Annotated in this window: 56 protein-coding genes and 1 tRNA gene (2 of these 57 running past the window's edge); 24 read left to right on the top strand and 33 right to left on the bottom strand. The window is 40.1% G+C overall.

Features of this window, described 5'->3' with window-relative positions:
• The 10 genes from mrcB to A9500_RS01030 form a co-directional block, all read left to right on the top strand.
• Positions 1–288, top strand: the 3' portion of a protein-coding gene (gene mrcB / locus A9500_RS01075; protein WP_065243576.1) for a penicillin-binding protein 1B. Its footprint begins 2,112 nt before the window's first position; only the last 288 of its 2,400 coding nucleotides appear in the window; its start codon lies off the left edge, out of view; the stop codon is at positions 286–288.
• 219 nt (positions 289–507) lie between these two features.
• Positions 508–2,412, top strand: a complete 1,905-nt coding sequence (locus A9500_RS01070; protein WP_065243575.1) for an FTR1 family protein — start codon at positions 508–510, stop codon at positions 2,410–2,412.
• A gap of 28 nt (positions 2,413–2,440) precedes the next feature.
• Positions 2,441–2,962, top strand: a complete 522-nt coding sequence (locus A9500_RS01065) for an iron transporter (RefSeq protein ID WP_005696223.1) — start codon at positions 2,441–2,443, stop codon at positions 2,960–2,962.
• 114 nt (positions 2,963–3,076) lie between these two features.
• Positions 3,077–4,471, top strand: coding sequence for a Fe-S-containing protein (locus tag A9500_RS01060; RefSeq protein ID WP_065243574.1), 1,395 nt, complete (start codon positions 3,077–3,079; stop codon positions 4,469–4,471).
• Positions 4,471–5,811: an ABC transporter permease gene (locus A9500_RS01055; RefSeq protein ID WP_065243573.1), complete on the top strand. Its 1,341-nt coding sequence runs from the start codon at positions 4,471–4,473 to the stop codon at positions 5,809–5,811. Before A9500_RS01060 ends, A9500_RS01055 begins: the two co-directional genes overlap by 1 nt.
• A complete protein-coding gene (locus A9500_RS01050; protein WP_065243572.1) occupies positions 5,798–6,931 on the top strand; it encodes an FtsX-like permease family protein in 1,134 nt (377 codons plus the stop codon). The genes A9500_RS01055 and A9500_RS01050 overlap by 14 nt, the downstream gene beginning before the upstream one ends.
• Position 6,932: 1 nt before the next feature.
• The gene (locus A9500_RS01045) at positions 6,933–7,604 is read left to right on the top strand and encodes an ABC transporter ATP-binding protein (protein ID WP_049375077.1); all 672 of its coding nucleotides are present in this window, start codon (positions 6,933–6,935) and stop codon (positions 7,602–7,604) included.
• Positions 7,594–8,073, top strand: coding sequence for a TlpA disulfide reductase family protein (locus tag A9500_RS01040; protein ID WP_065243571.1), 480 nt, complete (start codon positions 7,594–7,596; stop codon positions 8,071–8,073). Before A9500_RS01045 ends, A9500_RS01040 begins: the two co-directional genes overlap by 11 nt.
• Positions 8,074–8,078: 5 nt before the next feature.
• Complete coding sequence (locus A9500_RS01035; protein WP_054418925.1) at positions 8,079–8,402, top strand: c-type cytochrome; 324 nt, start codon at positions 8,079–8,081, stop codon at positions 8,400–8,402.
• 100 nt (positions 8,403–8,502) lie between these two features.
• Complete coding sequence (locus A9500_RS01030) at positions 8,503–9,099, top strand: lipoprotein HlpB (protein WP_065243570.1); 597 nt, start codon at positions 8,503–8,505, stop codon at positions 9,097–9,099.
• A gap of 457 nt (positions 9,100–9,556) precedes the next feature.
• On the opposite strand, the gene A9500_RS01020 is transcribed toward A9500_RS01030, so the two are convergent.
• The 11 genes from A9500_RS01020 to A9500_RS00970 all read right to left on the bottom strand — a co-directional run bounded on the left by A9500_RS01020 (position 9,557) and on the right by A9500_RS00970 (position 20,026).
• Entirely contained in the window at positions 9,557–10,408 is an 852-nt protein-coding gene (locus A9500_RS01020; protein ID WP_065243568.1) for a RimK family alpha-L-glutamate ligase, read from the bottom strand.
• A 70-nt stretch (positions 10,409–10,478) separates the two neighbouring features.
• A complete protein-coding gene (locus tag A9500_RS01015; RefSeq protein ID WP_049373308.1) occupies positions 10,479–10,913 on the bottom strand; it encodes a pseudoazurin in 435 nt (144 codons plus the stop codon).
• A gap of 13 nt (positions 10,914–10,926) precedes the next feature.
• Entirely contained in the window at positions 10,927–11,700 is a 774-nt protein-coding gene (locus A9500_RS01010) for an ABC transporter ATP-binding protein (protein WP_049367980.1), read from the bottom strand.
• A complete protein-coding gene (locus A9500_RS01005; RefSeq protein ID WP_065243567.1) occupies positions 11,700–12,749 on the bottom strand; it encodes an iron ABC transporter permease in 1,050 nt (349 codons plus the stop codon). The genes A9500_RS01010 and A9500_RS01005 overlap by 1 nt, the downstream gene beginning before the upstream one ends.
• 15 nt (positions 12,750–12,764) lie before the next feature.
• Positions 12,765–13,880, bottom strand: coding sequence for an ABC transporter substrate-binding protein (locus tag A9500_RS01000; RefSeq protein WP_049385162.1), 1,116 nt, complete (start codon positions 13,878–13,880; stop codon positions 12,765–12,767).
• 97 nt (positions 13,881–13,977) lie between these two features.
• Positions 13,978–15,117 (bottom strand): cytochrome-c peroxidase, encoded by a 1,140-nt coding sequence (locus A9500_RS00995; RefSeq protein ID WP_065243566.1) that lies wholly within the window; start codon positions 15,115–15,117, stop codon positions 13,978–13,980.
• A gap of 79 nt (positions 15,118–15,196) precedes the next feature.
• Complete coding sequence (locus A9500_RS00990) at positions 15,197–16,315, bottom strand: lytic transglycosylase domain-containing protein (protein WP_049385160.1); 1,119 nt, start codon at positions 16,313–16,315, stop codon at positions 15,197–15,199.
• Positions 16,316–16,348: 33 nt separating this feature from the next.
• On the bottom strand, positions 16,349–17,152 hold the full coding sequence (locus A9500_RS00985; protein ID WP_065243565.1) for a glycosyltransferase: 804 nt from the start codon (positions 17,150–17,152) through the stop codon (positions 16,349–16,351).
• Between the two features lie 22 nt (positions 17,153–17,174).
• A complete protein-coding gene (locus A9500_RS00980) occupies positions 17,175–18,056 on the bottom strand; it encodes a glycosyltransferase family 2 protein (protein WP_049385159.1) in 882 nt (293 codons plus the stop codon).
• A complete protein-coding gene (locus A9500_RS00975) occupies positions 18,049–19,248 on the bottom strand; it encodes a hypothetical protein (RefSeq protein ID WP_049373291.1) in 1,200 nt (399 codons plus the stop codon). The genes A9500_RS00980 and A9500_RS00975 overlap by 8 nt, the downstream gene beginning before the upstream one ends.
• Positions 19,249–19,255: 7 nt before the next feature.
• A complete protein-coding gene (locus A9500_RS00970; RefSeq protein ID WP_049385158.1) occupies positions 19,256–20,026 on the bottom strand; it encodes a glycosyltransferase family 25 protein in 771 nt (256 codons plus the stop codon).
• Between the two features lie 404 nt (positions 20,027–20,430).
• On the opposite strand from A9500_RS00970, the gene purR reads away from it, so the two are divergent.
• The 5 genes from purR (at position 20,431) to A9500_RS00945 (ending at position 25,947) form a co-directional block, all read left to right on the top strand.
• Positions 20,431–21,441 (top strand): HTH-type transcriptional repressor PurR, encoded by a 1,011-nt coding sequence (gene purR, locus A9500_RS00965; protein ID WP_049385157.1) that lies wholly within the window; start codon positions 20,431–20,433, stop codon positions 21,439–21,441.
• A gap of 172 nt (positions 21,442–21,613) precedes the next feature.
• Positions 21,614–24,253 carry a phosphoenolpyruvate carboxylase gene (ppc, locus tag A9500_RS00960; RefSeq protein ID WP_065243564.1) on the top strand — a complete coding sequence of 880 codons (2,640 nt, stop codon included), beginning with the start codon at positions 21,614–21,616 and terminating at the stop codon, positions 24,251–24,253.
• A 100-nt stretch (positions 24,254–24,353) separates the two neighbouring features.
• The gene (locus tag A9500_RS00955) at positions 24,354–24,728 is read left to right on the top strand and encodes a transposase (protein ID WP_065243563.1); all 375 of its coding nucleotides are present in this window, start codon (positions 24,354–24,356) and stop codon (positions 24,726–24,728) included.
• Positions 24,725–25,531 (top strand): IS3 family transposase, encoded by an 807-nt coding sequence (locus tag A9500_RS00950; protein ID WP_179854541.1) that lies wholly within the window; start codon positions 24,725–24,727, stop codon positions 25,529–25,531. Before A9500_RS00955 ends, A9500_RS00950 begins: the two co-directional genes overlap by 4 nt.
• 92 nt (positions 25,532–25,623) lie before the next feature.
• Positions 25,624–25,947 (top strand): HI1450 family dsDNA-mimic protein, encoded by a 324-nt coding sequence (locus A9500_RS00945; protein ID WP_005697650.1) that lies wholly within the window; start codon positions 25,624–25,626, stop codon positions 25,945–25,947.
• Between the two features lie 69 nt (positions 25,948–26,016).
• Here A9500_RS00945 and hypE read toward each other — a convergent pair whose 3' ends face one another.
• The 5 genes from hypE to A9500_RS00920 form a co-directional block, all read right to left on the bottom strand.
• Positions 26,017–27,030 carry a hydrogenase expression/formation protein HypE gene (gene hypE, locus A9500_RS00940; protein WP_065243562.1) on the bottom strand — a complete coding sequence of 338 codons (1,014 nt, stop codon included), beginning with the start codon at positions 27,028–27,030 and terminating at the stop codon, positions 26,017–26,019.
• 4 nt (positions 27,031–27,034) lie between these two features.
• Complete coding sequence (gene hypD, locus A9500_RS00935) at positions 27,035–28,147, bottom strand: hydrogenase formation protein HypD (RefSeq protein WP_065243561.1); 1,113 nt, start codon at positions 28,145–28,147, stop codon at positions 27,035–27,037.
• 9 nt (positions 28,148–28,156) lie between these two features.
• Positions 28,157–28,963 carry a hydrogenase nickel incorporation protein HypB gene (hypB, locus tag A9500_RS00930; RefSeq protein WP_065243560.1) on the bottom strand — a complete coding sequence of 269 codons (807 nt, stop codon included), beginning with the start codon at positions 28,961–28,963 and terminating at the stop codon, positions 28,157–28,159.
• Positions 28,964–29,149: 186 nt separating this feature from the next.
• Complete coding sequence (gene hypA, locus A9500_RS00925) at positions 29,150–29,491, bottom strand: hydrogenase maturation nickel metallochaperone HypA (protein WP_065243559.1); 342 nt, start codon at positions 29,489–29,491, stop codon at positions 29,150–29,152.
• Positions 29,492–29,588: 97 nt separating this feature from the next.
• The gene (locus tag A9500_RS00920) at positions 29,589–30,002 is read right to left on the bottom strand and encodes a MerR family transcriptional regulator (protein ID WP_049357439.1); all 414 of its coding nucleotides are present in this window, start codon (positions 30,000–30,002) and stop codon (positions 29,589–29,591) included.
• Between the two features lie 85 nt (positions 30,003–30,087).
• On the opposite strand from A9500_RS00920, the gene A9500_RS00915 reads away from it, so the two are divergent.
• Genes A9500_RS00915 through A9500_RS00895 form a run of 5 tightly spaced genes read left to right on the top strand, consistent with a single transcriptional unit; the run spans position 30,088 to position 33,169 of the window.
• Positions 30,088–30,771, top strand: coding sequence for a DUF4198 domain-containing protein (locus tag A9500_RS00915; protein ID WP_065243558.1), 684 nt, complete (start codon positions 30,088–30,090; stop codon positions 30,769–30,771).
• A complete protein-coding gene (locus A9500_RS00910) occupies positions 30,771–31,274 on the top strand; it encodes a hypothetical protein (RefSeq protein ID WP_065243557.1) in 504 nt (167 codons plus the stop codon). Before A9500_RS00915 ends, A9500_RS00910 begins: the two co-directional genes overlap by 1 nt.
• Before the next feature lies 1 nt (position 31,275).
• Positions 31,276–31,887, top strand: a complete 612-nt coding sequence (gene cbiM / locus A9500_RS00905; RefSeq protein WP_065243556.1) for a cobalt transporter CbiM — start codon at positions 31,276–31,278, stop codon at positions 31,885–31,887.
• Complete coding sequence (locus tag A9500_RS00900; RefSeq protein ID WP_065243555.1) at positions 31,884–32,528, top strand: energy-coupling factor transporter transmembrane protein EcfT; 645 nt, start codon at positions 31,884–31,886, stop codon at positions 32,526–32,528. Before cbiM ends, A9500_RS00900 begins: the two co-directional genes overlap by 4 nt.
• Entirely contained in the window at positions 32,528–33,169 is a 642-nt protein-coding gene (locus A9500_RS00895; RefSeq protein ID WP_065243554.1) for an energy-coupling factor ABC transporter ATP-binding protein, read from the top strand. The genes A9500_RS00900 and A9500_RS00895 overlap by 1 nt, the downstream gene beginning before the upstream one ends.
• Before the next feature lie 83 nt (positions 33,170–33,252).
• Here A9500_RS00895 and fdhF read toward each other — a convergent pair whose 3' ends face one another.
• The 12 genes from fdhF to A9500_RS00830 form a co-directional block, all read right to left on the bottom strand.
• Entirely contained in the window at positions 33,253–35,406 is a 2,154-nt protein-coding gene (fdhF, locus tag A9500_RS00890; RefSeq protein ID WP_083180200.1) for a formate dehydrogenase subunit alpha, read from the bottom strand.
• A 184-nt stretch (positions 35,407–35,590) separates the two neighbouring features.
• Positions 35,591–36,049, bottom strand: a complete 459-nt coding sequence (hycI, locus tag A9500_RS00880) for a hydrogenase maturation peptidase HycI (RefSeq protein ID WP_083180192.1) — start codon at positions 36,047–36,049, stop codon at positions 35,591–35,593.
• The gene (locus A9500_RS00875) at positions 36,039–36,446 is read right to left on the bottom strand and encodes a formate hydrogenlyase maturation HycH family protein (protein ID WP_065243552.1); all 408 of its coding nucleotides are present in this window, start codon (positions 36,444–36,446) and stop codon (positions 36,039–36,041) included. Before A9500_RS00875 ends, hycI begins: the two co-directional genes overlap by 11 nt.
• A 44-nt stretch (positions 36,447–36,490) precedes the next feature.
• Positions 36,491–37,267, bottom strand: a complete 777-nt coding sequence (locus A9500_RS00870) for an NADH-quinone oxidoreductase subunit B family protein (RefSeq protein ID WP_049365602.1) — start codon at positions 37,265–37,267, stop codon at positions 36,491–36,493.
• Complete coding sequence (locus A9500_RS00865) at positions 37,264–37,911, bottom strand: formate hydrogenlyase complex iron-sulfur subunit (RefSeq protein WP_049367960.1); 648 nt, start codon at positions 37,909–37,911, stop codon at positions 37,264–37,266. The genes A9500_RS00870 and A9500_RS00865 overlap by 4 nt, the downstream gene beginning before the upstream one ends.
• 12 nt (positions 37,912–37,923) lie before the next feature.
• A complete protein-coding gene (locus A9500_RS00860; protein WP_065243551.1) occupies positions 37,924–39,654 on the bottom strand; it encodes an NADH-quinone oxidoreductase subunit C in 1,731 nt (576 codons plus the stop codon).
• Between the two features lie 20 nt (positions 39,655–39,674).
• On the bottom strand, positions 39,675–41,213 hold the full coding sequence (locus tag A9500_RS00855) for a hydrogenase 4 subunit F (protein ID WP_065243550.1): 1,539 nt from the start codon (positions 41,211–41,213) through the stop codon (positions 39,675–39,677).
• Between the two features lie 4 nt (positions 41,214–41,217).
• Positions 41,218–41,856, bottom strand: a complete 639-nt coding sequence (gene hyfE, locus A9500_RS00850; protein WP_065243549.1) for a hydrogenase 4 membrane subunit — start codon at positions 41,854–41,856, stop codon at positions 41,218–41,220.
• A gap of 15 nt (positions 41,857–41,871) precedes the next feature.
• On the bottom strand, positions 41,872–43,317 hold the full coding sequence (locus A9500_RS00845) for a hydrogenase 4 subunit D (RefSeq protein ID WP_065243548.1): 1,446 nt from the start codon (positions 43,315–43,317) through the stop codon (positions 41,872–41,874).
• Positions 43,318–43,328: 11 nt separating this feature from the next.
• A complete protein-coding gene (locus tag A9500_RS00840) occupies positions 43,329–44,291 on the bottom strand; it encodes a respiratory chain complex I subunit 1 family protein (protein ID WP_065243547.1) in 963 nt (320 codons plus the stop codon).
• 10 nt (positions 44,292–44,301) lie between these two features.
• The gene (gene hyfB / locus A9500_RS00835) at positions 44,302–46,323 is read right to left on the bottom strand and encodes a hydrogenase 4 subunit B (RefSeq protein ID WP_065243546.1); all 2,022 of its coding nucleotides are present in this window, start codon (positions 46,321–46,323) and stop codon (positions 44,302–44,304) included.
• 36 nt (positions 46,324–46,359) lie between these two features.
• Positions 46,360–46,959, bottom strand: a complete 600-nt coding sequence (locus A9500_RS00830; RefSeq protein ID WP_049357467.1) for a 4Fe-4S dicluster domain-containing protein — start codon at positions 46,957–46,959, stop codon at positions 46,360–46,362.
• A 344-nt stretch (positions 46,960–47,303) separates the two neighbouring features.
• Here A9500_RS00830 and hybG point away from each other — a divergent pair, with 344 nt between their 5' ends.
• Positions 47,304–47,579 (top strand): hydrogenase maturation factor HybG, encoded by a 276-nt coding sequence (gene hybG, locus A9500_RS00825; RefSeq protein ID WP_005696275.1) that lies wholly within the window; start codon positions 47,304–47,306, stop codon positions 47,577–47,579.
• A 13-nt stretch (positions 47,580–47,592) separates the two neighbouring features.
• On the top strand, positions 47,593–49,872 hold the full coding sequence (gene hypF / locus A9500_RS00820) for a carbamoyltransferase HypF (RefSeq protein WP_065243545.1): 2,280 nt from the start codon (positions 47,593–47,595) through the stop codon (positions 49,870–49,872).
• Between the two features lie 70 nt (positions 49,873–49,942).
• Here hypF and A9500_RS10615 read toward each other — a convergent pair whose 3' ends face one another.
• Together A9500_RS10615 and aroG are read right to left on the bottom strand one after the other, a co-directional pair.
• Positions 49,943–50,860 carry a lysine exporter LysO family protein gene (locus A9500_RS10615; protein ID WP_065243544.1) on the bottom strand — a complete coding sequence of 306 codons (918 nt, stop codon included), beginning with the start codon at positions 50,858–50,860 and terminating at the stop codon, positions 49,943–49,945.
• A gap of 125 nt (positions 50,861–50,985) precedes the next feature.
• Entirely contained in the window at positions 50,986–52,077 is a 1,092-nt protein-coding gene (gene aroG, locus A9500_RS00810) for a 3-deoxy-7-phosphoheptulonate synthase AroG (protein ID WP_065243543.1), read from the bottom strand.
• A gap of 416 nt (positions 52,078–52,493) precedes the next feature.
• Here aroG and A9500_RS00805 point away from each other — a divergent pair, with 416 nt between their 5' ends.
• Positions 52,494–53,885, top strand: a complete 1,392-nt coding sequence (locus A9500_RS00805; RefSeq protein ID WP_065243542.1) for a DegQ family serine endoprotease — start codon at positions 52,494–52,496, stop codon at positions 53,883–53,885.
• Positions 53,886–53,925: 40 nt separating this feature from the next.
• Here the strand turns inward: A9500_RS00805 and uvrB are convergent, their stop codons facing one another.
• The gene (gene uvrB, locus A9500_RS00800; RefSeq protein ID WP_065243541.1) at positions 53,926–55,962 is read right to left on the bottom strand and encodes an excinuclease ABC subunit UvrB; all 2,037 of its coding nucleotides are present in this window, start codon (positions 55,960–55,962) and stop codon (positions 53,926–53,928) included.
• 400 nt (positions 55,963–56,362) lie between these two features.
• Here uvrB and A9500_RS00795 point away from each other — a divergent pair.
• Positions 56,363–56,438: transfer RNA gene (locus A9500_RS00795), tRNA-Asn, on the top strand.
• A gap of 132 nt (positions 56,439–56,570) precedes the next feature.
• Here the strand turns inward: A9500_RS00795 and A9500_RS00790 are convergent.
• A complete protein-coding gene (locus tag A9500_RS00790; RefSeq protein ID WP_065243540.1) occupies positions 56,571–57,344 on the bottom strand; it encodes a TIGR01619 family protein in 774 nt (257 codons plus the stop codon).
• A gap of 9 nt (positions 57,345–57,353) precedes the next feature.
• Positions 57,354–57,671 carry the 3' end of an exodeoxyribonuclease III gene (gene xthA / locus A9500_RS00785; RefSeq protein ID WP_065243539.1) on the bottom strand. Its footprint extends 486 nt past the window's final position, so the window shows 318 of its 804 coding nt (coding positions 487–804); its start codon lies beyond the right edge, outside the window; it ends in the stop codon at positions 57,354–57,356.

Raw genomic sequence — 57,671 nt, 5'->3', positions numbered from 1 at the left:
CGTGTTGTCATTGAAAAACTGAAACTCGGTCAACCTTCTACCATTAAATGGGTTGGCATCAATGCTTACGGCAGTTGGAGTTGTGGTAGCAGTCGAACGATTCCTGTGTGGATAAATAAAGATCAAAACTTCTGCGCTTCTGCACCAACGACGAGTACGGCGACTGCTACCGCTGCACAAACTACGCAATCGCCACAACCTGAGCAAGCAGAATCCGCAAAACAAGAAAGTGTATGGGATGTGTTAGATAATAAAGCGCCTGTTGAAGAAGCAGCACCCGCTCAATAAACCCGCTTATTTTTGACCGCACTTTTATATCTCCATAAAGCGCCTAACAAAGGCGCTTTATTCTTTTAAGCATACAATCACCCTCTAGACATTTCCGACTCTTGTAAATTTTTTGATCTCCATCACAAAAATTAAAATTATTTATTGTCATTTCACTGATATCAAAAGATAATTATAAATAGGAATTAATTTCATTTTAGGTAATGAGGTAAATAGACGATGCTATCCCGTTCTATTCGATTTTTCTTTTTAATTTTTTCACTCGCCTTCTCTTCTTCACTCTTTGCGCAAGACAACTACCAACAGTGGGTTAATGATATTACGTCCCGCTTAGACAAAACGGCTCAACTTGTCCAGCAAGGTAATACCGATGATGCGCGTACTGAAGTGCAAATGGCTTATTTTGAAGTGTTTGAAAATCTAGAAGGTCCGATTCGTATCAATTTCTCCGCACAAAAAAGTTACCAAATGGAAGCGACTTTTGGTGAGATCCGTAAAATGATCGGTGAAGGCAGTTCACAACAAGAGATTCAAGCTAAAATCGATCAGCTCAAAAAAGAATTACAAGAAGTGTTGCCATCATTGATTGAAGGTCATCAGCTCAATGCCGATGGTCAACATGGTGTTTATGATAATCAAGAGATCGCCCCTTATTGGCAACAAAGTTTTAAAACCATTGATGATTTGCTCGCTCAAGGGCTCGAAGCGTATCAAAATGGTGATCTCGCTAACGCGAAAAAATTGTTCCAACAAGCGCAATACGACGGCTATAAAAATTCAGAAATGGAAATGTCCATTCGCCAAAATCGCTCTGCAGAAATCTCAGCGGCGATCAATCAACAATTTTACAACATCATCCGTTTAAGTGAACAAGCCGATCAAATCACAGAGATTGGCTATCAAAGCACGCAATTATTACAAGATATTGAAGAAAACTTGCCTAACCTGCCAACGACACGTGAAGAACAAAATGTTCAATCCAATGCCGCGCAGCAAGCAACAGATAATCAACAAGAACAAGATTGGAATAAGATTAAACAAGAGATCAACCAACGTATTCAACAAGCTATTGCGCTCTATCAACAAGGTGAGAGCAAAAAAGCGATTCTTTCTGTGCAAGACACCTATTTTGATGTGTTTGAAAGCAGTGGCATGGAGAACAAAATTGGCTCTCGTGATAGCAATTTTAAAGCAGAACTTGAAGGTTACTTCACCCGTTTAGTCAGTTTAATGAAAGCTGAACAAGGTGATAAGTTACAAGCACAAGCTGATGGTTTAGACCAGAATTTAACTAAAGCCGTTGAAATGTTACAGGGCGGAGAGCAAAGCGATTGGTCGATGTTCTTATATAGCCTTTTAATCATTCTTCGTGAAGGTTTGGAAGCCTTATTAATTGTTGCGGCTATCGTGACTTACTTAATTAAAAATAACCACCAAGATAAATTGCCGGTTATCCGTCAGTCTGTTTATGTGGCATTAATTGCCAGTGTGATTACCGCATTTATCTTCCAGCTTATCTTTGAAAATTCAGGTCAAAACCGCGAATTGCTCGAAGGCTTTACGATGATTTTTGCTGTAGTCATGCTGTTTATGATGAGTTACTGGTTATTGTCTAAAGTCGAAGCACAAAACTGGAAACGTTATTTAGAAGGTAAACTCTCTACGGCCCTCACTACAGGCTCACTCATTGGCTTATGGCTTACCAGCTTCTTAGCCGTATATCGTGAAGGGGCGGAAACGGTATTGTTCTACTATGCCCTCGTGGGTGATGCGAAAAGTGCGGTCAGTTTTATTTACCTTTTCGCAGGTATCATTGTCGGTGTAATTATTCTTACCATTTGCTACTTCGTGATGCGTTATACCGTGGTGAAATTACCGCTTAAACCATTCTTTATGTTCACGGGTTCTTTTATGTATTTAATGGCCTTTGTATTCGCCGGTAAATCTGTTTTAGAACTCATTGAAGGCAAACTTTTCGAGCCAACGCTGATTAGCGGTGTGCCTGAAATTTCGTGGTTAGGTATTTATCCTTACATGGAAACCCTAATACCACAAGCAATCTTACTCATCGCAGCCGTATTTGCTCTGTTTATTATGAAATATCAAAGCAAAAAAGCCGCGTAATACCCAACAATCCTTTAGGAGAAAAACAATGAAAAAAGCACTTTTAGCAACAGCATTATTTGCGGGTATTTTTACCGCGTCTACTGCAAACGCATTCCAAGAGTACCCAATCGGTGAAGCGGTTACCATGAATGAAATGGAAATTGCAGCGGTTTATCTCAAACCAATCGATATGGAACCACGTGGCATGGGTTTACCTGCTGCGAAATCAGATATCCACTTAGAAGCGGATATCCACGCAGTAAAAGGTAACAAAAATGGCTTTGGTGATGGTGAATGGATGCCTTACTTAACTATCAACTATACTTTAGTGAATACCGATACTGGTGAAAAACAAGAAGGTACTTTCATGCCAATGGTAGCAGGTGACGGTCCTCACTATGGTGCAAACGTGAAAATGATGGGCGTGGGTAACTATAAATTAACTTACCACATCGATCCTCCATCAAAAGCAGGCATGCACCGTCATACCGACTCTGAAACGGGTGTAGGTCGTTGGTGGAAACCATTTGATGTAAGCTATGAATTCAAATTCACTGGCATCAAATAATCTCAGGTAAATATTGATTTTACCACTTGCCTTCCCTTGTTTGTCAGGGGAAGGCAATAGCATTTCATTTAACCTTAAAATATCGTCTGTTTTATCCTATTAAATGGTCAAACTATGAATTATTTTTTTACTTTCCTGCTTCAAGCACTTTTACCTTTTTCATTATTGCTCGGTGTTTATCACAGTAAACAATCCACTGTAAGTGCAAAAAAAATAATTTGGCTTAGCCTATTCGGTTTTATTGCCGGTATCGTACTGCGCCTTAGTTTACCTGCGGGACAAATAACCAATTTAATCGTCAATGCGGTGATATTAGCGCTATTGATTATCTTTGCCTTATGTTTAATTTTCGGCAAAGGTCGCTTACCTGCCTTTTGGCAAACGGTATTAATGCTCATCGCTGGAAGCTTCTGGGCAAAAGATCCTAATATTACTGCCCTCGTTTCTACTGATGTTATCAATACCGATTCGATCTTACATATAAGTGCGGTCATTTTTGCCTTTGTTTTTTGTTTATGCTTACAAGGCTGGATCGATTTACTTCTAAAACAAGCGGTAAAAACACAACAAAAATCAACCGCACTTTTAAAAGGTGCTATTAGCCTTCTCTTAGTTTGCTTGCTTGTTCCACTTATCGGTGAACTCTTATTAATTTTAATGAAACTTCAGGTGCTTGAGCTTACCAAGCCTCGTTTAAGTTTTGTTGCGAAATCAGGCGAAATCACTCGTTGGTTAAATTACATTTGTGCAGCATTGCTCTTAGTTGTACTTGCCATCTTTTACGGCAAAATTCATTTATCACGCAAGCAACAAGTTAATACCACACAAGAACCGATTGAAAAACGCCAAAAATTAGCTGCATTACGTACGTCCTCTCACTTACTTGGTTGGGGATATTTAGCTTTAGCAATTACTTTTGCAACGCAACTTTATTGGGAGCAAATTGCTTCTCGTCCTCCACAACTTTCAGAGGCAATTCCTGTTACCTTAGATGAAAAGCAACAAGTTCATATTCCAATTGAGCAAGTAAAAGATGGCAAATTGCACCGTTTTGTTTGGATTGCTGATGATGGTAAAGCTGTACGTTTCTTTGTTATTAATCGTCAGCCAGACAAATTGAGTCTAGCCGCGGTATTTGATGCCTGCTTGCTTTGTGGTGACCAAGGTTATGTGATGGAAGGCAACCAAGTGGTTTGTGTTGGTTGTGGCGTACATATGTTTATTCCATCTATTGGTAAACCGGGTGGCTGTAATCCTGTACCGATTGAGGATTGGCAACAAACTGAGGCTGAAATTCTCATTAATCGAACCGGCTTAGAAGAAGGGCTGAATTTATTTAGCACGATTGTTGAAATCGATGTAAAAGATCCGATTAGTGGCACCCAAATGAAAAATACTAAAACGGAGCACAAATACAATTATGAAGGTAAAACTTACTTCTTTGAAAGCGAGAAAAACCTCGATTTATTCCGTGATAACCCTGAAAAATATTTAGGTAAGGGGGAATAATGCTAGCAAGAATGTTATTCCAATCTTGGCGTTTTAGCATTAAACGTAAACTGTTAGCCGTTATTACTATTTTCTTAGCGGCTGGCTTAGTCTCTGCACTCTTGGCGGTATCCATTGATATTGGTGACAAGATGGCGAAAGAGCTGAAATCTTATGGTGCTAATATTTTGGTTGAGCCTGCAAGCAATGCAGCCTTGCCTGGCGAACTCAGTCATAACACTGATTTAAGCAGCCAAGATTTCCTTGATGAAAAAGAACTGCCGAATATTAAAGATATTTTTTGGCGAAATAACATCGTGGGATTCGCTCCATTGTTAAGTGCAAATGTAAAAGCAGAAATTCTTTCTGCAAAAACGCATGAAAAATCGACCGCACTTGAACAAATTAATGTGCTTGGTACATTTTTCGATCACAACATTCCTGTACCAGATGAAGACGATTTCCATACGGGGCAAAAAATTATTAGTCCTTATTGGCATGTTGAAGGGGAATGGGTCAACGACCTTGAAACGCCTGAAGGTGAATTTATTCCTGCACTCATTGGTGAACAATTAGCACAACGAACTGGCCTAAAACAAGGCGATAAAATCAAGCTTCACTATCAAAATAATGAACTTAATAATCAAAGTGCGGTTGAAATTACCGGTATTTTATCTACAGGTGGTGCTGAAGATAATCAATTAGTCATGCCACTCAGTGCTGTACAAAAATTACTGGGTTTAGAAGGGAAAATTCAATCAGTTAAAGTCTCTGCGCTTACCGTGCCTGAAAATGACCTTTCTCGTAAAGCGCGAGCCAATACCGATGCGTTAGATGCCGAAGAGTACGATCGTTGGTATTGTACAGCTTATGTTTCGTCTATTTCACATCAGTTAGAAGAAGCCATTTCTGGTGCCATTGTTCGCCCAATTTGGCAGGTTGCGGCGTCAGAAGGTGTCGTCATTGGTAAAATCCAGTTATTGCTTGCTGTCGTGACTCTTGCTGCCTTAATCGCCGCTGCTATGGGCATTGCCTCATTAATGAGTACTGGGATCATTGAGCGTTCAAAAGAAATTGGTCTGATGAAAGCCTTAGGCGCATACCAATGGCAAATCGCCTTATTATTTTATTGCGAAGCCATTATCAGTGCCTTAATTGGTGGTTCGCTTGGTTGTATTGCTGGTTGGGTCTTAGCAAGATTTATTGGTTCGGCCCTATTTGGCGTTCCGCTAAGTTTTGCTTGGATTGTAATCCCTTGCGTATTAATGCTGTCTATTTTAATTGCTGTGGTGGGCACTTGGTTCCCAGCCCATCGTATTGCCAAACTTTACCCTGTGGAGGTGCTGTATGGCCGCCAATAAAAGTATGTTTTGGCGTTTAATCTTCCAAGCATTACGCCTACGTTTACAACGGGTATTTATTATCTTCTCTGCGTTGACTGTCGGTGCGTCTATTGTTACCGCAATGGCAGCAGTATATTTTGATATTAATACCAAAATGAGCCAAGAGCTCCGTACCTTTGGGGCAAACTTTTACATTGGTGCGGCCAATGGTGGTTTGATGAAAGAGCTCCAATTAAAGCAAATTCTTCATCATGCACCGGATAATTTCATCACAGCAGCCAGCCCTTATTTATATGGCGTAGCGCGAAGTGATTTAGAAAAAATCGTTATTATGGGCGTGTGGTTTGAAGATATGCATGTTCTCGCGCCTTATTGGCAAATTACCGGGTCAGCTATTAATGTCAATTTTGACGATCGCAATGCCATGATTGGTAAAACCTTAGCTGAACGCCTTAATTTAGGCGTTGGAAGTAAATTAAAGCTTTCTAAAAATGCTGTTGAAAAGCATGAATTCACGATTAAAGCGATTGTTGAGGCGGGCGATGCCACAGATAACATGTTAATCGTCAGCTTAGAATTTGCACAAAGTTGGTTGGATAAAGAAGGATTGGCAAACAACGCCTTGCTCAATGTCAAAAATGAACAAGGTAACGTCGCACAATTTGCCCAAGACATTATGCAAAGTCAACCCGATCTAACTGCCCGCCCAATTCGAAAAGTCTCAGCTTCTGAAGGGCAGATTTTAGATAAAATCAAAGGATTGATGGGCTTAATCTCATTAGTCATTTTGATTCTCGCCACCCTTTGTGTGAACACCACGTTAATTGCGATTGTTGGTGAGCGAGCAAAAGAATTTGCACTACAAAAAGCCTTAGGTGCCAAACAAAGTGACATCATTAAGCAAATTAGTACCGAGATTCTGATCATTGCACTTTGCGCAATTGTCGCGGGACTGATTCTCGGCTACATCTTGGCACAACTACTTGGATTAACCGTATTCAAATCTTATATTGATATGCGTCTGCCGGTTATTCCAATTACTATCGTCTTATCGTTATTGGTTGCCTTTATTGCGGTGATTGTACCAACCAAACGCGCTTTAAATATCCAAACCGCAAATGTGTTAAAAGGGGAATAAAATGAGTGAATTTGTGATTGAAACGCAACATTTATATAAACGATTCGGGCAAGTCACTGCTTTAGAAGATATTAATATTCAAATTCGCCAAGGTGAGTTTATTGCCATCATGGGCGCATCGGGTTCAGGTAAAACCACACTCATGAATATTCTGACTGGCTTAGATACCGCCAGTGAAGGTAAAGTGATTTTAGACGGCGTTGATGCGGCACAACTAGATGAAGTGGGTCGTCAGCGTTTTCGTGCAGAAAAAATTGGTCTAGTCTTCCAACAATTCCATTTGATCCCTTATTTGACCGCACTTGAAAATGTGATGCTAGCACAGCACTATCACAGTGTGATTGATGAAGCAGCGGCTAAAGCGGTGCTTGAACAAGTGGGATTAGGTCATCGTATTGATCACCGTCCAAGCCAACTTTCTGGAGGCGAACAACAACGCGTGTGTATTGCTCGCGCATTAGTGAACCAGCCGCCTGTTATTTTTGCCGATGAACCTACGGGTAACCTTGACGAAAAAAATGAAGCGCTTGTACTGGATTTACTACAAGAATTAAATCGCCAAGGTAGAACCATCGTTATGGTTACACACAATCCTGAATTGGGTGAGTTAACCGATCGTGTTATTTATCTCCATCACGGAAAATTTGTAAAAGAGGACATTAATGAAAAATAAATTCGTAAAACTACTCGCCATAAGTGCGGTCATTTTCGGCAGTGTTTCTTGTAAAGATGAGGTTGCTGCAATTGGTCAAAAAGCACCAGATATTGCAGCCTATGATTTACAAGGTAAAGAAGTGAAACTTGAGGATTGGAAAGGCACTCGCTTACTGACATTCTGGTCTGAAACCTGTGGTCGATGTGTCGCTGAGTTAAAAGAATTTGAAAAATTGGCTGAAGCTAATCCAAATAAGGTTCAACTTATCGCTATTAACGTAGATGGGGATAAAGTGGATACCAAGGCTGTAGTCGCCAAACGTCAGCTTACGTTGCCAGTTATCAAAGACCAATTAAAAATCACAGCAGAACGCTATCAGCTTATCGGCACGCCAACAAGCTTTGTGATCACACCTGAAGGCAATATTCAGGCTAAATATGAAGGGGCGATTCCCGCAGAAGATTTAGATAGATTATTTAAAGGCTAGCCAAAATGCAAAAACGAATTTACTTACTCTCTACACTTTTACCCGTTTTAGGCTTTTTATTTGCCACACCCGCGCTTTCTGCCGAAGCTGACTTAGTGAAAGCTGAAAAGGTATATAAACGCTCTTGTGCTACTTGTCATGGGAAACAAGGCGAAAAACCAGCAATGGGTGAGTCAAAAATTATTAATCAACTAAAACCAGAAGAAATTTCAACCGCACTTTCAGAACGAAAAGCGGGAAATATTACTGGTGCAGGAAGCCCTGCAAAACAACGTTTAAGCGAGCAAGATATTCATAATTTAAGTGAATATATTCAAACACTAAAATAAATTTTGATATTTATCGAAACTAATTTTAAAATAGGAAGTCTAAAAGAGGGCTTAGTTTTTTCAAGCTAAGAAATTTTTTTATATTAATAAAGGATTGTTTATGAACAAATTCACTAAAATCAGCGCAACTGCATTATTTGCATTATTCTTAACTGCTTGTGATAAACCAGCAGATAAACCAGCTCCGGCAAAAACTGAAACTACTCAGCCTGCACCAGAAGCTAAACAAGAAGCAGCAAAACCAGCTGAAGCGACGCCTGCTCAAGAACAAGCAGACTACAACAAATTACTTGAGTGGAATACCCAACAAACTCAAGCACAAATGGCTGCACAACAAAAACTTCAATCTGATTTAACTGCTGCGGTTCAAGCAAAAGATGACAAGAAAATTGAAGAAGCAATCAAAACTTTCAACAAAACTATTGAAGATACTATCGTAAGCTTAGATAAATTAGAAGTTGCTTCACCTTCAGTGAAAAGCATCAAAGATCAAAATAAAGAAGTGCTTACATTATCAAGCGAATTGTTAGTTGATCAATTAAACTTAGCAACTAAAGCACCAACTGAAGAACAAACTAAAGCTCACCAAGCTAAAGTTGAAAAACTACAAGCTGCAGTAGCTAAATTACAAAAAGACGGTGCTGATTTAGCACAAAAATTTGCGCCTGCAGCACCAGCTGCTCCAGCTGCGAAGTAATTAAGCGTTAAAGATGAAAAAACCTTACTGTAAAAAGTAAGGTTTTTTATAAAGCTAATTTAATGCTATACCTTTAAAATATACCTAGATTTATTTAATAATGCATGTGTCTGTATCAGGATAAAAATATTTTAAATAAAATACCCCATCATAAAAATTCATGCCCATATATTGCTTATCTTTACAATAATCTCTATCACCTACCTTAATAAACCCTAGAGATAATATAAAATCATTTAACTCATTATAATTAGTCTCTTTTATAGTGAATGTTACTGATGCATATATTCTGTTACTATCAGATATATCAACAATCCTCTCTTTATACTTATCCAACACAAGACTATAAATATCTTGCTTTTTTTATCATTCTGTTCCTTATGTACATAACCATTACTTAAGGTATATAAGAGGAAAATAAAGAAACAAGATAGAAATGAAAATTTCAATATTTTACTCACTTAAATTTCTCCTCATACCTACTAGAAGTTAGATGTATAAAATCTCTTAACACATCCACAAATCGCTCTGTCACCCCATCCCAACGATCTAAATATAACGCAGGCTCAATCAACTCTAATTCATTCAATAAAAATATATTGTTAATAATCGTTCCATCTACTCGCGCATAGACAGGCATCTCTGGCAATTTATGTAAAACATAGCGTGCTGTTTCAATAATATGACGATCAACCTCAACAGGGACAATTTCAACTTTATATTGTGAATTCGCTCGCCATTCATTTTGAGGTGGCTGTCGGCGAATAGCATGGCTAAATACGCCATTGAAAAAAATCAAACTGGTTTCACCATTTGTGGCTACTTCAGGAATAAACGGCTGTAACACAACTTGCTCACCATACGCAAAAAGATCGGGGAATGCTTCACCTTGTTTGAGTTTTGTCACCAAATTACCACTTTGCCCTACAGCGGGTTTAATAACAAATTCAGGCCAATCTTGGCGTTCAAGTGCGGTCAAAATTTCAGATGTTTTTGCTGAACAAATAAGGGTTGGAATAACATTGATGCCCCAATTCTGCAAATCACATAGATAGCCTTTATGGCTATTCCATAACATTAATTCCGCAGGATTGATGAACGCATTCTTATGCTGTTTCATCCATTGAATAAATTCATTGTAGAAATTCGCATAATCCCATGCTGCTAAAGGCAGAATAAAATGACTCTGTAATGTTTCTTGCCAAGGCAAAAATTGAGTAGGAATACCTTGATTAGAAAGTTGTGTTTGAACAGGAATAAGATTTTGAGGGACCGAAGGATACGTTTTACAAGTGGTAATCGTAAGCATAGTAAATAATAACGGATTTAAACATAAAGAAGATGCGCCAATTATTTAACTGGCGCATCGATTTCAAAGATTATTTTACTTGAGCAAAATATTTTTCAAGACGACCTTTATTCGTCATTGATTTCTTCTCAAGATCTTTCACTACTTTCTCTGCTTGTTCTTTGTTTGGTAGATTATCACCCACTTGAATCACACCATTCATATTCATTGAACGATGTACTGGGCAGGTATAAACATAAACACCTTCTTTATCTAAAGTGATTGTGAGTTCCTGATCTTCTTCAGATTGGAATTTTTGTGCGCCTTCAGGAATCGCTTTACTGTGTACAAAGTGGCTTTTATTTTCTGCACGAAATGTCACCGTATCACCTGGTTGTACTTTTAAATAACCCGGTTCAAAAACCATTGAGCCTTCACTGTTTGAATTCAACATTTTGATGTCATAATGTGCGGCTTGAGCAGCAAAACTTAATCCTAATAATGCTGCAAGTGCGATTTTTTTCATTTTCATTTCCTTCTTAAGAATGCGCTGATTTACGTTGTGGACGAACCACCGGCAAACCTGCACTACATTGTAATAATTCAACGTTTACACAATATAAACGATTAATGGTTTCTACTTGTAAAACATGATGAGCGTCGCCCACGCCTTGCACTTTACCTTCACCAAGTAAAATCAACTCATCTGAAAATTGAGCAGCAAGACTTAAATCATGTAATACCATTATAGTAATCAGATTTTTCTGTTTCGTATAGGTGTAAACTTCTTCTAATAGATTAAGCTGATGATGCATATCTAACGCACTCACCGGCTCGTCCAACATTAAAATCTGTGGCTCACGTAATAAAACCTGGGCAAACATCACCATTTGACGCTGTCCCCCACTGAGATTCAGAATATCACGATGGGCTAAATGACCAATACCTAATTGAGCCATAATGCTTGCTGCTTCAGTAAGAAGTTCATCGCTTACTCGCATCGTTAGACTATCCATTCGCCCCAAAAGGACAACTTCAAGTGCGGTCAAACTTGCATCTACTCGGCTATCTTGAGGCATATAGCCAATGGGTTTACGCCAATCGGCTAACTTCGTCTGTTCTAGCTGTTTGCCTTGATAGGTAATCATTCCTTCATGTGGTAATTCACCAAAAATGGTTTTCAGCATAGAGGATTTTCCTGTGCCGTTTGGCCCAAGTACCGTATACACTTTGCCTTCCTCAAAACGGACATTAATGTGATCCGCAACGGTGAGATCACCTCGTTTTACCGTAAGATTCTTTAATTCTAACATTATTGTCCCCGCTTGTTATTTAAAATAATCCAAAAGAAGAAAGGCACCCCAATAAACGAGGTGACAATCCCCACGGGGAATAATGCGCCAGGGATAATGACTTTGGATAATACCGAAGAAAGAGATAAGAATGCTGCACCAACCAGCATGGCTCCCGGTAAGAAGAAACGTTGATCTTCACCAAGCAACATTCGAGCAACATGTGGTGCAACTAAGCCGATAAAGCCAATCACGCCCACAAAACTGATTGCTGTCGCCGTCATCATAGCGACGAGAACTAAAACCTTAATACGTAATACTTGCAAATTGATGCCAAGACTCGCCGCACGATCTTCTCCTAAACGAAGTGCGGTCAATTTCCAAAGCTCTTTTGAAAGTAATGCAACACAAATTGTAGTGACGACAATAATGATGATTAAACTTTGCCACGTCGCTTTATTTAGACTACCAAATAGCCAGAATAGAATTTGTTGCGAGACTTCCGGCGCCGAAATAAATTGCACTAATGAAAGTAAGGATTGGAAAATAAAGAGCAATGCGATCCCTACCAACACGAGCATTTCAGAGCTAAAACGACGTTTAGAGGCAAATAAGAAAAGAATTCCCGAGGCAAGCATGGTCATAACAAATGCACCAATTGGCACGGCAACTTGTGCGGGTAAACCAAAGCTTCCGAAAGCAATCACTATAGAGGCACCAAAACCTGCTGCGGCAGCGAGACCTAATGTATAAGGACTTGCCATTGGGTTATTTAATAAGGTTTGGATCTCTGCCCCACCTACAGCTAGTGTTGCCCCGACTACAAGCGCCATCAATGCCATGGGTAAACGTAAATTATGCACAATATTGTTCGTCATTTTATCGACTTCACCGATGCCGAATAAGGCATTCACGACTTCTGACACGGATAGCATAGCAGGGCCTGTCATCACATCAAGGATAAGACTGACCACGCCAATAGCAAGAAAAGATAAAATAACAAACCAGCGTTTGCGTTCAAGCTTACGCTGGTTAGCCACAATATCTGCTACAACAGAATTGTTTTTCATGAATTAACGTTTCCCTTATTTGGTTTCAGGGAAAAGATAAATCGTACCTTCCGGGGTAACCGGTAAGTAGTTTTTATAGAAGTTTAAGTAAGTTTGTTGAGGATCTAAATCTTTAAACAGATCAGGATAAGCGGCTTTAGCCACAAACTGAACAGAAGCACTGTCTGATAAAGTACGAGAGTTCGCATGATAGGCTGCATAAACACGGTTGTTTTTCACTGCCGGTAATTCAGCCCAACCTGCACGATGTTTGAATGCGTTTAAACGACGTTCCGCTTCGGCTTTTTCAATACCAAAGCCCATTACCATACCGTCTTGATTTTTCTTCAATTCAGTTTCACGGCCTGTAATAATAATTGCATCTGGTTTCGCAGCTAATACTTTTTCAGCAGCTAATGTGCCCCATTTGCCAATTTCTGCAGGCGCCACGTTTTCTGCACCAACGAGGCTAATCATTGAGCCCCACATGCTAGAGAAGAACGTCATCCCTTGTTCAGCTGGGCCACCACGACCAAACTCCACATACACTTTCGGTTGTTTTGCTAATTTTGCATTTTTAACCGTAGTCTGGATATGTTCAACAATGTCTTTGTATTCTTTCGCAATTTTTGCTGCGCGATCTTCCTGACCTGTTAATTCTCCAATAATTTCAGTAGATTTAATGTGCTTATCTAAGGTTTGAGCGTTGTAATCTAATACCACAATTGGAATGCCCGCTTCATTGATGGCATCTAAATCAGATCCTAGCATTTCGTACTGCCAATCTGCTAAGACTAAAAGATCCGGTTTTAATGAAAGCACTTTTTCCACAGAGAACGTGCCTTCTTCTACTTCACCTACATCATCTAATTGATTCAATTTTGGTACCGCTTTGCTGAATAACTCCCAGCTTGCTGGTGCCCAAGAAGACCATACTTTCTTAGAAAAACCGACAACGTTATCTAACGCTTTATCACCTCCAACTGCCATATAATCTTGGTAATAGAAACCAAGTACCACGCGTTTTGCTGGTAAATCAACGGTGACTTCACGATCAAGTATATCTTTTACTTTCACGGGATCAGCATTGGCAAAACCAGCACTTAAACCAAGAATAGTGGTAATCGCTAAAGTTGAAAAACGTTTTTTCATAAGAAAAATCTCCTGAGTAAAATTAAAAAATAAATGATAATAATTATCGGTGCGAATAATACCGAAAACGATTGCTAAATTCAACTCAGGCGATTACTTATTCTTCGTAAGCTTCGTCAGTTAATGTTTTTAAGAATGCTTCTAATGCTTTAATCTCTTCATCTGTAAGCGGTTTTGCTTTTAAAACATCAGGATTGATGGTTTGAGCATATTCGGCTTTCTCCCACGCTTTTCCTGTTTCAGGATTGATTTTACGATTAGGATTATTGAAACTGTCTTTAAATAGTAAAACGGTTTTTAAATCGCGGAAAACACCGTTATGCATATAAGGCGCAGTAACACCAATATTACGCAAAGTTGGCACTTTAAATTTGCCTTTTTGCTTTTCATCACCTTTCACCATAGGATTATCCAATAGTCCATTATCCACAAAATCGGCAGCTAATTTGTTGTGCTTAATTAATTCTTGGTTACTTGGCACGCCGATATTGTAATAGCGATAATTCGTAAAGATTTCTTTTGCTGAATTCGCTTCACTTGATTGGTGGCAGTTACTGCAGTTTGTTCGTGTTTTATCGAAAAATAATGCCTTACCTTCGGCTTCAAGTGCGGTCAATTCTGCTTCACCTTTTAGAGTGCGATCATATTTTGAAGAGAATTGCGCAAATAAGTCATGCTTTTCGAACTCCGCAATGGCTTTTTCCATAATGGCATAGATTTTGTCGGTATCTGCCCAAATGCTTTCGCCATAAACATCCGTAATTGCCTTGTAATAAATTGAATTCGCTTTTAGACGTTCGACAATCGATTTTTTATCTGGCATGCCCATTTCTACAGGATTAACTGGTGGACCACCAGCTTGCTCGGCTAAATCTTTTGCACGTCCATCCCAGAATTGTCCACCCACATAATCTTGAATTTTTTCATCAAAATGAAAATCTGGTGAAAACATCGCATAAAGTGCCGTGTTGGCATTACGATTGCCATGAAGATGCGGATTATCCCCCTCGGAGACCATTTGATTTGCCGAATTTTTACGTTGATCCACAAAGGCGGTACCCGGGTTGTGACAAGTTGAACAGCTTTGTGTTTTATTAAAAGAAAGCGATTTATCAAAAAACAGAACTTCGCCCAATCCTTGATAATTCAATTCTTTTTTCTTAGCTTGATCAGCTAAGGCATAATTGCTCTGCATCAAAGGTGCAAACAATAAAATAGAAAGCCATTTTTTTTGCATCGTGTTCTCCAAATATTCAAATTATAGATAAAAAATAATCCAACAAAGCTTTGTTGGATTATAAAAGGAAAATAATTTTCTACAAGCCGGTGGCCATCTTAATGCGATCAGCAAACATACCGATGCTCACGCCGAAGTAATTTGATTTGTTCCAATCTAAAATCGTGCGGTAGTTATTGGAAACCAAGAATGCGCGACCAACTTCTTTATCAGGACGAACTAGCCAAAGATCAGCTTGAGAAAGCGCGGCAAGTTTATCTTGTTCTTGTTGGCTAAAGCTCGCTAAAGTGACACCTTTAGACTGCCAGTCGCTGAGTGAACGTGCTTTATTCTTCTCAATACCAGAAAGCGATAAATCTAATGGTTGATTTAATGTTACTTCAACGCCCCAAGGCAATTTATTATCCCAACCTACAGTGTGAAGATAATTTGCAATTGAAGCAAACGCATCAAATTGGTTCGTCCAAATATCCTTCACGCCATCATTATTACCATCTGCTGCATAGTTTAAGAATGCGCTTGGCATAAATTGAGTTTGTCCCATTGCGCCTGCCCAAGAGCCTAACATTTTATTGCGTTGAATATGATCACGTTCTAACATCTTCATCGCATTTACAAATTCTTTGCTAAATAAGGCTTCACGTCTACCATCAAAGGCTAATGTGGCTAAAGCTGATAGTACATCATAGCTACCTTGATAATAGCCAAAACTACTTTCCATACCCCATAAAGCAAGAATATATTCTTGTTGAACGCCATAGCGTTGGCTGGCTTGTTGTAATGGTGCCTGGACTTCCCAATAACGCTCTTCAGCGATGTCTACTTTGTTTTGGGTCAGTACTTTATTCAAATAATTCGTTGTACCGTTTGGATTCGGTAACTGCGGTTGATCCGCATTACGCTGACTTCTACCCGCTTGAGCACGATCCAAATCTACAGCCTTTTGCATATATTGAATATTATTTTGTGCATTCAATACTGACAATGATACGCCTTCAGCAGCCGCTTTGCCTTTTAAGAACTGAACATAATCATTAAAGTTATCTAAAGTTCTTGGTTTGCTATAAACGGCATTGCCGCTTATTGATGGAATACTTTTGGTGGATGACGTTGTCGTTGTTGTCGTATTACTTGAACAACCCGCCAATAAAAGTGCGGTCGATAATGCCGTCATTTTTAACGTTGAGATTAAATTCATTTCTTTTCCTTTTTTAATTATCAAAATATCGCATTATTTGCGTAAAAATTTGTTATAAACAGCTTTCAATAATGAGGTTGGTAATAAGCGAGAACCTGAGCGCAAGGCAAAGGTGAATAAGCCTGAAAATAAGCCTTGAATACCTAAGCGATGTTTCAATTTAAATAAACGCCATTCTGCTTTCGCTTGGTTTAAACCACGACGACGCCCTACCATGCCATTACCCACGCGGGCATAAACTAAAATGTCCGGCAAGTTTGCCACTTTTTGACCTTGCGCCACGAGCTTAATCCACAGGTAATAATCTTCCTGTAAATCCTCATATCCACCACAATTAATAACCGCACTTTTTTGATATGCCACCGTCATGTGATTGAACGGACAACGTTTTTGGGTAAATTTAACGATATCTTGTGCTTCAGTCGGCACGTTACGATATGCCACGATGTCTTGAATATTTTCGCCAAACTCAGCAATCTGCCCACCGAAAATAATCGTATCCGGGTGCTGCTCAATAAACTCCACTTGTTTCGCAAAACGTTCTGGCACACAAATATCATCGGTATCCATACGGAAGACCCAATCGTGTGAACAATGTTTCAATCCTTCATTAAGTGCTTTACCTAAACCTAAATTTTTTGGCAATTTCACTAAGTTTAAGGGTAATTTGGTTTCAAATTCAGAAACCACCGCTTCCAATTCAGGTGTAACAGCACCATCAAACACCAACACAATCTCATCGGCTGGATGCGTTTGAGCCACTAAACTTTCAAAACATTCTCTTAAATATTGTGGGTTTTCCTTAATATATAAGGACATTAAAACTGAAAATTTCATACTTCTCTATCTAATAAGTTATCTACATAAACCGTTTCAAATTAATTGCCAATTTAGGTGAAATTAGAACCACGAAGGCAATCACTAGCTGCTTAATACTTTTCGTTAATTTAAAAATCTCAAAATAGTAAAAAGCGGCTTTACGGGATAAATTCATAATATGTGGGTAAGCCAACATATATTCTGCGTTGATGGCAAAATTCTTTTCTTGCTCTGCCGTTTTCACATAATGTTCACGGATATAATCAATCGCTTTTTGCGTATTAGTGGTATCCGTTGATACGCTAGAACGCTTGGTATGGAAGGTACAATAAGTTAATGGTTCTGCCACTTTGTACGCTTTAAACGTTGGATCTTGTACAAGCTTCAGCAAGAAATCATAATCTTCCAATGAACGAAGTGCGGTTGATAATCCGCCGATTTTTAAAAACAGATCTTTTTTCACCCCAATCATTGGCATCCCACCAATTTTATTCGCCAGTAAAATTCGCTCTACGCTAATCTCTTGTGGCTCAATGGGGTTAGTCACATAGCTAAAACCTTCATTCACCATTTCACATTTAGCTGGATGGTAAACAAAGTTAACATCAGTATGCTCAGCAATTACATCGGCTAATTTCTGACATTTATCATTTGCAAAACGATCATCGTCATCAAGAAATAACAACCATTCATTATCGGCATTTCTTGCCCCGATATTACGGCTTTCTGCCGCGCCTTGATTGGTTTCGTTACGAATAACTTTAACTGCAAATGGATACGATTGTGTCACTTCAACGGGTTCTTTCGAGCAATCATCCACAATCACCACATCAAAATTATAGGTGGTTTGCTTGGTTAAACTTTCCAATAAGGCAGGAATTTCTTCTTTCCGATTATAAGAAGGCACGATGATACTAAACATCTTTCGGCTCCTTTTGTTTAAATAAAATAAGTTGTTTACCGTGAGTGCCAAAAAGCGATAAGAACATCAGCATGACAAACATAATACCTGGGAAAGCAAAGGTGTCCGCTTTGATATTACAGAACGCTAAAATCACAAAGGCAGAAAGGATAAATTTCCAGCTACCATCAAACCAGTTTAAGGCGACTTTGCGTACAAAATAGAATGTCACGGCAAAACACACTAAAGCATAAGACACACCACCATAAAGAATTTGGCGTAAGAAACCAGAGTCTGTATGTCCATAATAACGACCAACTTCTAACTCACCTGTCATATACATACCATCGCCATAAATGAACTGCTTAAGTGTTGGCATAAAGAGATGGTTTTTCATCAATGTATCCGTTGACGAACTGACAAATCCTGCACCATGTAATAAATTAATCACGGGCTCTAAAGCATGTGCTACATAAGGATTTTCAGGTAAGAAATAGGCCAGTAATAATACCAAAACAGCAAATGCAATGAGTGATGGCACATAACGCCATTTGAAATACACTAAAATGCTCACAACCGATAACAGAAGGAATGTACGTCCTGAAATCAAGCCAATACATAGCATAAAAAACACTAAAATACTTGGAAGCGTATTATGTTTAGCGTTGTAAGCCAGTAAGAAATGCAACAGCATCAAATAGAATAAACTCAATTGGAAAAAGGCCGTTGCAGTGATGTTATATAGTCGATATTCCTGTTCTGAACCATAAAAACGTGCGGGCAACACCGCATTGGTTGAAAGCAAGAAATCAATCATAAATGATGCACCGAGTAAGCCAATCACGCCCACAACAAACTGCACCACCACACCAAATTGTAAATCACGCACCACCTTCAGTTGACCATTTACATTGGCATAGAAGGCATTATAAAGTCCCACGCCGAAGATAAATAAAATCAGCTCTTTCACATACATGGTGATGACAGAAAAATCTCGCGTACCGTTAACTAAAAGCGGAATCACACTAAATGCAATCAGCCCAATGATAACGGCTAAACTATCCACTGGCACGGTAATACCTTGTGGTTTCTGCTTTTTAAGATACTGATAAGCCAATACAGCCAATGCCGCTAAACCAGCGACGAATGACATTCGTACGACATGAAACAGCCAAGGATCGTAAAGATAAAAAAGATTAAAAAGTGCGGTCATTTTTACGTTATTTTCCTAAATTCTTTTTCACTGCTAAGATTTTTTTGAGTGGATATTTAATTAATTTCTTCACTAAATTATTAGATTTTGAACCACGAATCGCTTCCAAATTACTCACTAATTGTGGATTTTCAATGGCCATAAGTGGACGAACCACATTGTTATTAATCTGGAATTGAGTTTCAAATAATAAGAAATCATCAGCAAGCCAAAACGGTTTTTCTTGTTCGAGTTGTTTCAAAAATGCACGTGCCACTGATTTTTTGATTAAGTATGCCACCGTACCTGCAAAATAACTTTTATATGGATAAGCCACGGTGACATCACCAATAGTTTGGCGTAAAAATGAAAAAGTGGTTGGATAATTAATTTCTAATTCCACATCATCAAATTCCGCAATTTTTGACTGCCCGATTAATACAATATCCGCATCACATTTTTCGGTTAAAAGTGCGATCGTTTTTGGCGATAAATTTGAATTGAATAACGCATCATCTTCACAGACTAACGCATAGTCATTTTCCGTCACATTTTGATCTTCTACAATCTGACGATAAACCGCTAAATGACTTAATGTACAACCAATTTCGCCTTTTGTGACGTTGCGTCCATAGTGCTGTTCAAACTTCGTTGGATTGAATACTTCTGCCAATTCATTCCACTCTTTTTGCATGGTATTAATCGCTGAAAATACAACGAAATCTGCTGTATCCGGTTGAGCAAAAAACAGCTCACGACGCTGAACATCTTTATCTAGTGAAATCAAATATTTATTCATAATTATCTCAAATTTGGTTTTTGCAGTATTTTGATTACAACAAACGGAAATAGTTGCAAATTATACTAAAGAAATAGTCCTATGGCATGGCTTTTAACACAACTTTAAAAAGCCTTAAAAAAATAACCGCACTTTAAATGCTTAAAGCGCGGTCTATTTTAAATGGATTAATATGTTATTTCTTTCAATTAGAAAATTGCAGTCGCTAAACCGACTACAACACTTAAAGAAAGCACTACAGCTAACATTGCGTAACCAAAATCACTCATTTTAATTTCCCACTTGTTTAGTTAAAGATAACCCATTCTAACAATAAAGCACGTTTTTTCAAAAATTTTTTATAATTTACTTAACCTATTTGGTGACAGTCTTTATAATAGGAAAAATTCTCTAGAGGCAAAATTATGGCAACAATTAAAGATGTCGCAAAAATGGCTGGTGTTTCCACCACCACTGTTTCACACGTAATTAATAAAACCCGTTTTGTAGCAAAAGAAACCGAAGAGGCGGTGATGCAAGCCATTAAAAGCTTGAAGTACTCACCAAGTGCTGTTGCTCGGAGTTTGAAAGTCAACACGACAAAATCCATTGGGATGATTGTGACAACCAGTGAATCCCCTTATTTTGCTGAAATCATTCATGCCGTTGAAGATCATTGTTATCGTCAAGGCTATTCACTTTTTTTGTGTAATACACAAAATGATCCTGAAAAAATTAAAAACCACGTCGAAATGCTTACCAAAAAACGCGTAGATGGTTTATTGGTAATGTGTTCTGAATACACACAACATTCACTTGATGTGCTTTCTAGTTTCTCGTCTGTGCCGATGGTGGTAATGGATTGGGGTCCAAATACAGATACCGATATCATTGAAGATAACAGCTTTACGGGCGGTTACCTTGCTACTAAGCATTTAATTGATTGTGGTCATAAAGAGATCGGTCTTATTGCGGGTGAATTAGATAAAACGACGGCAAGAACCCGTTACGAAGGCTTTGTAAAAGCCATGAATGAAGCCAATCTACCGATCCATGAAAATTGGATTATGGAAGGTTTCTTCGAACCTGAGGACGGTTACGAGTGTATGAATAAAATTCTTGCACAAGACAGCCTACCTACTGCCGTATTCTGTTGTAATGATGTGATGGCATTAGGTGCAATTTCTGCGATTACGGAAAAAGGCTTGCGTGTGCCTGATGATATCTCGATTATTGGCTATGATAATATTCACTCATCGCGTTTCTATGCACCCCCACTCACAACGATTCACCAATCGAAGTCTCGTTTAGGTGCACAAGCGGTTAATCTTTTATTTGAGCGTATTGCCAATAAAGATAACGATAATCACGAAAAACACCGCATTGCGATCCATCCTGAACTCGTTATTCGAAAATCAGTTCGCAACCTTAAATAAACATTAAACTTTTCGACCGCACTTTGAATTTTATCTAAAAAAGTGCGGTCATTTTTTACTTATTTTAGCCTTTTTTGATTTAATGCAAGTTTTTGACGTATAGCATTTGATCCCGATACATATTTTTGGTTATATCTCCCCTAGTTTTATTTTTTTCTTTATCGGAGTTCATATGACTGATGAGTATCGCACTCTCCGCCATAACATTAATATGCTAGGGCGTTTTCTTGGAGAAACCATTAATGATGCACAAGGCGAAGACATTCTCACCTTAATTGAAAATGTTCGTCAATTGTCCAAACAATCTCGAGCGGGTGATAGCCAAGCACGTAAAACATTGTTGGATACCCTTTCCACCATTTCAAATGAAAATATTATTCCTGTTGCACGAGCATTCAGCCATTTTCTTAATTTAACGAATATCGCTGAACAATACCAAACGGTCTCTCGCCAACACAAAGATTTACAATCTTCTAATCGTTCATTAAGTGCTTTATTCCAACGCTTAAAAGCATTAAATACTTCAAAAGAAGAAGTTTACAAAACCGTTGAAAACTTGCTCATTGAGCTAGTATTAACCGCACACCCAACCGAAACCACACGACGTTCGTTAATCCACAAACACGTTGAGATCAATAAATGCTTAAGCAAATTAGAGCACGATGATTTGACGCCTAAAGAACGCGGCATTATTGAACGCTTGCTACTTCGTTTAATTGCTGAAGCATGGCATACCAATGAAATCCGTACCGTTCGCCCGACGCCATTCGATGAAACAAAATGGGGCTATGCCATGATTGAAAATAGCCTATGGCAAGGAGTACCGGAATTCTTACGTCAACTAAATGAACACGCTCGTGAATTCTTAGGCTACGATTTACCAGTAGGCTTACGTCCTGTCAGAATTTCTTCTTGGATGGGCGGTGACCGTGATGGTAACCCATTTGTTACTTCAAAAATCACCCAACAAGTACTCTATCTTGCTCGTTGGAAAGCGGCGGATTTATTCTTAAATGACATCAAATCCCTTGCCGATGAATTATCCATGGTGAAATGCACGTCAGAATTTACCGCAAAATATGGTGAGCATTTAGAGCCTTACCGCTTTGTGGTCAAAGAACTTCGCGCAAAACTTATCGCGACCCTTGATTATTTTGATGATTGCATGGCTAATCGTCCACCACGCGTAAGCCAAGCGGATATCATTATGGAAGATAATCAACTTTGGGAACCGCTCTATGATTGCTATCAATCATTGATGGCATGTGGTATGCGTATTATCGCCAATGGTTCCTTATTGGATATTTTGCACCGCATTCGCTGTTTTGGGGTTACCCTTTCACAAATGGATATCCGTCAAGAAAGTACGCGTCATACAGATGCGATTGCTGAAATTACCCGTTATCTTGGTATTGGCGATTATGCACAATGGAGCGAAGCAGAAAAACAATCTTTCTTGGTGCGTGAGTTAAATTCTCGTCGCCCATTAATTCCAACCCATTGGGAGCCATCTGCTGAAACCCAAGAAGTTTTAGAGACTTGTAAAGTCATTGCTCAACAAAAACAAGGCGTGATTGCTTGCTATATTATTTCCATGGCAAGAAGTGCCTCTGACGTGCTTGCCGTACATTTATTATTAAAAGAAGCGGGCGTGCCTTACCACATTCCTGTCGTGCCACTCTTTGAAACCTTAGATGACTTAGATGCTTCTGAAGGGGTCATGCGTCAATTGTTTAATATTGGTTGGTATCGTGGCGTGATTAACAATCATCAAATGGTGATGATTGGTTATTCTGACTCTGCTAAAGATGCGGGCATGATGGCAGCATCATGGGCACAATATCGTGCACAAGAAGCATTAGTCAATTTAACCGAAGAACTGGGTATTGAACTCACTTTATTCCATGGTCGTGGTGGTACAATCGGTCGTGGTGGTGCGCCTGCACATGCGGCATTACTTTCTCAACCTCCGCGCTCACTCAAAAATGGTTTACGTGTGACTGAGCAAGGGGAAATGATCCGCTTTAAACTTGGTTTACCCGAAGTTGCGGTTGAAACCTTTGATCTTTACGCGAGTGCAATTTTAGAAGCAAACTTACTTCCACCACCAGAACCTAAAGCAGAATGGCGTACCGTCATGGATGAGCTTTCTAGCACTTCATGTGACATTTACCGTAGTGTTGTTCGTGGTGATAAAGACTTCGTGCCTTATTTCCGTAGTGCCACACCAGAGCAAGAACTGTCTAAACTACCACTCGGCTCTCGTCCTGCAAAACGTAATCCAAATGGTGGCGTAGAAAGCTTACGTGCCATTCCATGGATTTTTGCTTGGATGCAAAACCGCTTAATGCTACCGGCATGGCTGGGTGCGGGTGCGGCAATTCAAAAAATTGTAGATGAAGGCAAAGGTCATATTATTGAAGAAATGTGTAAAGCGTGGCCATTCTTCTCTACTCGTGTGGGTATGTTAGAAATGGTGTTCAGTAAAACCGATACTTGGCTTTCTGAGCAATATGATCACAACTTAGTGAAAAAAGAGCTTTGGTACTTAGGTGAAAATCTGCGTAACCAACTGAATGCCGATATTAAAACCGTGCTTTCGCTTTCTCACAAAGATGAATTAATGGCGGACTTGCCATGGATCGCCGATTCTATTGCGTTACGTAATGTTTATACGGACCCGCTCAATCTCCTTCAAGTGGAATTGCTTCGTCGTTTCCGTGAATCGCCTGAAAACCCAAGCCCTGATGTAGAACAAGCCCTGATGATTACTATCACAGGTATTGCCGCAGGTATGCGAAATACGGGCTAGTTACGGCAACTAAAAATAAGTGCGGTCAAAAACGAGATGATTTTTGACCGCACTTTGATCTGCACCCCAAAATCTGGACACCTATTTTGAGGTGCAGATTATGTCCTATTCTTATCAATTTCGTTTGAAAATTATCAAACTCGTCACCGAACAGGATTATGGTATCCGTGAGGTGGCTAAACTTCATAAAATTTCCCACGCTCTCGTCATTTATTGGCTAAAAGCATTTCGGGAAAGAGGGCTTGATGGCGTAAAATCGCCTCACACAAACCTTCAAACACCGAAAATAGTGAAGCCAAAGATGAAAAAGAAAGACATTGAAACTCCGGAAACTACAGACTTTTCACCTAAAGCGTTTAAAAAGTTACAACGAGAGCTCGCCTTGGCTCGTGCGGAGATCGCTTACCTAAAGGAGTTGGAGGCGCTCGACCGTCAAAAACAACGACAGAAAAAAGAAAAATCATTGAAAGATTGAAGCCGGACCACGCGTTAAATGATTTACTTCATGTGTCTAAAATGACTCGCTCAAGCTTTTACTATAAAGAGATTAAGCGAAATTATCACGAGGTAAAAGAGGCTATCTTATCGCTGTATAAAAAGAACAGAAAACGAGATGGTTATCGCCCCATGACGTTTAAATTACGCCAAATGGGTTTTAATTTGAACCATAAAACGGTGTTAAAGCTGATGAACGAGTTAGGTATTCATTCCATTTTACGCAAAAAAAGACATGGAAAACGTGGAAAAACATCGCATATTGCCCCGAATTTGCTGAATCGTGATTTTACAGCAACGGCACTCAATCAAAAATGGGTAACGGATGTAACGGAATTTCAGGTTGGGCAAGAAAAGCTTTATTTTTCACCGTTAATGGACTTGGCTAACCGAGAAATTATTGCCTATAACTTTTCAACACGCCCCAAATTTTCATTGGTGAAAAAGATGTTAGAACAAGGACTTAGTCGAATTAAACCGATAGAATGCCCGAGTATTCATAGCGACCAAGGTGTATTGTATGGCACGGCGGAATGGGTGAAAATGTTGGAAGGTAAAGCGGTTCAAAGTATGAGTCGCCGAGGAAATTGCTACGATAATGCGGTGATTGAAAGCTTTTTTGCAATATTAAAATCAGAGTGCTTTTACTCTCGAACTTATCATTCAATTGCTGAATTACAGGCTGAAATTGAAGAATATTTAGTGTATTACAACCAAAAACGAATTAAACTTGGTTTAAGAGGATTGAGCCCAGTGCAATACCGAGCTCAATATTTAAGTTAACTAACCTGTCCAACTTTTGGGGGGCAGATCACTTTTTGTTTTCTATTTCTTGCGGTATCATACGCACAATTTACTTGATAAAGGAAAACCCAATGACAACTGATATTCAAAAACTTGATCCCGATGCAGCGATTGATCTTGCTTATGATATTTTCTTAGAAATGGCGGGCGAAAATCTCGATCCCGCAGATATTATGCTATTCAATCTGCAATTTGAAGATCGTGGTGCGGTTGAGTTTGTCGAAACAGCAGACGATTGGGAACAAGAAATTGGGGTGTTAATCGATCCTGAGGCTTTTGCTGAAGTGTGGGTGGGTTTAGTGAATGAGAAAGATGAAATGGATGATGTGTTTGCGAAATTCTTAATTTCACACCGAGAAGAAGATCGTGAATTCCACGTTATTTGGAAAAAATAACTACCTTTCTCACACTATATCAATTTATAAACTAAAACCGGTTTAATTTTAAATTAAACCGGTTTTTTCTTAACAGATTCGTGGTAAAGGTTCGTTACGTGGTAAGTCTAATAAACGACTTTGACCGAAAAGACCAACTGCACGAACTTTGCCATCAGTCGTTACCTCGCCAATGACAGCCGCATTTTCACCTAATGGATGGCGACGAAGTGCGGTCAGAATTTCAGCTGTTTTTTCTTTGTCTGCCACAATCACCAATTTGCCTTCATTAGCAAAATTCAATGCATCTAAACCGAGTAATTCACAAATACCGCGTACTTCCTGACGAATTGGTAATACCGTTTCATCAATTTGAATCCCCACTTTCTGTGCTTGTGCAAATTCGTGAAGTACCGCATTCACACCACCACGGGTCGCATCGCGTACAGCTTTCACCCCTTCAATCGGACGAATGCAATCAATAAGCGGGGCAAGCACGGCGCAATCACTGCATAAATCTGTTTGAATACCGAGGTTTTCGCGTAAATTTAAAATGGTTGCACCATGATCACCCAAAGTACCACTCACAATAATCTGATCGCCAGGCTGAATACGATGCACGCCCCAGTCGAGTCCGTTTGGAATCACACCAATACCTGCCGTATTGATAAACACTTTATCTATCGCGCCTTTTTGTACCACTTTGGTATCACCTGTTACCACTTGAATACCGGCTGAATGGCAGGCTTTTGCCATCGATTGAATCAATTTTTTTAAGGTTTCTAGTGGTAAACCTTCTTCCAAAATAAAGCCACAGGATAAATATTTTGGTACAGCACCGCATACCGCTACGTCGTTAGCGGTACCACACACGGCGAGTTTACCAATATCTCCACCTGGGAAAAAAATCGGATCAATCACAAAGCTGTCAGTTGAAAAAGCTAATGTTCCGCCCAACGCATTCATTTCTTGTAACGCAATACGAGCTTGATCTTCGCCTTGTGAAAGTATCGGGTTATTAAATGCCTCGACAAAATAATCGCGGATCAACTCTTGCATTGTGGCACCGCCATTTCCGTGTGCCATCGTAATAAAATCAGTCATTGTTTTATTCTCGTCTATATTGATAATAGGCCGCACATGCCCCTTCGGAAGACACCATCAACGCACCATAAGCATTGTCAGGATTACATTTTTTAGCAAATAATGGACAATCCGCCGGCTTACATTTGCCGATTAATACATCACCGCAGCGAGAATCAGGATCATCGGCAACTTGATGTGGCTGACAAGCAAAATGCGCTTCTGCGTCAAAGCATTGATAATCATCTGTCAGTTCTACGCCAGATTCTGCAATTTCGCCCAACCCTCGCCATTCGCTGCTGGCTTTCAAGCGGAACACTTCACTGATTGCCTGTTGTGCTAACTCATTGCCATGTTGGTGTACGATACGTTTATACTGATTTTCCACTTCACAGCGTTTTTCAACAATCTGTGTCACCAACATTAAAATTGCTTGTAGGATATCTAAAGGCTCAAAACCAGTGATTACAAAAGGCTTATGGTAGGTATCACACAATTCCTGATAAGGTTCAGAACCAATCACCATGCTTACATGACCTGGTGCAAGAAAGCCGTCAATTTTGACTTGTCCTTGTGACAATAAGCTGTGTAATGTTGGGATGATAGTGATATTTTGACATACCACAAAAAAGTTTTTTACCTGCTGTTTTTTCGCTTGTTGCAAGGTAATTGCGGCACTTGGCATGGTTGTTTCAAAACCAAGTGAAAAGAATACCACTTTTTTATCAGGATTATTTGATGCGATATTCAATGCATCGAGCGGTGAATAAACGATTCGAACATCAGCCCCCTGTGCCTTAGCTTCTAATAATGAGCCTAAACGTCCACGCACTCGCATGGCATCACCGAAAGTGCAGAAAATTACTTCTGGGCGACGAGCAATCTCAATACATACATCAATTCGTCCCATCGGTAATACACACACCGGGCAGCCTGGACCGTGAATAAATTCAATACTTTTTGGTAATAAGCGATCCAGCCCAAATTTAAAAATGGTATGAGTATGTCCTCCACAGACCTCCATCAGATATAACGGATTTTCTGGCGTAAAGAGCGGTTGGTTTTCCATTATTTTTTGTAACCGCTGCAACAGACTTTTAGCCAGTTCAGGATCACGAAATTCATCAACAAACTGCATTTGATGCTCCTATCGTTCTTGCGCTTTTAACCAGTCTAGCCATTGCTGTAACCCTTCTCCACTTTGAGAAGACAACTGGATAACCTCAATTGTTGGATTCACTTGTTTCGCATAAGCAATACATTTTTCCACATCAAAATTTAAGTACGGCAGTAAATCTACTTTGTTTAAAATCATTAACTTCGAAGCCGCAAACATATGTGGATATTTGAGTGGTTTATCTTCACCTTCTGTAACAGATAAGATCACCACTTTAGCATGCTCACCTAAATCAAATTCTGATGGACAAACTAGGTTTCCGACATTTTCAATAAACATCAGACTATTTTCCTGTGGCTGCAATTTCACCAATGCATTACCAATCATTTGTGCATCTAAGTGACAACCTTTGCCCGTATTAACTTGAATCGCTGGCACACCAGTTTGACGAATACGATCCGCATCGTTCTCTGTTTGCTGATCGCCCTCGATCACATAACAAGGATAGTCATTTTTTAATGCGTTTAGCGTAGTCGTCAACAAGGTTGTTTTACCTGAGCCAGGACTTGAGACAAGATTAAGTGCCAAAATGTGTTGATTGGCAAAAAAGCGACGATTCATATCGGCTAATTGATTGTTTGCGCCAAGAATATCTTGTTCTACTTTCAGTAATCGTTGTTGCGTTTCTTCTTGTTGCGGCGTGTCTGGCATGCGGAATGAGGAGTGAGAAAAATTAGGTAGTTTTGTTGCATGTTGTGCATTGGAATCATTATGAACATGCGGTAATTCTCCGATTCTGACTTGGTCTGGATGGCCACAGCCACAGGTTGTACACATAAGTCACCTCAATAATTTTTCGTTTATTCTGTAAATACTTAGAATCTATGGTAATTCACATGCATTAGAATACCATATTCTCAATGTTAAATATATTCTTTGACGAGAGATAAATACATACTATCAAGTAGTTAGCGTATTTTATATTCAAAAGATCAGGTTAAATTTGCCAATTTAAACGTCTTGCTATTTTACGGCAATTTCTTTCACTCTAAATTCGGTGCCACTTCGACGTTGTAAACATACACTGTGACAATGTGGACAGCAATCTTGATAGGCTTCAATCTCAACTTCCTTTTGACATTGCCAGCACCATGCAATCGCAGGTAAATGAATAAAATGTAACTGACAGTTTTCAGCAACAGTATCTTTGCGCATAATTTCAAAGCAAAATTCTACCGCACTTTGCTCGACACAAGACAGTGCCCCAATTTCTAGCCAAATATCTGTCACTTCATGGATGTCATGTTTTTTCTGTTGCTGTTCAATAATTTCCATCATGTTCTGACAGAGGGACATTTCGTGCATGATTTTCTCCTTAGGATAAAAAGCAGTATGTTTTAATTCTGCTCTTTTTACTATTCATTTTCTGAGTTTCAATAATTCACCTGTGTTGGCATATACTTTATTTCAACGGCACAAAATTAATGCCACTGTGCTGCAATAAAGTGTTCATTAAATCATTGTTTTGCTCAAAATGGCTACATTTACCTTTGAGCTGAATTAAGCGAATTCGTAAGTGAGCTAATTCATGGATCCGTTTTGATACTTCTCGAATATGTCGATCTAGCAGCTCATTGATTTCTCGTTCCTGCTCTTGAGTGGCACATTGAGGATTCAGCAACATTTTGATTTCTTTTAGCGAAATATCCAAACTGCGGCAATAACAAATAAAAGAAAGTTGCTTCAAATGCTCTTCCGTATAAACTCGGAAATTACCGCTCGTTCGCTTGGCGGGTTCGATTAATCCTTGCTTTTCATAGAAACGTACGGCTTCCACCGTACAGCCAACGATATTGGCTAGTTGACCAATTTTCATTTTTATAAAATTACACTTGACTCTGAAGTTACTTCATATTTTATACTTTATCACAGTATTCACATGTTAGAAAAGGAGAACTTCCATGAAAAAAACAGCATTATTTATTACCGCACTATTCAGTGCTTCACTCGCTAATGCACATAATGTTTGGTTGGAGCCTGCTAAGGATGCAAAAGGGCAATATGTGGTTAAATTTGGTCATGAGGAAACTGAAACCTATCCTCAAAGCAAATTAAAAGTGGTACGCCTACTCGATGCTAAAGGCCAATTACAAAATGCTGAGATTAACTTTAAGGAAGGCGAAGCATACTTTGCTGCACCTGATGCAGCCATCGCATTTATTCGCTTTGATAATGGTGTTTGGTCAAAATTACCGAGCGGTAAATATGTCGAAAAAACCAAACAACAGGCGCCTGAAGCAGTACGCAGTGTTAATCCGATCAAATTCGGTAAAGCCATTTTACACTGGGATGCGCAAGCGAATAAATCACACAACATGGATTATGAATTAATCCCTCAAAGTGAACCGAAAGCGGGACAACCACTCGATATTCTCGTATTAGTAAAAGGTAAAGCAGTGCAAGGCATCAAAGTAGGTTTAGGCGAAGATCACCCATTCAATTTAACCAATGAAAAAGGTATCGCACAATTCACCCCTAAAGCGGGTTATAACAAAGTTTGGGCTGAATTTGATGAGCCAGTTAAAGAAAACCCTGACTATACCGAACGCAGTGTTGAATATATGCTGACTTTTGATGCGAAGTAATGAAAAGAGTTGTATTTTTAACCGCACTTTTCACCTGGCTGTGCGCACCATCAGCATTGGCTCATAGTTTGCATGTTTTTGCACAATATGATGGACGCACAGTCTCTGGTAAAGCCTATTATTCCGATATGACCCCAGCGGCAGAAACCTATATGGAAATTTTGCAATCTGGACAGGACTCCCCTCTGTTGAAAGGCAAAACGGATCGCGATGGGCAATTTTCCTATCCGATCAATCCCCCTAGCGAAGGTGCCATTAAGGTTGTTATAGAAGGTGAAGAAGGACATAAAGCCTCAATTGTTGCTAACAGAGTATCCGCTCAAACCACAAATAATAGCGACAATGCATTGATGCTGGTTCGCGAAGATATCTCCAAATTGAAAGACAAAATTTACTTGCACGATATTATTGGTGGTATAGGTTATATTGTTGGTATTTTTGGCTTATGGGCATTAGTTCGTGCATCAAAAATGACGCGTGCATCACAATCTAAGGAAAGATAATATGCATTTATCGGAAGGTGTACTGCATACGCCAGTCTTACTTGGTGGAGCGGCTGTCGCATTAGTCTGTGTAATGATCGGTCTGAAACGCCTTAATTCACAGCAATTACCATTAACGGCATTGTTTGCTGCTGCTTTTTTTGTTGCGGGTACCATTCATGTACCGGTAGGCATTGGCAGCGTGCATCTCATCTTAAACGGCATGGCTGGCCTGTTTCTCGGCTGGGCTGTTTTCCCTGCTTTTTTAATCGCATTGGTATTACAAGCCCTGCTCTTTTCCTTCGGTGGGTTTGCTGTGTTAGGCGTCAATTTATGCGTGATGGCATTACCTGCCCTTTTTGTACATTGGCTATTTGCAAAAAGACTTGAAAATGACAACTCCCGTCGCACTCAAATTGCAGCTGGTATTGGTGCTGGTGTAATCGGTGTTGGTGGTGCAGCCTTGCTCGCATCCCTTGTCTTGGCACTGGATGGCGGTAAAGCCTACAGCGATCTGATCATGCTACTGGTGATATCACATATTCCCGTATTTATTATCGACAGTATCGTCAGCGTCGGGGTGGTCTTATTGTTAAACAAAATGTATCCAACAGCGCTCAGTGTGGTGAAATGAATTTTCTTGCTATTTTTCAACCGCACTTACGATTAATTTATGTGTTTTTGTGTGGACTTATCGCCAGCACAATGACACATATTTCAACGCTTATTATCCTTAATCTGGTTGTATTCGGCGGATTACTTATTGCACTAATTCGCTATCAAAAATCCCTTGCCGGTTATTTCAAATATTGGTTGAAACTCAATTTCTTCACTTTGCTTGTTTGGTTGACCTTAAGTTGGAAAATCACTGAACAAGGCTTAGCATTGAATCCAATGGGTATTCAGCTCGCGCTACTCATCACGCTACGTTTCAATTTAATTTTAAGCTTAACTCGCCTCTTGTTAATTGATATGAACGAGAGCCTTTTATTGCAAGCGCTGTGTCGTTTACCATTGCCTGAAAAACTACTTCACCTATTTGTTCTGACCGTGCGTTATATTTCTGTACTTGGTGATGTACATAAGAAGATGGATATGGCGATGCGCGCGCGCGGATATCAACCAAAACTTAACGGTAGAACCTTATTCATTGCCTCACAGCGTGTGGCATTATTATTAATTCATGCTCTCGTTAAAGCAGAAAAAACAGAAATGGCGCTAAAAGCACGTGGCTTTCAGCTACATGATGTGAAAAAAACACAGGATAAATCTTGATGAACGTCCTAGAAGTCAAACAATTACAGATCATGCGCGACCAACGTGTGATTATTAATAACCTTTCTTTTGAACTCCCTGAAGGTCATCTTCTTTTTTTACAAGGCGATATTGGTTGTGGAAAATCGACGCTATTACACTGTCTATTAGGGTTTATACCTTACCAACATGGAGAGGTTCGCTGGTTCGATCGAACATGCCATCAAGAAAAGGATTTTGTACCGCTACGTGGAAAGATTGGTATCTGTTTCCAGCATGCGGGCGATCAACTTTTCGGTCCAACCGTACTTGATGATGTGGCCTTTGGTCCACTTAATCAAGGATTGAACAGAGATGAAGCCTACCAAATTGCATTACAGCAGTTGGAACGTCTGAATATTGTTGGATTAAAAGATCGCTCTGTGAATACCTTATCTGGTGGAGAACAGAACTTTACAGCACTGGCAGGCGTGCTAGCGATGCAACCAAGAGTGTTGTTGTTGGATGAGCCGACCAACGGACTGGATGTAAAAAATATTGCCAAACTGACCGCACTTTTACGCGAATTACAGTTGCCGATGCTTATTGCCTCGCATGATTTACGCTTTAGTGAAACGCTCGCCGATTCCTGTTTGTCTTTAGCCACAGACAACGATGGCTAAATGTGCTCATAATGCATGAGAAAATAATTCAATAAAAAACGGGCGAACCATTAAGTTCGCCCGTAATTCATTTATGACGCTAATCAAGCCACAAGTGCGGTTTCTTTTAAGCGATTTTTTAATTTCGCGTATTCAGTGACCACATAGCGTTCAGCCCAGGCTTGGTCTTCGATTTTATCAATACGAACCGCGCTGTATTTATATTCCGGCGTTCTAGAACCCGGATTCAAATGTTCAGCGGTTAATTCGTTACATTTACCGATCCACCATTGATAAGTCATATAACAAGCGCCTTTGTTGGTACGAGTGCTGACATCTGCGCGAGAAATCACTTTGCCGCGTGATGATGCAATCCAAACCAAGTCGTTGTTTTTAATGCCTAATTCTTTGGCGTCTTGATCGTTCATTTGTACGAATCCTGGTTCATCCGCAAGTGCCGCAAGTGCACGGCAGTTACCGGTCATAGAACGGCAGGAGTAGTGACCCACTTCACGTACGGTAGAAAGTACCAATGGGAATTCTTCTGAAAGATCTTCCATCGGTGGTTCCCAGTCGCAAGCAAAGAATTCAGCTTTGCCGTTCGGACGGTCGAAGATTTGGCCTTTATACAAATATTGCGTACCTTGATCTTCAGGACCTTCGTCAGTACATGGCCATTGGATATAGCCCATACCTTCCATTTTTTCGTAAGTTGCCCCTTTATAAAGCGGACAAAGATCACGTAACTCATCCCAAATTTCTTTGGTATTGTTATAGTGCATTGGGTAACCCATTGCCGTAGCAATTTCGCTAATGATCACCCAGTCATCCTTGACATCGCCGGTTGGTTCAACCGCTTTATAGAAACGTTGGAAACCACGGTCGGCGGCACTATACACCCCTTCATGTTCAGCACAAGACGTCGCAGGTAATAAAATATCTGCTTCTGCTGCGGTTTGAGTCATGAAGATATCTTGAACGATAAGAAGCTCAACTTTCTCGAAGGCTTTTTTAACAGCATTAATATCAGGCTCAGTTTGTAATGTATCTTCACCCATGATATAGAATGCTTTAATTTTATCCTCCATGATCGCTTCAGGCACTTCACTCAACGGCACACCAGGTTTGGTTGGAATAGATGGCACGCCCCAAGCTTTCGCAAATTTTGCATTAATCTCTGGATTAGCAAAACTTTGATAGCCAGGTAATGTGTTGAATAACGCCCCCATGTCGCACGCGCCTTGTACGTTGTTTTGACCACGTACTGGGTTCACCCCAACATTTGGTTTACCTAAGTTACCGGTAAGCATTGCCAAGCTTGCTAATGCACGTACGGTTTCTACACCTTGACGGAATTGGCAAACGCCCATACCCCATAAGATAGTAGCGGTTTCCGCTTTTGCATAAGTGCGGGCAATTTCACGCAACATTTCAGGTTTAATACCTGTGATATGCTGAGTGGATTCCGGTGTATAAGCTTTCACGGTTTCATAGAACGCATCGAAGTTTTCGGTGTGTTCATCAATAAATTTTTGATCTTGTAATCCTTCTTCTAAAATCACATTCATCATCGCATTCAAGAATGCGACGTTAGACCCGTTAGCAAGCGGTGCATAAATATCCGCGATACGGGCTGTTTCGATTTTACGAGGGTCACAAACAATGATTTTCGCCCCTTTTGCTTTGGCGTGGTTAATCCGACGCGCCACAATAGGGTGTGAAGTGGAGGCATTATAGCCAAAAATAAATACGCATTTGGTATCTTCAATCTCAACAATTGAGTTGGACATTGCGCCGTTACCGACCGATTTGAGCAGACCTGTTACAGAAGGGCCGTGTCACACGCGCGCACAACAGTCAATGTTGTTATTTCCTAATACCGCACGGGCGAATTTTTGCATCACGAAGTTCACTTCGTTACCTGGTCCACGGGAAGAGCCCGTTACCATAATCGATTCGTTACCGTACTTTTCTTTGATTTCACTGAGACGTCTTGCTGTGTAAGAAATCGCTTCTTCCCAGCTCACTGGTGTGAATGGTTCGCCACGTTTGTAGCGGATCATCGGTTGAGTCAGGCGAGGAGTCAGGATTTTTGTATCATGCACAAAATCCCAGCCATAATATCCTTTTAGGCATAGCTCCCCTTCGTTTGTCTTGCCGTTTGCACCTTCAGCTCCCACAATTTTGTTGTTTTCCACCAAAAGATGGATTTTACAACCTGAGGCACAATACGGACATACGGTAATTACTTTTTTAATAGCCATAGTAACGTCCTTATTTTAGATACAACACGAGGTTAGAGAACAGAATTAGATTAATTAATTCTAGGTATATATTACACCTAAAATCAGTTTATAGTCTTATAAAAAACATGGATTTATTGATATAAAACAGGTTTTCGTAATATTTTTAAAATATGTTTAGAAAATCACCCTCACTTTTTTACAAAACAGGAATCTCTTCAAGCGATCTTCCCTCTTTTAAAAAATCATACATAAATTGCACAGACTCTTTTACGCTTTCTGTCATTGGAAAACCAAAGGAAACCAGATCGGGTTGAAGCCCCACGAAAACAATTTGTTTAATATCTTGTTCCAGTTGTTCAATGAGGTAATTGAGTGGCATATTATGCGTACTCATGAAAAACATTTCAGCAATGCTCTCTTTTTCAATGATTCGGATTTTGCCCGGAGCTAATTCCATATCAGCCGCATCGAAAATTAAAAGCAAATCGGGTTTCATGTCTCGCACAATATGTGCAATATTTTCCGGTGCTGAGCCGCCGTCAAGTGCGGTCCAATTTGGCAATGGATTTTCATTCAATAGCTGATAGAAATAAGGGCCCGCACCGTCATCCCCCATCATGCTGTTGCCAACGGTTAAGATCACATTATTCGTCACGACGTTTCACCATAATATACATCACAGGTTCACGCTGAATAGACGCCAGCGTATCCATTAAAATTTCGACCCACTCTTGATGTTGTGGTGTGAAATTAGCTTTGTTTTCGTCCATCGCTTTCGCCAATAAATTGACATGGCTTGAATCGATCACAATTTCACCGAATCGCATTAAACCCGCAAATTTACGTTTCGCATCTCCTTCCGGAAAACTCTCGACAAATCGTTGATAGTCATCATAGTCGCAAATCAATAATTTTTTAAAGCAATCAATTACGCCCACATGGTGACCAATCGCCAAAGAGTAATACATCACCTGTTTTGCTTGCTCTGGCACCTGTTCATCGTTTTCGACGAAACGTTCGTTTAATAAATAGAAAAAGACTTTCGTTGTCATAACATTCCCATTTTTATAGGGGCAATCACTTGCCCCATCATTAATTATCCCGAAAACGGCAGACTAATCGCATGCAAACGATTGACGATTTCGCTTAAACGCGGATCGGCTTCGCGTTCTAGGTATTCACCTAAACGTACACCAAATGGCACTTTGTCATTTTCTGTCATCATTGCCATAAATTGGTTAGCGATGTTGCCACCTTGACGATAACCGGCAAGACGACGTGCTTCACGTTCAAGACTAATACGCAAATCCAACGGAATAGTTGGGAAACGTAATTTAGCTTCTGCGTTAGGATCAGCTTTTTCTTGTTTACCTTTGAGCTTTTGATCAAGCAAGCCAAGTGCTACCGCGAATCCATAAATTGTCGCTGCTGGGGTCGGAGGACAGCCAGGGATGTACACATCGATTGGTACGATTTGATCACTACCACCCCAAACACAATAAAGATCATGGAAAATACCGCCACCACAACCGCAAGCACCGTAAGAAATACAGATTTTAGGATCGGGAGCAGCTTGGTAAGCACGCATTGCTGGCGTACGCATCGCACGGGTAACCGCACCAGTGAATAATAAAATGTCCGCGTGACGAGGTGAAGCCACCACTTTAATACCAAAACGTTCCGCATCGAATGTTGGCGTAATGGTACTGAAAATTTCGATTTCACACCCATTACAACCGCCACAGTCCACACGATAAACGTAAGCTGAACGTTGAATATCTTTCAGTAACGTTTGTTTCATTTTGGCAATATTTTCATCAATACTAAACGGTGTTGATATGCCATTGACCGGCATTGGAATTTGTGTGTTCATCGTCTTTCGCCTCCTGCTAAAACGTTAGGTAAATCAACCGCACTTTGTTCTCGTTGCTCGAGCGCTTTTTTAAAATTTAAGCGAACCGGCTCTTTAAAGTCGATTAATTTCATCCGCATATTGGATTCCATATTCGCGGTTTTTTCTAAGCTGTGCTGACGTTTACAAACCGGACAAGTATGCAACTCCGCCAATTTTTGTTTCACTAATTCAGGTTTATCCAAAGTTTGTTTGAATAAATCAATGGTGTAATTCAATTCTTTATAAGAAATAAACGGTTTACCACATTCCTGACAAGTTACTGTAGCAAAGGTGGTTTCTTGGAAAAGATCCTGTTTATTGGTCACTGAGAGTTCAAAATCTTGTGACAAGCGAATAGCTTTGGTTGGACAAACCTCTTCACAACGACCACAGAAAATACAACGACCAAGAAATAACGACCATGTACGTTCACCTGTAACTGGGTCGGTTCTCATGGTCAACGCATTGGCTGGACAGGCAATTGTACAAGCCGCACAGACAATACATTGATCTGAATTGAGTTCCGGTTTTCCTCTAAAATCATCATCTACTTCATAAGGTTTGAACGGATATTTGGTGGTAACATCACCTGCTTTAAATACCGTTTTTAGTAATTTAAACATTTTCCGCCTCCCCTATTTCAATGGTGAATTTTTACGTTCAATACCGTAGCGTTCAATTTCTTTATAATCCACGGTTTTCGCTTTGCGTTTACGCACATCCACCACAGTGACACGGTCGGTACAAGAATAGCAAGGGTCAAGACTACCAATAATAAGTGGTGCATCAGACACTGTATTGCCACGCAACATGTAGCGTAAGGTTGGCCAGTTAGCATAAGTGGCAGCACGACAACGCCAACGGAAAAGTTTTTGGTTGTCGCCTAGCATTGACCAGTGAATATCTTCGCCACGTGGAGCTTCGGTAATCCCTAAAGCAAAACGTCCAGGCGTATAATTAAAACCTTCTTTTAAGATTTCACCACTTGGCAAATTATCCACCATGTAATCAATGATATTCATGGATTCAAATACTTCATTAATCCGCACTTTCACACGGGATAACACGTCGCCATTGGCTTCAGTGAAGAGATTGAAAGGGATATCGCCATAACCGGAGAATGGATGTACTTTACGTACATCACGCGCAAAGCCAGAACCACGGATCATTGGTCCTACCGGACTAAAGTCACGAGCGATATCTTTTGCCAAGACACCAACGCCTACCGTACGTTGTTCCATATTCGGTGTATTTAATAAAATATCGGTTAAGGTTTTGAGTTCTTCACGCATTTCACCGATAAGTTTGATACATTGCTCACGTTGATGTTTCAACATATCGCGACGCACACCACCGATAAGGTTAATACCATAGGTTTTACGTGCACCAGTTAGCACTTCAGCCAAGGTCATGGATTTCTCACGAACACGGAAGAATTGCATAAAGCCGGTATCAAAGCCGGTAAAGTGGCTAGATAGACCTAAGTTTAATAAGTGGCTGTGTAAACGTTCTACTTCTAACAAAATCGCACGGATCCATTCAGCACGTTTTGGAATTTGAATCCCCAAAGCGCTTTCTACGGAATTAGCATAGGCCACACTGTGAGTGAAACCGCAAATCCCACACACACGGTCGGCAAGGAAGTTGACTTGGTCGTAATCCATGCGAGTTTCTGCCAATTTTTCCATACCACGGTGTACATAGAACAAACGATAATCCGCATCAATGATGTCTTCCCCATCCACGAACAAACGGAAGTGTCCAGGTTCATCCGAAGTGATATGTAACGGGCCAAGTGGAACGATACGTGCCTCGCCTTTTTCGTTAATAAATTCGTATGTTTCTGTCGCAGTTGTCGGATCAGGACGTAAACGATAGTCCATGGAGTCTTTACGTAATGGATAAAGATCGTCCGGCCAATCATCTGGCAACACTAAGCGGCGTTGGTCAGGTAAACCAACGGCTTTCAAACCATACATGTCGAATAATTCACGTTCACCCCAAACTGCCGCTTTGACTTTTGGTGTCACAGACGGAAATTCTAAGCTCACAGGATCGACCAAGGCTTTAATGGTGATAAAAGTTTTCACTTCCCCTTCCATGGAAAGCACGTAGTACACTGCATAGTTACCATGAATTGAACGCTCATCATTCCCGAATACTAAAGGTAACCAACCTTCATGTTGATAATAAAGGTATTCAACCACGTCAGGTAACATATTAGTTTTAACGGTAAGCGTAACCTGATTTGGTGTTGACCACTCCTCATCCAAAATAGTATTTGGAAATTTTGCATTGACTGCTTCAATGTAATTTTTGCCAATCATTTTGGCTGGATCGACTGATGTATTTTTAGTTAATTCCATATATTTATCCCTCCTGTCGATCATTGCGCTAAACTTTGCCAAGGTAAAACTAACATTTCACCAAAAGACACTTGTTCAGATCCGAGTACAATTCCGACCGCACTTTTTAATAACTGCAAAATTGGTTCGGCAATATGAATACCCATAATAAACATGAATAACAATAAAATTGCCATCGCCACGAGTGAAACTTTGTTCACATCCCCCACTTCAACATTATCCGGTTGTTTACCTAATACGGTTTTTAATACCATTAAAGACAATCCAGCTAACACGATAGTGAGTAAAATTAAACAGAACACCATTAACCAAGTTTTACCTGCGTAAATACCGGCAACAGCAATACTGAATTCACTGACGAACACGTTAAATGGTGGAATACCACCTAGTGCTAATGCACCACCGGCAAATAACACCGCCGTCATTGGTGCCACACGCCATAAACCACGTACTTGGTTCATATCACGGGTTTTGTATTTCAATAAAATGTTACCTGAAGCACAGAACAGCAAGGTTTTCGCTAAGCTATGGTTAATGGTATGTAATAACCCAGCAAATACGCCTATTGGGCCACCTAAACCAAAAGCGAAGCTAATTAAACCCATGTTTTCAATACTGGAGTATGCCAATAAGCGTTTGATGTCGAATTGAACGATAATAAACAAGGCCGCAACCAATACAGAAAGTAAACCGAATACCAATAATAAGGTTTGAGGGTAAGTTGGACCAACTGCTTTAGAAACTAAGATGTAGTAGCGCAATACCACCAACATGGCACAGTTCAATAATACTGCCGATAAAATCGCACTCACAGGACTTGGTGCCTCACTGTGCGCATCAGATAACCAAGTATGCATTGGAAATAGACCGCACTTAGTACCAAAGCCAACCAAAATGAAGGCAAAAGCAAGATACATAAGCATCGGATTCAAACCCGCTGCCTGTTGATTAATTTCTGTCCAGAAAATGGCTTGGCTAGGATCCGCTAAAAGATTGGTACCATTAGAGAACGTTAAAATTGTGCCATACAATCCAAACGCCACCCCAACTGAACAAATAATGATGTATTTCCATGCGGCTTCAAGAGAAGTTTTTTGTTTATATGTGCCAACCAAGAACACAGAACTTAATGTAGTTGCCTCAATGGCTGCCCACATCAAAATCACATTATTGGTGATTACAGAAATAATCATAGTGAAGAAAAACAAATGCAAAAAGCCGTAATAATTGCAATATGTTTTCAAATCAAGATGGCCTTCTCGATATTCAGTACCGATATAGCCGATAGAATAAATACCGGCTAAAGTCCCAACAATAGCGATAAGACCTAAGAAAATAGCAGATAGACTATCGATGTAAACCCAGTTATGTAATGCACTGATTTCTCCCTGAGTCAGCACACCATTAATAATTTGTAAGGTGAATGCCAACATCAAAATCAAACCTGTAACATGAAGTGCGGTACAAATTGTCCGTGCTTTTGTCACGCCACAAGCGAAACTGGCAAGTGATATTGCTAAAGGTGCGATTAATAACGCAATTATCCATTGTTCATACATAGCGTTACCCCTTCAAACTCATAAGTTGTTTTGCATCTAATGAATGGAATGTACGGTAAATTTTGTTTACCAACACCACCATTATGATGACGGCAAAGATAGCATCTGTGGCAATTCCGATTTCCACTAACTCAGGTGCTTTATTTGCCAATAAGGCTAATGTGAGATGAGAACCGTTTTCCATCAAACAATAACCGAATACTTGTTTTACGATATTGCGTTGGCTAACAATGCACACTAAACCTAATAAGAAGTGACTTAATGACACTGATAATGCCGGTTTAAGATGGGCAACCAACGGCAAATCGATTGGGACAACGACAAAGTAGCACAATGTCACTATCATTGCTGTGATCGGGATCAACCAAGCGACATTTATTCCAGCTGGAGTTTGACTTTCATCAACTTTTTTCATCGCATAGATTAAAATCGCGGGCACCAAAACCACTTTGGTAATAAATGCGCTGATTGACCACATGTAAAGTTCATGGGCTTGCATTTCATTAGCAAGATATACAAAGAGTAATACCAACACCAATGATTGCAAACCGTAAAACAATGCAGCTTTTTTGGCGGTTCGAACCATAATTACGCAAAGAGAGGTAATAATGAGTAAACACGCAAGTCCATTTATCATTAACATAGAGTCCTCCTTAACCTAACCCGCCAAACCTAGCCAATATGCTGCAATAAAGCTAGAGCATACAGACATCACCATGAGAATTACTAATACGATACTCATTGAAAACGTAATTGGTTGTGCTTCAGCAACAGCTTCTGACGGTTTACCGATGACACATTGACCGAATTTATACAACAACCATACAAATGTCGCGGTAGATTCAACTAAAGCAAGCACCATCAACCAAGTGATCCAGCCATATTCTTGGCCTAATTCAAATCCGGCCGCGAATAAAGGATATTTACTGAAGAATCCGTTAAACGGCGGCACCCCAGCAATCGCTAACGCGGCTACGCCGAATCCTACACCAACAACTGGCATTGTACGCATAATGCCTTGTAGTAATGGCATAGAACGGGTTCCTGTTGCATAGCTTAACGAACCAGCAACCAAGAAGAATAAGCTTTTCGCGAAAGCATGGTTAAAGATGTAGCTAATCGCTGCCACAAAGGCCAATTTAGAGCCTAATGCAGCAAGAGAAATCCCAATGAAAATATAAGAAAGTTGGGTAATGGTTGAATATGCCAATAAACGTTTTAAGTCAGTTTGTGGCAAGTACATCAAGAAGCCATAAATTAAGGTAATCATCGCCATGATGATGCCGACTTCACCCACAATATGTGGAATCTCACCAGCAGATATAACAGAGCGAGCGAAAATATAGACCCCAACTTTTACCATTGATGCGGCGTGCAAATACGCACTCACCGGTGTTGGTGCTTCCATCGCATTCGGCAACCAAATTTGCATTGGTAATTGCGCTGATTTACCCCATGCAGCAAACATTACACCGAATAATACGATTGTTTTCGCACTCGGATCTAAATGTTCTAACGCTGTGATAGAGAAAGTACCTGATTGGCTGAACAAATACGCTGCGGCAATATATAACCCGATTGCCCCCACGTGGGTGATAATCAAGGCTTTCATCGCGGCGGCTTGGGCTTTTGGCGTTTGGTAATAACTGATTAATGCCCAAGAACATCCCCCGGTAATTTCGAAGAACAATAATTGTCCTGCTAAAGTTGAAGAATATACCAAGCCTGCCATGGCACCGATAAAAATCAGCAAGAATGCATAAAAACGTGGTAACCCGTTATGTGGATGTTCGCGGTTTTTATCGGTTAAGTAACCACAAGAATATAAGCAGATTAAGAAACCTAAGGCCACAACGGCAAAGGCAATTAATGTACTGACTGCATCAAGAGTCACGCCAAAGATTGCCGTTTTATCAAAAGCGACAATGTCATAAGTGACGCTTTGATGGCCATCAGCAAACCATTGCCCGGCAACTAACATGGTGCCTAACGTAGCAAGCGCTGCAAATACAGTGGCAATTTGAGCAAAGTGTTTTTTGTTCAAACCAACAATAAACGCCCCTACAAAAGGTAAAATGATTGTAATCAGAGCTAAACGTTCCATATTTGTCCTCCTTACAACCCTGTGAAGTAAAATACAAACGCTAACACAGAAATGCCGAAGCCGACTACGGTTAAACGTCCTGTTAACATAAAGCGGGTACGAGAGAGTGTATTTTCAAAGACACAAGCCAATACGAACACCACGAATAATTTCACGAAGAATAAAACACCGCCTAAAATGACCGCACTTAAGCTCATCTCTGTCGGGATACCAAACGGAAGCAACACGCTCACAAAGATAGATGCTACAACCATGGATTTTAAGCTTAAGCCGACTTTTAATAAGGCGAGTGCTGGACCAGAGTATTCAGTCAATGGACCTTCTTGTAATTCTTGTTCTGCTTCTGCCAAATCGAATGGAATTTTACCCATTTCAATAAACACAGCGAAGAATGCTGCTGCGATTGCAATCACTGTCGCAATTGGATATTGCCATGTGTTTTCGGAAAGCGCATTACCGATAACTGCAAAATTGGTTGAACCGGCAATTAAAGCAATCACAAGGAATGCCAACATGAGAATTGGTTCTACCAAGACACCTAATGTGACTTCACGACTTGCCCCTAAACTTGAGAATGTGCTGTTTGAATCCAACCCCGCAATTGAAAAGAAGAAACGGAACAAGGCGAATAAGTAAATCACGGTGATTAAATCACTGCCTGCGCCAAACGGTGCAACACGAGTAAATAAAGGTAAGCTCATGGCAACTACCATCACGGTGCTAATTAGCACATAAGGCATCACTTTAGAAACCCAACCCGCATTGTCAGGCCAAATATTTTGACGTTTCATTAATTTCGCAATGTCGCGATAATCTTGTAACACGCCTGGACCGCGACGAGATTGAATGCGGGCACGGATCATACGTGAAATACCGGAAAATAACGGTGCAAGGGCAAGTAAAATCAAGGCTTGCACAATGGCAAAAACAAACATTCCGGCAGATGTTGCAATTTCTGAAGGTAACGTAATCATTTTCAACCTCCTACATCAACGCAATGGAAAGTAGTATTGCCACCAAAGCAATCACGAAGTACACGCAGTACAAACGGAAGTCGCCTTGTTGCAACCATTGAAGTTTTGTTCCTAACCAAGGAATAAAATGAGCGATCGGCATGGTCACTTTTTCTTCCCAGAAAGGTTCTGTTTTTGTTGCGCCTTTAATTACTGCTTGGATGCTTTTATCACCTAAAGGTGCAGGATCCAACACTTCGCGCAAGGTATAAAGCGGTTTGAAAATCGTACGTAATGGACGAGTAAAACTACCCGCAGACGCCGCCATATCTTGTTCATAAGCATAACCACAAGCCCATGGATTGCCTTTTGCACGATCGGATAAACGTTGATTTTTGGTGAAGGCGTAAAAACTAAATGGCAAGAAGAAGAATGCCAATAGCATGATAGTCACCATCGGTGTTGAAAGCACGGTATGCGGTTCAGCTTGCGCGACCACTACACCATTTTGAGCCAACATTAGCGGCTCGCTATGAGCAAGTGCGGTCGAAATTTTTGCTATTATTGGGGTTACCACTGATGCCCCCACACCTAACAACACACAACATAACGCCAACACAGCCATCGCAATGACCATTGGTTTTGGTACTTCGCGTGCATTAGCTGCTTTTTCACTACGTGGTGCACCACCGAAGCTGATACCGTACACTTTCACGAAACAAAGTGCCGCTAACGCACCTGTCAATGCCAACATAATAATGGCAATCGGGCCAGCAAGTTTTAATACGAAATCATCACTTTGGCTTAATGTGAATAAGGATTGATAAGTAAACCATTCACTGACGAAACCATTAAACGGTGGCAATGCAGAAATCGCCATGGTACCGATTAAGAAACAGAATGCAGTGTAAGGCATAAGTTTGCCTAGGCCGCCCATTAAGTCCATATCTTTAGTATGCAAGCGATACATCACAGAACCCGCACCTAAGAATAACAAACCTTTGAATACGGCATGGTTAAGTAAGTGATATAACCCACCAAGCAAGCCTACAGTAGCCAACACAGGATGATGTGTCGCGATACCAATCATACCGACGCCCACACCCATCATAATGATGCCGATATTTTCTACCGTGTGATAAGCCAAGAGTTTTTTGATGTCATGTTCTGCCAAGGCATAAAGTACACCGAGTACGGAAGATACCGCACCGAAACCAAGCACGATAACGCCATACCAAACATTGGTAGAGCCAAGAAGATCGACACCCACTTTAATAATCCCGAAAATACCAATTTTTACCATCACACCAGACATCATTGCGGATGCATGAGAAGGTGCAGCCGGGTGAGCTTTCGGTAACCAGCTGTGTAATGGAATCATCCCTGCTTTGGCGCCAAAACCTAAAAATGCCAAAATAAAGGCGGTAAAGGCAAGCGGTGCCGGTAAAGTGGTTTGACGGAATGCGCTAAATTCAAAACTACCGGTATAACAGTAGAAAATGAAGAAGGCGATCATAATTAATACCGAACCGGCATGCGCAATAAAGAAATAAAGCAAGCCTGCATTTACGGCGTTGTCATCTTGTTCGGTAAGGACTAAGAAATAAGATGCCAATGACATCATTTCAAAGAATACAAGGAAGTAGAACGCATTATCGCTGGTAACTAACGCAACCATGGAAGCGATAAATAAATTCATGAAGAAACCCATGGAACCTGCGCCTTTGCCTTTGTATTCTTTTACATAAGAGAAAGAATAAAGTGCAGTCACAATAACTAATAAAGAAATGACACACACCATAAAGGCTGCCAATCCATCAATACGGATTGAGAACGAGGCAAATTCAAATGGGGTTTTGAAAACATCAACGACTGTGTCGCTGCTGATCAGAACGGGGATGCAGGCAACAATACCTAACACTCCAGCAAGTACACCGGTCACACCGGATATATTGATTGAAAGTTGTTCATTTCGTCTCACTGCGAGCGAAATAAACGCACCTACGACATAAATCAACAGGGTCGTGATGAGTAAGTTGATTGGTAAACTCATAATATCACTCCATTGATTACAAGTTAAACACACTAATTATCTTGGGATAGCAGGCGAAGAAACCATTGCCATTTCACGTTTTCTTTCGTTAGCCTGTTTGATACTCTCATCACTAATAATAAATAACGTTTTGGTCGGACAGGTTTGTACACAAGCCGGACCATCTTCACGGAAATAGCAAAGATCGCATTTCACCGCAATGGCTTTTACGCCAGGTTGCCATGCCAACATATTGTGTAAATCAGTATTATCTGGTGCAGTACGAATATCTCGTTTTACCGCATCAGTGAAGGAGAATCCTTCATAATAGGTTGGTGCGTCAATCGGTGCTGAACCATGTTGGGTAATTGCACCGAATGGGCAAGCAATACCACAAAGTTTACAACCGATACAGAGACTTTCGTTAAGTTGAATGGTGTCATCAATATGTGTAATGGCGTGTACAGGACACACGGTAGCACATGGTGAATCATCACAATGACGACAGAGAATTGGCACGGTTACATCATCATTACGCATGACTTGTAAGCGTGGAAAAGATTGTAATCCGAAAGCTTTATGCACTTCGCTACAAGCGGCCATACAGGTGTTGCATCCAATGCAATCCTTCGGATCACCGATTACAAAACGATTCATACACTCCCCTCCTTGTATGTAAATAACGTTTCTACAATAACCACTCTAGGAGTAAGGATACTCCTATCGAAAAGTAAAGCTCAAGAAGTAATTCGAAAATTTGTGATTAAGATCAAAAGATTCCCATTGTTTTTCTATTACTGTGATGCCCCTGTTAAATAACGGTGAAACATAATAATTTTATGTTAAAAACGTGAACAAATTTTCAACAAATGGACATCACCCTATTTGAAATATCGCTATACAAATTTAAATGCTTACGTGATAAAATTTCCCTTTCGTAGTATGTTTATTGCCTCACAATAAACAATTCATCTCATAAACATTCTAACTAAGGACAGATTATGTGTTTAGGTATTCCGGGACAGATCATTCAAGTAGCTGACAGCGCATTACAGCTTGCTGTAGTCGATGTGTGCGGAGTTAAAAGAGAGGTTAATATTTCATTAATTTGTCAGGATGACCCCAAACCTCTCGTCGGTAAATGGGTACTCGTGCATGTGGGTTTTGCCATGACAATTATCGATGAAGAAGAGGCCAAACAAACGCAAGAAGCCTTAATTGCCATGAGCCAGCTAGAACACGAAGTCGGCGATTTTCTTGGCTTAAATCAAAAATAAATAGGATTGCGTTATGCAAGGGATCGAATTACGCATAAAAGGAAAAGTTCAGGGCGTGGGATTTCGCCCTTTTGTTTGGCTTCTAGCTAATCAATATAAGTTAAACGGAGATGTAAATAACGATGGACAAGGCGTATTAGTTCGTTTTGTCTCTCCACCAACAGATGCACTCGAGCAATTTTTATCCGACTTACAAAACAAACTCCCACCGCTAGCACAAATTACCGATATTACTCAGCGCGCTATTGATTGGCCAGAAGCAACTGCAATAACAGGCTTTACTATCCGAGAAAGCGAAAACAATCAAATGGACACGCAAATTATTCCCGATGCAGCGACCTGTCCACATTGTTTAGCCGACTTATTCGATCCCAACAATCGACGTTATCACTACCCCTTTACTAATTGTACCCATTGTGGCCCACGTTTTACCATCATCAAGGCAATTCCTTACGATAGAAAAAACACGGCGATGGCTTCTTTTCCGCTTTGTCCACAATGTGAAAAAGAATATAAAGATCCCGCTGATCGTCGTTTTCATGCTCAACCTAATGCTTGTTCAGTCTGTGGACCCCATATCTGGTTGCAGGATCGAGAAAAAACACTTTTTACTCATGAAACCGCGCTAAAACAGACCGCACTTTTATTGCAACAAGGTCACATCGTCGCTGTTAAAGGCTTAGGCGGTTTTCATCTAGCCTGTGATGCGAATAACCCAAAAACTGTTGATTTATTACGTCAACGGAAACATCGTCCCACAAAACCATTAGCCATTATGGTGCCTAATCTGCAGTTTTTACAGGATTTGAGTTCTCAAGAAACAGAATTGCTAACCAGCAGTGCTGCGCCAATTGTACTGCTAGCAAAACATAAAGTACCCAATATTGCTGATAACATCGCACCTAACTTGCAAGAAATCGGTGTCATGCTTCCAAGTAATCCACTGCAGCATTTGTTGTTACGTGCAGTTAATCGTCCACTCGTGATGACCTCTGCGAATGCCAGTGGGCAACCTCCTGTATTGAAAAATGAACATGCAGTGGAACAATTAGCTGATTTAACGGATTTTTATCTTTGTCACAATCGCGATATTCTACAACGTGCCGATGATAGCCTTGTTCGCGTTGCCTTCGATGGATTAGAAACATTACGCCGTGCTCGTGGCTACGTGCCTGATGAAATACCACTTGAAACACAAAGCACAAAAAATGTGTTGGCGTTAGGTTCTGATCTGAAAAATACATTCTGCTTACTACGTCACAATAAAGCCGTACTGAGCCAACATATTGGCGACACAGCAAATGAACAAGTGCGGTCACAATTAAGTGAAAATCTTGAATTATTTCAAAGTATTTATCAATTTAAACCAGACATCATCGCTGTTGATGCTCACCCAGGCTATTTTTCATCTTCCATTGGTAAACAACTTGCCGAACAGCAACAAATCACACCAATAGAAGTACTGCATCATCATGCTCATATTGTCAGCGTAATGGCTGAGCAGAATTGTAATGAATCTGTAATTGGTCTTGCTCTAGACGGTATCGGCATGGGCGAAAATGGACAACTTTGGGGAGGCGAATGCCTACTCGTTGATTATCAACATAGTCAATATTTAGGTGGTCTACCTGCTGTTGCTCTACCAGGTGGCGATCTTGCAGCCAAACAACCTTGGCGCAACTGGCTGGCCCACCTGCATCAATTTGTGCCACAATGGCAAGAAATACTCACCAAAACTTGCACTGAACCAAATTGGCAAATACTAGTCAATGCCATTGAGCGCAGACTCAATTGTCCACCTATATCATCTGCGGGTCGTTTATTTGATGCCGTAGCTTATGATCTCGGTATTGCACCAACCATTGTTTCTTGGGAAGGTGAAGCGGCTTGCCATCTCGAAGCGCTAGCAAACACCTCATCTTTGGCTATCCAAGCACAAAGTGCGGTCAATATTCCAGTAAAAATGCCACTTATCGGCAATAAACTGGATTTAGCTTACTTTTGGCAAAGTTGGTTAAATTACCATGCACCTGTTGAAGATAAAGCCTTCGCCTTTCACTATGCTCTCGCCCAAGGTTTTGCTGAACTTGCTGCAAACCAAGCACGACAACACCAATGTCGTACCATCGTGTTATCTGGTGGTGTGATGCATAACCAACTGCTACGTCGCTTATTAAAAGAAAATTTGAGCGAATTCCATGTACTAAGTGCGCATAAATTACCGATGGGTGATGGCGGACTCAGTTTAGGTCAGGCGGTTATTGCCATGCATAGACAAGCTGATAATCCCTAACATTAAAATATAAGAAAAAGAGTTAATCGAAAAATAACAATTAACTCTTTTGTTTTTTGGTATTTCTTTTTTATAGCGGAATACTGGAAAAGAAAACCAATAACAATGGTGGCAGAATATTCGTCACAAAGCCGAATGAAATCGCAATTGGCGTGACTTCAATGCCTCCCGCTTTTTGGATAATTGGCAAAGTGCAATCTATTGCAGTAGCACCCGTAATCCCAATTGCAGTCGAACGAAAATGGCGCATAAATAATGGGATGACAAATAAACTGACAATTTCTCGGGATAAATCATTAAAAAAGGCAATACTGCCCTGTACAGGTCCCCATGCATTGGTCAATACTACACTGGATAACGAATACCACCCCATTCCAGAGGCAAATGCCAGTCCTTGCGTAATTGGCATAGCCAAAACAAAAGCAGCAATGATACCTCCTAGTAATGAAGTAAAAGTAAACACCATTCCCGTTTGGAAACCTCGTTTATTGAAAAGGGCTTCTTTCAAGGAAATGCCGTTATTTCTTAGCTGAATCCCTACAAAGAAAATCAGTACAATCAATACATACAGATTAATACCTGTAGGTAACATGAGATAGGATTTGAATAAGAAACCACAAAGGGTGCCAATTACCACTGTGCCGGAAAGTTTGAGAGAGTCAATTAAGGAGTGCCAACGAGAATCAATTTTACCTTGTGATTTAAGTGGCTCTGCTGGATTAAAACGGTCATAAAACATTAAACCAATCATATTGGATCCCAAAATGATCGCCGATAGCGTCACCGCAGTTGTGCCAATAATAGGGAGTTTATTCTCTAAATCATCTAACTGTCCAAGCAAATACCCCATTAAGAAAAGGATGATATAGAGCAAAAACATCACAATATGATTAATTTTTATGATATAGGATTTATTATTAGTCTTAAGTAAATAGCCTAATAGCATAGGTATTAAAACAATTAACAGACCATTTATCGTATCGCCCATCATATTTCTCCTGTCTCATTTCTTAGCTCTAACATACACCTTTTTTATTATCTTTCATAGTAATACAAAAAAAAAGTGCGGTCAAAATTAACCGCACTTTTAATCATCTGAAAAATAAAAAATTATTAGTTATTTACTCGACGGCGAGCCGCTACTGCATCAGATAGTTGTTTTAACAAGATTTCTGTATCTTCCCAACCGATACAGGCATCAGTAATACTTTGTCCGTAAGTCTGCGCTTTACCATCGACTAAATCTTGACGACCTTCAACGATATGGCTTTCTACCATGACACCAAAGATCTGTTTTGAACCGCCTGCAATTTGCTGGCAAACATCTTCACAAACTTCCATTTGTTTTTTGAATTGTTTGCTACTATTTGCATGGCTGAAATCAACCATGACATGTGGAATACGACCTGATTTTTCGATCTCTGCACACACTTTTACAATGTCTTCAGCCTTATAGTTAGGGCCTTTATCTCCACCACGTAAAATAATGTGGCAGTCTTCATTTCCCTTTGTTGAAACAATAGCAGAATGACCAAATTTTGTTACGGATAAGAAATAATGCGAAGCTTCTGCCGCACCCATTGCATCTAAGGCGACTTTTACGCCACCATTTGTGCCATTTTTAAATCCTACCGCACAAGATAAACCTGAAGCTAATTCACGGTGAACTTGAGATTCAGTTGTTCTCGCACCAATTGCACCCCAACTCATAAAATCTGCCACATATTGCGGTGTGATCATATCTAAGAACTCACCGGCTGATGGCACACCTAAGTTATTAATATCAGATAATAATTTACGCGCAATACGTAAACCATCATTTAAACGATACGTATCATTTAAATAAGGATCGTTAATTAAGCCTTTCCAGCCCACTGTTGTACGCGGTTTTTCAAAGTAAACGCGCATCACCACTTCAAGTGTATCTTTATATTCATCACGTAATACTTTTAAACGTTTTGCGTAATCTAATGCCGCTTTAGGATCATGAATAGAACAAGGACCAATTACCACAAGTAAACGGTCGTCTTTTCCATGAATAATATTGTGGGCATATAAACGGGTTTCACGAACTAACTCAGCTGCTTCTTCACTTGCAGGAAATTTTTCTAATAAAGCAATGGGAGGCAATACCTGATCCACTTTTTCAATTCGGGTATCGTCATTTGCAACTTTTATTTCGATATCTTCTTTCTTCGTCGCCATATGTCACTCTCTAAATCTTAAATGTTATGCTTAAAATCTAATGGCGTTACTCTACACCTATTTTTTGTACTAGTAAACTAGTTCATTTAAATTCATACACTAATTTTATACAACTGCATAAAACTTGTACTTGTTAAGCAATCCAAGTAGGTCGTTATTAAACTACCTTTCACTTTATCTGGCAAGGATTTTGGCGTAAAAATAGGTTGTACCTGCTACATTTTAAAAAGCTCCCCTGTTTATTCTCCAAAATACACAAATAAATTAAATAAAATGTGGTCATAAAGAACAATTTCAATTCCGACCGTACTTTTTTAAATATTTTTTTAAACTCCCTTGTTTTTACTGAACATTTCCCCCATTTCTTTGTCTGAATGAACACTTATTCAGTCATTTATTTTTACTTGGAGAACTCTATGAAGAAAAGAAATTTTGTATTAACCGGCATCGCATTAGGTTTAAGCGTATTTGCGACCTCTTTATCCGCTCAAGCAGCTATTCCGAATGAAATCGTAGAACAAGGCAGCCTAGCGCCAATGTTAGAAAAAGCGCAAGCAGCTGTTGTGACGATTTCCGTTGAAGGCAAAGCAAAAGCAAACAGCCGTTCAGCATTACCTGATGACATCCCGGAAGAATTTAAATTTTTCTTTGGTGATCAATTTGGCGAACAATTTGGTGGAAACCGTGGCTCATCACGCAACTTCCGAGGTTTAGGTTCTGGCGTGATCATCAATGCAGATAAAGGCTATGTTTTAACTAATAATCACGTGGTAGATGGTGCGGATAAAATCACCGTAAAATTACAAGACGGACGTGAATTCAAAGCAAAACTCGTTGGAAAAGACGAACAATCTGATATCGCTTTAGTACAAATCGAAAAACCAACTAACCTTACCGCGATCAAAATGGCTGACTCCGATAAATTACGCGTAGGTGATTTCACCGTTGCTATCGGTAACCCATTCGGTTTAGGCCAAACTGTAACCTCTGGTATTGTTTCAGCACTTGGCCGCTCTACTGGTTCAGATAGCGGTGCGTATGAAAACTATATTCAAACCGATGCGGCGGTAAACCGTGGTAACTCTGGCGGTGCATTATTGAATTTACAAGGTGAATTAATTGGTATCAATACGGCTATTATTTCTCCAAGTGGCGGTAACGCCGGGATTGCCTTTGCAATTCCAAGCAACCAAGCCAACAATCTTGTGCAACAAATCTTAGAATTTGGTGAAGTACGCCGTGGTTTACTCGGTATTAAAGGTGGCGAATTAAATGCAGATTTAGCGAAAGCCTTTAATGTCAGTGCGCAACAAGGTGCTTTTGTGAGTGAAGTCATTCCAAATTCTGCTGCCGAAAAAGCAGGCTTAAAAGCGGGTGATGTAATTACCGCAATGAATGGTCAAAAAATCTCAAGCTTTGCCGAAATGCGAGCTAAAATCGCGACTTCTGGTGCAGGCAAAGAAATTGAACTTACTTATTTACGTGATGGTAAATCTGAAAACGTAAAAGTGACCTTACAAGCAGACGATGGCACTCAAACTGCGAGCAAAACGGAACTTCCAGCATTAGATGGTGCAACCTTAAGCAACTATGATGCAAAAGGCGTTAAAGGTGTGGAAATTAGCAAAGTACAGCCAAATTCAATGGCAGCACAACGCGGTTTAAAATCGGGTGATATCATCATCGGCATCAACCGCCAGCCAATTGAAAGCACGCAAGACTTACGCAAAGCGCTAGATGAAAAACCATCTGCTGTTGCACTCAATATCTTACGTGGTAAAAATAACTTCTACTTATTAGTGCAATAAAATGAAAGTGCGGTCAAATTGATTTGACCGCACTTTTACTCTATTCCGATATCATAAACTGCTCTCTCAATTGATGAAGCTGATCGCGTACTGCGGCGGCTTTTTCAAACTCAAGATCTTGAGCAAATTTATACATTTGTTGTTCCAATTTCTTAATTTGTTGTTGGAATTCTTTGGCTGATTTAGGTGTATTGTAAAGTGCGGTCGGTTCAGCCGCCGTTTTTCCACGCTGTTTCGATTTGGCTTTTTGATTTGCACCTTGACCAATATCTAATAATTCACCAACTTTCTTATTCAATGCCTGTGGAACAATACCGTGCTCTTCATTGTATTTCATTTGTTTTTCACGACGGCGATTCGTTTCGGTAATGGCTTTTTCCATAGATTTAGTCATGCTATCAGCATACAAAATTGCTTTACCATTCAAGTTTCGAGCGGCACGACCGATGGTTTGAATTAAGGAACGCTCAGAACGCAAGAAACCTTCTTTATCGGCATCTAAAATCGCCACAAGAGAAACTTCTGGAATGTCCAAGCCCTCACGTAGCAAGTTGATACCAACCAACACATCAAACTCACCCAAACGCAAATCACGAATAATCTCTACACGCTCAACCGTATCAATATCTGAGTGCAGATAACGTACACGAATGCCATGTTCATCTAAGTAATCCGTTAAATCTTCCGCCATTTTCTTCGTCAGCGTCGTCACTAAAACACGCTCATTTTTGTCCGCTCTTTGACGCGCTTCGGAGAGCAAATCATCCACTTGAATGGACACTGGACGAATTTCAATTTGCGGATCAAGTAAGCCTGTTGGACGCACAACCTGATCAACTATTTCACTGCCCGATTTTTCCAACTCATAAGGGCCTGGTGTCGCTGAAACGTAAATCGTCTGCGGCGCTAAACGTTCGAACTCTTCAAAGCGTAATGGACGATTATCCAATGTTGAAGGCAAACGGAAACCATATTCCACCAAGGTTTCTTTACGTGAACGGTCACCACGATACATCCCGCCAATTTGCGGAACAGTCACGTGTGATTCATCAATAATCAAAATCGCATCAGACGGCATATAATCAAATAATGTCGGAGGTGGTTCACCCTCATTTCTGCCAGAAAGATAGCGTGAATAGTTTTCTATTCCTGAGCAATAGCCGAGCTCATTCATCATCTCAATATCAAATTGTGTGCGTTGGGTAATACGCTGCTCTTCCAACAGCTTATGTTCTTTGATGAAATATTCACGGCGTTGCACAAGCTCCACTTTGATTTTTTCAATAGCATCTAAAATACGCTCTCTTGGCGTCACATAGTGGGTTTTCGGATACACCGTAAAACGCGGAACAGCGCCAAAACTAGTACCCGTTAAAGGATCAAATAAGCTTAGGCGTTCAATTTCATCATCGAATAATTCAATTCGTACCGCTCGATCGTCAGATTCTGCAGGGAAAATATCAATCACTTCGCCGCGCACCCGGAATGTACCACGCTGAAAAGCGTGATCGTTTCTTGCGTATTGTAATTCCGCCAACTTCGCTAAAATCTGACGTTGATCGATAATGGCACCTTGCTGTAAATGCAACATCATCTGCAAATAGCTATCCGGATCACCCAAACCATAAATCGCGGATACAGACGCCACTACAATAGTATCTCGACGCTCTAAGAATGACTTCGTAGCAGAAAGACGCATCTGTTCAATCTGATCATTAATAGAAGCATCTTTCTCAATAAAGGTATCACTACTCGGTACATAAGCTTCTGGCTGATAATAATCATAGTATGAGACGAAATATTCCACTGCATTTTCTGGAAAAAACGCTTTCATTTCTGCATAAAGCTGAGCAGCGAGGGTTTTATTTGGGGCAAGTAACATCGCCGGGCGATTTAATGTCGCTATGACATTTGCAATGGTAAATGTTTTGCCTGACCCCGTTACCCCTAGAAGTGTTTGATGGGCCAAACCATCCTCTAAATTTTCGACTAATTTTTCGATTGCTTGGGGTTGATCACCAGAAGGCTTAAAATCGGAATGAAGGATAAAAGGCTTAGTATTAATTTTCTCTGCCATAAGTGCGGTCAATTTTTTAGGTATTTTAGAAATGGAGCTATTTTAGCACATTTATTGCTCCAAATTGAGTGATAAAAATCCAAGTTTTACACATACTTAGGCGTGTCAAGTCTTAAACACTTCAAAATTGAAAAATATTTTATTTTTTTTGCTGGACTTTACTTAACATATTGATATTTAAAAGAATATTCACTTGCGGCTAATAGATGAACAATTTAAGGAAAAGCCAGTCTGCACCAGTGGTTGACCATTTTAAACAAAAACAATCCACAAAGTTATCCACAGGCTTTGTGGATAGAAAAAAGTGCAAAATTTTTTATGATTTTTTTCATTTTTGGTCTTGACAAGAAGTGGTCCGATCATTAAAATGCGCGCCTATTCTTTGTGATACCAAATTTATTCCTCCTTAGTTCAGTCGGTAGAACGGTGGACTGTTAATCCATATGTCGCAGGTTCGAGTCCCGCAGGAGGAGCCAAATTTATCTTTTGGTTTAGCTTTCGTTTGTCTCCTTTTACGAATCCTAAATTAGTAGCCAAAAGAATTTAAGCCCATCGTGTTGATGGGCTTTATTTTTATCTAATCTATACTGATTTAATGAATTATCAGGCTAATTTAATGCTGAACGATCATCGATTAAATTATCGCATTCCCAGCCGATATAATCGCCAGAAAACTCCATGGCTAGCTTTTCAAAGCGCTCTACCCACTCGAAGATCTCATTACTGTCTAATGAAAGCTCTTGCTCCAATTTCACCATAAAATAAGGCTCTTCATCTTCTTCTGTTTGGATGGCTTGGCTAGAATATTTTAACGTATTAAAAGACACTTGTCCGAGCGTTAATTCATCCATAAAGGGAAACATTTTCTCTTCTTCATCAAAATGGAAAGTATGCTCAATTAAATAAGTGTCGCTTAAATTACGCCCTTTGCTATTCAGCATACTCAAAATCTCTTCTGTCGCATTTAATTTCATTTCTAATGGTGAAGCCAACAAGAAATCGAAATAGGTATCCCAATTTGGATCATTCTGTACGTTGATTTCTGAGACAAAATCGAGTTGTTGAAGGGTTTCTTTAAGCAAAGCATCATGTTCACAATAGAAATGCATTTTTGCCTGATGATTGCAAATAAAGTGCCCAGCAAAAAAAACATTTGGAAGTGCGGTCAATTGTGCAAGGATTTTAAAAAGACGATTAATTAATTTTTCATATTCATCTTCATTAGGCAAACCGTCCTCATCTCCCTGATAAGGCACGGTAAATTGCACAACTTTACTAAGATGCTTACCATGATAAACATCTAAATCTTCAATATTTGCGGTAAACACGGCAGGCATGCCATTCACTTGCGAACGATAATTCTGCCAATTTGCCATATCCATGTTGCTTTCCTATTTAAACTCCGCCCAGATTGGTGCGTGATCTGACGGTTTTTCCATTGCACGAATATCTAATGCAATGCCAACATCAACGCAACGCTCTGCTAATTGACGATTCACTAAAATATGATCGATACGTAATCCACGGTTATCATCAAAACCTTTTGAGCGATAATCAAACCACGAGAACTTGTCATTGACTGTTGGATTTAATTTACGGAACGTATCTTCCAATCCATAATCGTATAAGCGTTGATACCATTCACGCTCTTCGGGTAAGAATGAGCATTTGCCAGTACGCAACCAACGCTTGCGGTTTTCATCGCCAAT

Source organism: Haemophilus sp. CCUG 60358, assembly GCF_001679485.1.
Taxonomy (GTDB): domain Bacteria; phylum Pseudomonadota; class Gammaproteobacteria; order Enterobacterales; family Pasteurellaceae; genus Haemophilus_D.
Note: the sequence above shows the minus strand (reverse complement) of the source record. Positions and strands in the feature narration are given on the sequence as shown.

Bases quoted from the DNA above. Each gene is read 5' to 3' on its own strand.
- A9500_RS01015 (WP_049373308.1), bottom strand. From the start codon at position 10,913: ATGAAAAAAATCGCACTTGCAGCATTATTAGGATTAAGTTTTGCTGCT.
- A9500_RS00790 (WP_065243540.1), bottom strand. From the start codon at position 57,344: ATGGATATGGCAAATTGGCAGAATTATCGTTCGCAAGTGAATGGCATG.
- A9500_RS00845 (WP_065243548.1), bottom strand. From the start codon at position 43,317: ATGGAACGTTTAGCTCTGATTACAATCATTTTACCTTTTGTAGGGGCG.
- A9500_RS00840 (WP_065243547.1), bottom strand. From the start codon at position 44,291: ATGATTACGTTACCTTCAGAAATTGCAACATCTGCCGGAATGTTTGTT.
- A9500_RS01070 (WP_065243575.1), top strand. From the start codon at position 508: ATGCTATCCCGTTCTATTCGATTTTTCTTTTTAATTTTTTCACTCGCC.
- A9500_RS00875 (WP_065243552.1), bottom strand. From the start codon at position 36,446: ATGACAACGAAAGTCTTTTTCTATTTATTAAACGAACGTTTCGTCGAA.
- A9500_RS00980 (WP_049385159.1), bottom strand. From the start codon at position 18,056: ATGTTTAGTATCATCGTGCCTTCTTATAATCGGAAAGAAGAAATTCCT.
- A9500_RS00985 (WP_065243565.1), bottom strand. From the start codon at position 17,152: ATGAAATTTTCAGTTTTAATGTCCTTATATATTAAGGAAAACCCACAA.
- A9500_RS01045 (WP_049375077.1), top strand. From the start codon at position 6,933: ATGAGTGAATTTGTGATTGAAACGCAACATTTATATAAACGATTCGGG.
- A9500_RS01060 (WP_065243574.1), top strand. From the start codon at position 3,077: ATGAATTATTTTTTTACTTTCCTGCTTCAAGCACTTTTACCTTTTTCA.
- A9500_RS00805 (WP_065243542.1), top strand. From the start codon at position 52,494: ATGAAGAAAAGAAATTTTGTATTAACCGGCATCGCATTAGGTTTAAGC.
- A9500_RS00860 (WP_065243551.1), bottom strand. From the start codon at position 39,654: ATGGAATTAACTAAAAATACATCAGTCGATCCAGCCAAAATGATTGGC.
- A9500_RS01005 (WP_065243567.1), bottom strand. From the start codon at position 12,749: ATGAAAAACAATTCTGTTGTAGCAGATATTGTGGCTAACCAGCGTAAG.
- A9500_RS00855 (WP_065243550.1), bottom strand. From the start codon at position 41,213: ATGTATGAACAATGGATAATTGCGTTATTAATCGCACCTTTAGCAATA.
- A9500_RS00910 (WP_065243557.1), top strand. From the start codon at position 30,771: ATGAAAAGAGTTGTATTTTTAACCGCACTTTTCACCTGGCTGTGCGCA.
- aroG (WP_065243543.1), bottom strand. From the start codon at position 52,077: ATGGCGACGAAGAAAGAAGATATCGAAATAAAAGTTGCAAATGACGAT.
- A9500_RS00895 (WP_065243554.1), top strand. From the start codon at position 32,528: ATGAACGTCCTAGAAGTCAAACAATTACAGATCATGCGCGACCAACGT.
- A9500_RS00865 (WP_049367960.1), bottom strand. From the start codon at position 37,911: ATGTTTAAATTACTAAAAACGGTATTTAAAGCAGGTGATGTTACCACC.
- hyfE (WP_065243549.1), bottom strand. From the start codon at position 41,856: ATGTTAATGATAAATGGACTTGCGTGTTTACTCATTATTACCTCTCTT.
- hypA (WP_065243559.1), bottom strand. From the start codon at position 29,491: ATGCACGAAATGTCCCTCTGTCAGAACATGATGGAAATTATTGAACAG.
- A9500_RS00920 (WP_049357439.1), bottom strand. From the start codon at position 30,002: ATGAAAATTGGTCAACTAGCCAATATCGTTGGCTGTACGGTGGAAGCC.
- purR (WP_049385157.1), top strand. From the start codon at position 20,431: ATGGCAACAATTAAAGATGTCGCAAAAATGGCTGGTGTTTCCACCACC.
- A9500_RS01010 (WP_049367980.1), bottom strand. From the start codon at position 11,700: ATGTTAGAATTAAAGAATCTTACGGTAAAACGAGGTGATCTCACCGTT.
- ppc (WP_065243564.1), top strand. From the start codon at position 21,614: ATGACTGATGAGTATCGCACTCTCCGCCATAACATTAATATGCTAGGG.
- uvrB (WP_065243541.1), bottom strand. From the start codon at position 55,962: ATGGCAGAGAAAATTAATACTAAGCCTTTTATCCTTCATTCCGATTTT.
- A9500_RS10615 (WP_065243544.1), bottom strand. From the start codon at position 50,860: ATGGGCGATACGATAAATGGTCTGTTAATTGTTTTAATACCTATGCTA.
- A9500_RS01040 (WP_065243571.1), top strand. From the start codon at position 7,594: ATGAAAAATAAATTCGTAAAACTACTCGCCATAAGTGCGGTCATTTTC.
- cbiM (WP_065243556.1), top strand. From the start codon at position 31,276: ATGCATTTATCGGAAGGTGTACTGCATACGCCAGTCTTACTTGGTGGA.
- hypD (WP_065243561.1), bottom strand. From the start codon at position 28,147: ATGCAGTTTGTTGATGAATTTCGTGATCCTGAACTGGCTAAAAGTCTG.
- A9500_RS00900 (WP_065243555.1), top strand. From the start codon at position 31,884: ATGAATTTTCTTGCTATTTTTCAACCGCACTTACGATTAATTTATGTG.
- A9500_RS00975 (WP_049373291.1), bottom strand. From the start codon at position 19,248: ATGACCGCACTTTTTAATCTTTTTTATCTTTACGATCCTTGGCTGTTT.
- A9500_RS00970 (WP_049385158.1), bottom strand. From the start codon at position 20,026: ATGAATAAATATTTGATTTCACTAGATAAAGATGTTCAGCGTCGTGAG.
- A9500_RS00945 (WP_005697650.1), top strand. From the start codon at position 25,624: ATGACAACTGATATTCAAAAACTTGATCCCGATGCAGCGATTGATCTT.
- A9500_RS00870 (WP_049365602.1), bottom strand. From the start codon at position 37,267: ATGAACACACAAATTCCAATGCCGGTCAATGGCATATCAACACCGTTT.
- hypE (WP_065243562.1), bottom strand. From the start codon at position 27,030: ATGACTGATTTTATTACGATGGCACACGGAAATGGCGGTGCCACAATG.
- A9500_RS01000 (WP_049385162.1), bottom strand. From the start codon at position 13,880: ATGAAAAAACGTTTTTCAACTTTAGCGATTACCACTATTCTTGGTTTA.
- hypF (WP_065243545.1), top strand. From the start codon at position 47,593: ATGCAAGGGATCGAATTACGCATAAAAGGAAAAGTTCAGGGCGTGGGA.
- A9500_RS01020 (WP_065243568.1), bottom strand. From the start codon at position 10,408: ATGCTTACGATTACCACTTGTAAAACGTATCCTTCGGTCCCTCAAAAT.
- hyfB (WP_065243546.1), bottom strand. From the start codon at position 46,323: ATGAGTTTACCAATCAACTTACTCATCACGACCCTGTTGATTTATGTC.
- A9500_RS00955 (WP_065243563.1), top strand. From the start codon at position 24,354: ATGTCCTATTCTTATCAATTTCGTTTGAAAATTATCAAACTCGTCACC.
- A9500_RS01030 (WP_065243570.1), top strand. From the start codon at position 8,503: ATGAACAAATTCACTAAAATCAGCGCAACTGCATTATTTGCATTATTC.
- A9500_RS01050 (WP_065243572.1), top strand. From the start codon at position 5,798: ATGGCCGCCAATAAAAGTATGTTTTGGCGTTTAATCTTCCAAGCATTA.
- A9500_RS00995 (WP_065243566.1), bottom strand. From the start codon at position 15,117: ATGCAAAAAAAATGGCTTTCTATTTTATTGTTTGCACCTTTGATGCAG.
- A9500_RS00915 (WP_065243558.1), top strand. From the start codon at position 30,088: ATGAAAAAAACAGCATTATTTATTACCGCACTATTCAGTGCTTCACTC.
- A9500_RS01035 (WP_054418925.1), top strand. From the start codon at position 8,079: ATGCAAAAACGAATTTACTTACTCTCTACACTTTTACCCGTTTTAGGC.
- A9500_RS00830 (WP_049357467.1), bottom strand. From the start codon at position 46,959: ATGAATCGTTTTGTAATCGGTGATCCGAAGGATTGCATTGGATGCAAC.
- A9500_RS01065 (WP_005696223.1), top strand. From the start codon at position 2,441: ATGAAAAAAGCACTTTTAGCAACAGCATTATTTGCGGGTATTTTTACC.
- A9500_RS00990 (WP_049385160.1), bottom strand. From the start codon at position 16,315: ATGAATTTAATCTCAACGTTAAAAATGACGGCATTATCGACCGCACTT.
- hybG (WP_005696275.1), top strand. From the start codon at position 47,304: ATGTGTTTAGGTATTCCGGGACAGATCATTCAAGTAGCTGACAGCGCA.
- A9500_RS01055 (WP_065243573.1), top strand. From the start codon at position 4,471: ATGCTAGCAAGAATGTTATTCCAATCTTGGCGTTTTAGCATTAAACGT.
- hypB (WP_065243560.1), bottom strand. From the start codon at position 28,963: ATGTGTACAACCTGTGGCTGTGGCCATCCAGACCAAGTCAGAATCGGA.